The 56,391-nt window shown below is 71.4% G+C and carries 51 protein-coding genes and 5 tRNA genes (2 of these 56 running past the window's edge); 39 read left to right on the forward strand and 17 right to left on the reverse strand.

Annotated elements, in window-relative coordinates; all coding sequences use genetic code 11:
* Positions 1 to 2,767, reverse strand: partial view of a nitrate- and nitrite sensing domain-containing protein gene (locus tag AB0D93_RS15980; protein WP_362119439.1) — the 5' portion only. Its footprint begins 1,058 nt before the window's first position; 2,767 of the gene's 3,825 nt are visible here — the first part of the coding sequence; its start codon is at positions 2,765 to 2,767; its stop codon lies off the left edge, out of view.
* A 572-nt stretch (positions 2,768 to 3,339) separates the two neighbouring features.
* Between AB0D93_RS15980 and AB0D93_RS15985 the strand changes: the two genes are divergently transcribed.
* From AB0D93_RS15985 to gltX, 3 genes are all read left to right on the forward strand, one after another.
* Positions 3,340 to 3,528, forward strand: coding sequence for a hypothetical protein (locus AB0D93_RS15985; RefSeq protein ID WP_362119442.1), 189 nt, complete (start codon positions 3,340 to 3,342; stop codon positions 3,526 to 3,528).
* Between the two features lie 349 nt (positions 3,529 to 3,877).
* Positions 3,878 to 4,663, forward strand: a complete 786-nt coding sequence (locus tag AB0D93_RS15990) for a fumarylacetoacetate hydrolase family protein (RefSeq protein ID WP_362119445.1) — start codon at positions 3,878 to 3,880, stop codon at positions 4,661 to 4,663.
* Complete coding sequence (gene gltX / locus AB0D93_RS15995) at positions 4,656 to 6,140, forward strand: glutamate--tRNA ligase (RefSeq protein WP_362119448.1); 1,485 nt, start codon at positions 4,656 to 4,658, stop codon at positions 6,138 to 6,140. Before AB0D93_RS15990 ends, gltX begins: the two co-directional genes overlap by 8 nt.
* Positions 6,141 to 6,200: 60 nt before the next feature.
* On the opposite strand, the gene AB0D93_RS16000 is transcribed toward gltX, so the two are convergent.
* Positions 6,201 to 6,485 carry a hypothetical protein gene (locus AB0D93_RS16000; protein WP_362119451.1) on the reverse strand — a complete coding sequence of 95 codons (285 nt, stop codon included), beginning with the start codon at positions 6,483 to 6,485 and terminating at the stop codon, positions 6,201 to 6,203.
* Positions 6,486 to 6,526: 41 nt separating this feature from the next.
* Here AB0D93_RS16000 and AB0D93_RS16005 point away from each other — a divergent pair, with 41 nt between their 5' ends.
* The 6 genes from AB0D93_RS16005 (at position 6,527) to AB0D93_RS16030 (ending at position 7,812) form a co-directional block, all read left to right on the forward strand.
* The gene (locus AB0D93_RS16005) at positions 6,527 to 7,261 is read left to right on the forward strand and encodes an HAD family hydrolase (protein WP_362119454.1); all 735 of its coding nucleotides are present in this window, start codon (positions 6,527 to 6,529) and stop codon (positions 7,259 to 7,261) included.
* Between the two features lie 89 nt (positions 7,262 to 7,350).
* Positions 7,351 to 7,422, forward strand: a tRNA-Gln gene (locus tag AB0D93_RS16010).
* A 21-nt stretch (positions 7,423 to 7,443) separates the two neighbouring features.
* Positions 7,444 to 7,516, forward strand: a tRNA-Glu gene (locus tag AB0D93_RS16015).
* A gap of 29 nt (positions 7,517 to 7,545) precedes the next feature.
* Positions 7,546 to 7,618: transfer RNA gene (locus AB0D93_RS16020), tRNA-Glu, on the forward strand.
* Between the two features lie 21 nt (positions 7,619 to 7,639).
* Positions 7,640 to 7,711 (forward strand) — tRNA-Gln (locus tag AB0D93_RS16025).
* 28 nt (positions 7,712 to 7,739) lie between these two features.
* Positions 7,740 to 7,812: transfer RNA gene (locus AB0D93_RS16030), tRNA-Glu, on the forward strand.
* 53 nt (positions 7,813 to 7,865) lie between these two features.
* Here AB0D93_RS16030 and AB0D93_RS16035 read toward each other — a convergent pair.
* Positions 7,866 to 8,510 carry a MerR family transcriptional regulator gene (locus AB0D93_RS16035; protein WP_362119457.1) on the reverse strand — a complete coding sequence of 215 codons (645 nt, stop codon included), beginning with the start codon at positions 8,508 to 8,510 and terminating at the stop codon, positions 7,866 to 7,868.
* 83 nt (positions 8,511 to 8,593) lie between these two features.
* Between AB0D93_RS16035 and AB0D93_RS16040 the strand changes: the two genes are divergently transcribed.
* A complete protein-coding gene (locus AB0D93_RS16040) occupies positions 8,594 to 9,103 on the forward strand; it encodes a DUF4188 domain-containing protein (protein ID WP_362119460.1) in 510 nt (169 codons plus the stop codon).
* Between the two features lie 220 nt (positions 9,104 to 9,323).
* Here AB0D93_RS16040 and ndgR read toward each other — a convergent pair whose 3' ends face one another.
* A complete protein-coding gene (gene ndgR, locus AB0D93_RS16045) occupies positions 9,324 to 10,040 on the reverse strand; it encodes an IclR family transcriptional regulator NdgR (protein WP_009320373.1) in 717 nt (238 codons plus the stop codon).
* A gap of 197 nt (positions 10,041 to 10,237) precedes the next feature.
* Between ndgR and leuC the strand changes: the two genes are divergently transcribed.
* The 3 genes from leuC (at position 10,238) to AB0D93_RS16060 (ending at position 12,757) form a co-directional block, all read left to right on the forward strand.
* Complete coding sequence (leuC, locus tag AB0D93_RS16050; protein ID WP_362119464.1) at positions 10,238 to 11,662, forward strand: 3-isopropylmalate dehydratase large subunit; 1,425 nt, start codon at positions 10,238 to 10,240, stop codon at positions 11,660 to 11,662.
* Positions 11,663 to 11,667: 5 nt separating this feature from the next.
* Positions 11,668 to 12,261, forward strand: coding sequence for a 3-isopropylmalate dehydratase small subunit (leuD, locus tag AB0D93_RS16055; RefSeq protein ID WP_362119467.1), 594 nt, complete (start codon positions 11,668 to 11,670; stop codon positions 12,259 to 12,261).
* Positions 12,262 to 12,526: 265 nt separating this feature from the next.
* Positions 12,527 to 12,757, forward strand: a complete 231-nt coding sequence (locus AB0D93_RS16060; RefSeq protein ID WP_067130673.1) for a hypothetical protein — start codon at positions 12,527 to 12,529, stop codon at positions 12,755 to 12,757.
* A gap of 40 nt (positions 12,758 to 12,797) precedes the next feature.
* On the opposite strand, the gene AB0D93_RS16065 is transcribed toward AB0D93_RS16060, so the two are convergent.
* Complete coding sequence (locus tag AB0D93_RS16065; RefSeq protein WP_362119892.1) at positions 12,798 to 12,971, reverse strand: hypothetical protein; 174 nt, start codon at positions 12,969 to 12,971, stop codon at positions 12,798 to 12,800.
* On the opposite strand from AB0D93_RS16065, the gene AB0D93_RS16070 reads away from it, so the two are divergent.
* Positions 12,894 to 13,541 (forward strand): HU family DNA-binding protein, encoded by a 648-nt coding sequence (locus tag AB0D93_RS16070; RefSeq protein ID WP_362119471.1) that lies wholly within the window; start codon positions 12,894 to 12,896, stop codon positions 13,539 to 13,541. The genes AB0D93_RS16065 and AB0D93_RS16070 overlap by 78 nt on opposite strands.
* A 72-nt stretch (positions 13,542 to 13,613) precedes the next feature.
* Here AB0D93_RS16070 and AB0D93_RS16075 read toward each other — a convergent pair whose 3' ends face one another.
* Both AB0D93_RS16075 and cofC read right to left on the reverse strand, forming a co-directional pair.
* Positions 13,614 to 13,817, reverse strand: a complete 204-nt coding sequence (locus AB0D93_RS16075) for a hypothetical protein (protein WP_362119474.1) — start codon at positions 13,815 to 13,817, stop codon at positions 13,614 to 13,616.
* 31 nt (positions 13,818 to 13,848) lie between these two features.
* Entirely contained in the window at positions 13,849 to 14,487 is a 639-nt protein-coding gene (cofC, locus tag AB0D93_RS16080) for a 2-phospho-L-lactate guanylyltransferase (protein WP_362119477.1), read from the reverse strand.
* A 152-nt stretch (positions 14,488 to 14,639) separates the two neighbouring features.
* Between cofC and AB0D93_RS16085 the strand changes: the two genes are divergently transcribed.
* From AB0D93_RS16085 to AB0D93_RS16095, 3 genes are all read left to right on the forward strand, one after another.
* Complete coding sequence (locus AB0D93_RS16085; RefSeq protein ID WP_362119480.1) at positions 14,640 to 15,410, forward strand: 1-acyl-sn-glycerol-3-phosphate acyltransferase; 771 nt, start codon at positions 14,640 to 14,642, stop codon at positions 15,408 to 15,410.
* On the forward strand, positions 15,407 to 16,417 hold the full coding sequence (locus AB0D93_RS16090; RefSeq protein ID WP_362119483.1) for an NAD(P)H-dependent glycerol-3-phosphate dehydrogenase: 1,011 nt from the start codon (positions 15,407 to 15,409) through the stop codon (positions 16,415 to 16,417). Before AB0D93_RS16085 ends, AB0D93_RS16090 begins: the two co-directional genes overlap by 4 nt.
* Before the next feature lie 104 nt (positions 16,418 to 16,521).
* Entirely contained in the window at positions 16,522 to 17,679 is a 1,158-nt protein-coding gene (locus tag AB0D93_RS16095) for a D-alanine--D-alanine ligase family protein (RefSeq protein WP_362119486.1), read from the forward strand.
* Positions 17,680 to 17,700: 21 nt separating this feature from the next.
* Here the strand turns inward: AB0D93_RS16095 and AB0D93_RS16100 are convergent, their stop codons facing one another.
* The gene (locus AB0D93_RS16100) at positions 17,701 to 18,219 is read right to left on the reverse strand and encodes a DUF3515 domain-containing protein (RefSeq protein ID WP_362119489.1); all 519 of its coding nucleotides are present in this window, start codon (positions 18,217 to 18,219) and stop codon (positions 17,701 to 17,703) included.
* A gap of 20 nt (positions 18,220 to 18,239) precedes the next feature.
* A complete protein-coding gene (locus AB0D93_RS16105) occupies positions 18,240 to 18,473 on the reverse strand; it encodes an Lrp/AsnC ligand binding domain-containing protein (RefSeq protein WP_069778518.1) in 234 nt (77 codons plus the stop codon).
* A 246-nt stretch (positions 18,474 to 18,719) separates the two neighbouring features.
* On the opposite strand from AB0D93_RS16105, the gene AB0D93_RS16110 reads away from it, so the two are divergent.
* Together AB0D93_RS16110 and thiD are read left to right on the forward strand one after the other, a co-directional pair.
* Positions 18,720 to 19,685 (forward strand): thiamine-phosphate kinase, encoded by a 966-nt coding sequence (locus AB0D93_RS16110; RefSeq protein WP_362119492.1) that lies wholly within the window; start codon positions 18,720 to 18,722, stop codon positions 19,683 to 19,685.
* On the forward strand, positions 19,682 to 20,482 hold the full coding sequence (gene thiD, locus AB0D93_RS16115) for a bifunctional hydroxymethylpyrimidine kinase/phosphomethylpyrimidine kinase (RefSeq protein WP_362119495.1): 801 nt from the start codon (positions 19,682 to 19,684) through the stop codon (positions 20,480 to 20,482). The genes AB0D93_RS16110 and thiD overlap by 4 nt, the downstream gene beginning before the upstream one ends.
* A gap of 93 nt (positions 20,483 to 20,575) precedes the next feature.
* Here thiD and rpmB read toward each other — a convergent pair whose 3' ends face one another.
* Complete coding sequence (rpmB, locus tag AB0D93_RS16120) at positions 20,576 to 20,761, reverse strand: 50S ribosomal protein L28 (protein WP_003993230.1); 186 nt, start codon at positions 20,759 to 20,761, stop codon at positions 20,576 to 20,578.
* 258 nt (positions 20,762 to 21,019) lie between these two features.
* Here rpmB and AB0D93_RS16125 point away from each other — a divergent pair, with 258 nt between their 5' ends.
* Complete coding sequence (locus AB0D93_RS16125; RefSeq protein WP_362119498.1) at positions 21,020 to 22,777, forward strand: DAK2 domain-containing protein; 1,758 nt, start codon at positions 21,020 to 21,022, stop codon at positions 22,775 to 22,777.
* 28 nt (positions 22,778 to 22,805) lie between these two features.
* Here the strand turns inward: AB0D93_RS16125 and AB0D93_RS16130 are convergent, their stop codons facing one another.
* Positions 22,806 to 25,841, reverse strand: a complete 3,036-nt coding sequence (locus tag AB0D93_RS16130; protein ID WP_362119501.1) for a tetratricopeptide repeat protein — start codon at positions 25,839 to 25,841, stop codon at positions 22,806 to 22,808.
* Complete coding sequence (locus AB0D93_RS16135) at positions 25,838 to 27,676, reverse strand: HSP90 family protein (protein ID WP_362119504.1); 1,839 nt, start codon at positions 27,674 to 27,676, stop codon at positions 25,838 to 25,840. The genes AB0D93_RS16130 and AB0D93_RS16135 overlap by 4 nt, the downstream gene beginning before the upstream one ends.
* 154 nt (positions 27,677 to 27,830) lie before the next feature.
* Between AB0D93_RS16135 and recG the strand changes: the two genes are divergently transcribed.
* The 8 genes from recG to mutM all read left to right on the forward strand — a co-directional run bounded on the left by recG (position 27,831) and on the right by mutM (position 35,109).
* Positions 27,831 to 30,050 carry an ATP-dependent DNA helicase RecG gene (gene recG, locus AB0D93_RS16140; RefSeq protein WP_362119507.1) on the forward strand — a complete coding sequence of 740 codons (2,220 nt, stop codon included), beginning with the start codon at positions 27,831 to 27,833 and terminating at the stop codon, positions 30,048 to 30,050.
* A gap of 38 nt (positions 30,051 to 30,088) precedes the next feature.
* Complete coding sequence (rsmD, locus tag AB0D93_RS16145) at positions 30,089 to 30,676, forward strand: 16S rRNA (guanine(966)-N(2))-methyltransferase RsmD (protein ID WP_362119510.1); 588 nt, start codon at positions 30,089 to 30,091, stop codon at positions 30,674 to 30,676.
* 26 nt (positions 30,677 to 30,702) lie between these two features.
* On the forward strand, positions 30,703 to 31,182 hold the full coding sequence (gene coaD, locus AB0D93_RS16150; protein ID WP_362119513.1) for a pantetheine-phosphate adenylyltransferase: 480 nt from the start codon (positions 30,703 to 30,705) through the stop codon (positions 31,180 to 31,182).
* 57 nt (positions 31,183 to 31,239) lie between these two features.
* Positions 31,240 to 32,313, forward strand: a complete 1,074-nt coding sequence (locus tag AB0D93_RS16155) for an ATP synthase F0 subunit B (RefSeq protein ID WP_362119516.1) — start codon at positions 31,240 to 31,242, stop codon at positions 32,311 to 32,313.
* 161 nt (positions 32,314 to 32,474) lie between these two features.
* Positions 32,475 to 33,119 carry a YceD family protein gene (locus tag AB0D93_RS16160; RefSeq protein ID WP_362119519.1) on the forward strand — a complete coding sequence of 215 codons (645 nt, stop codon included), beginning with the start codon at positions 32,475 to 32,477 and terminating at the stop codon, positions 33,117 to 33,119.
* A 2-nt stretch (positions 33,120 to 33,121) separates the two neighbouring features.
* Entirely contained in the window at positions 33,122 to 33,295 is a 174-nt protein-coding gene (gene rpmF, locus AB0D93_RS16165; protein WP_003951102.1) for a 50S ribosomal protein L32, read from the forward strand.
* An 8-nt stretch (positions 33,296 to 33,303) separates the two neighbouring features.
* Entirely contained in the window at positions 33,304 to 34,164 is an 861-nt protein-coding gene (gene rnc / locus AB0D93_RS16170) for a ribonuclease III (protein ID WP_362119523.1), read from the forward strand.
* Positions 34,165 to 34,248: 84 nt separating this feature from the next.
* A complete protein-coding gene (mutM, locus tag AB0D93_RS16175; protein WP_362119526.1) occupies positions 34,249 to 35,109 on the forward strand; it encodes a bifunctional DNA-formamidopyrimidine glycosylase/DNA-(apurinic or apyrimidinic site) lyase in 861 nt (286 codons plus the stop codon).
* Here mutM and AB0D93_RS16180 read toward each other — a convergent pair.
* Positions 35,082 to 35,489 (reverse strand): helix-turn-helix domain-containing protein, encoded by a 408-nt coding sequence (locus AB0D93_RS16180; protein ID WP_362119529.1) that lies wholly within the window; start codon positions 35,487 to 35,489, stop codon positions 35,082 to 35,084. The two genes, mutM and AB0D93_RS16180, sit on opposite strands and share 28 nt — an antisense overlap.
* A gap of 125 nt (positions 35,490 to 35,614) precedes the next feature.
* On the opposite strand from AB0D93_RS16180, the gene AB0D93_RS16185 reads away from it, so the two are divergent.
* On the forward strand, positions 35,615 to 36,199 hold the full coding sequence (locus AB0D93_RS16185; protein WP_362119532.1) for a flavodoxin family protein: 585 nt from the start codon (positions 35,615 to 35,617) through the stop codon (positions 36,197 to 36,199).
* Between the two features lie 149 nt (positions 36,200 to 36,348).
* On the opposite strand, the gene AB0D93_RS16190 is transcribed toward AB0D93_RS16185, so the two are convergent.
* Positions 36,349 to 37,692, reverse strand: coding sequence for a CAP domain-containing protein (locus AB0D93_RS16190; RefSeq protein ID WP_362119535.1), 1,344 nt, complete (start codon positions 37,690 to 37,692; stop codon positions 36,349 to 36,351).
* Positions 37,693 to 37,872: 180 nt separating this feature from the next.
* On the opposite strand from AB0D93_RS16190, the gene AB0D93_RS16195 reads away from it, so the two are divergent.
* From AB0D93_RS16195 to AB0D93_RS16210, 4 genes are all read left to right on the forward strand, one after another.
* Positions 37,873 to 38,154 (forward strand): acylphosphatase, encoded by a 282-nt coding sequence (locus tag AB0D93_RS16195; protein ID WP_362119538.1) that lies wholly within the window; start codon positions 37,873 to 37,875, stop codon positions 38,152 to 38,154.
* Between the two features lie 383 nt (positions 38,155 to 38,537).
* On the forward strand, positions 38,538 to 38,741 hold the full coding sequence (locus AB0D93_RS16200; protein WP_014675251.1) for a hypothetical protein: 204 nt from the start codon (positions 38,538 to 38,540) through the stop codon (positions 38,739 to 38,741).
* A 247-nt stretch (positions 38,742 to 38,988) separates the two neighbouring features.
* Complete coding sequence (locus AB0D93_RS16205) at positions 38,989 to 42,768, forward strand: AAA family ATPase (RefSeq protein WP_362119543.1); 3,780 nt, start codon at positions 38,989 to 38,991, stop codon at positions 42,766 to 42,768.
* A 209-nt stretch (positions 42,769 to 42,977) separates the two neighbouring features.
* A complete protein-coding gene (locus tag AB0D93_RS16210) occupies positions 42,978 to 44,396 on the forward strand; it encodes a sugar porter family MFS transporter (protein ID WP_362119546.1) in 1,419 nt (472 codons plus the stop codon).
* 180 nt (positions 44,397 to 44,576) lie between these two features.
* On the opposite strand, the gene AB0D93_RS16215 is transcribed toward AB0D93_RS16210, so the two are convergent.
* Both AB0D93_RS16215 and AB0D93_RS16220 read right to left on the reverse strand, forming a co-directional pair.
* Positions 44,577 to 45,548, reverse strand: coding sequence for an LLM class flavin-dependent oxidoreductase (locus tag AB0D93_RS16215; protein WP_362119549.1), 972 nt, complete (start codon positions 45,546 to 45,548; stop codon positions 44,577 to 44,579).
* Positions 45,549 to 45,732: 184 nt separating this feature from the next.
* Entirely contained in the window at positions 45,733 to 47,178 is a 1,446-nt protein-coding gene (locus AB0D93_RS16220; protein WP_362119552.1) for a cytosine permease, read from the reverse strand.
* 169 nt (positions 47,179 to 47,347) lie between these two features.
* Here AB0D93_RS16220 and ftsY point away from each other — a divergent pair, with 169 nt between their 5' ends.
* Positions 47,348 to 48,547 carry a signal recognition particle-docking protein FtsY gene (gene ftsY / locus AB0D93_RS16225; protein WP_362119555.1) on the forward strand — a complete coding sequence of 400 codons (1,200 nt, stop codon included), beginning with the start codon at positions 47,348 to 47,350 and terminating at the stop codon, positions 48,545 to 48,547.
* 74 nt (positions 48,548 to 48,621) lie between these two features.
* Here ftsY and AB0D93_RS16230 read toward each other — a convergent pair whose 3' ends face one another.
* Complete coding sequence (locus tag AB0D93_RS16230) at positions 48,622 to 49,284, reverse strand: bifunctional DNA primase/polymerase (RefSeq protein ID WP_362119558.1); 663 nt, start codon at positions 49,282 to 49,284, stop codon at positions 48,622 to 48,624.
* A 456-nt stretch (positions 49,285 to 49,740) separates the two neighbouring features.
* Between AB0D93_RS16230 and AB0D93_RS16235 the strand changes: the two genes are divergently transcribed.
* The 5 genes from AB0D93_RS16235 to ffh all read left to right on the forward strand — a co-directional run.
* Positions 49,741 to 51,219 (forward strand): hypothetical protein, encoded by a 1,479-nt coding sequence (locus AB0D93_RS16235; protein WP_362119561.1) that lies wholly within the window; start codon positions 49,741 to 49,743, stop codon positions 51,217 to 51,219.
* Positions 51,220 to 51,571: 352 nt separating this feature from the next.
* Positions 51,572 to 52,915, forward strand: a complete 1,344-nt coding sequence (locus AB0D93_RS16240; protein ID WP_362119564.1) for an ammonium transporter — start codon at positions 51,572 to 51,574, stop codon at positions 52,913 to 52,915.
* Positions 52,912 to 53,250, forward strand: a complete 339-nt coding sequence (locus AB0D93_RS16245) for a P-II family nitrogen regulator (RefSeq protein ID WP_039656487.1) — start codon at positions 52,912 to 52,914, stop codon at positions 53,248 to 53,250. Before AB0D93_RS16240 ends, AB0D93_RS16245 begins: the two co-directional genes overlap by 4 nt.
* Positions 53,251 to 53,278: 28 nt before the next feature.
* Positions 53,279 to 55,723, forward strand: coding sequence for a [protein-PII] uridylyltransferase (locus AB0D93_RS16250; RefSeq protein ID WP_362119569.1), 2,445 nt, complete (start codon positions 53,279 to 53,281; stop codon positions 55,721 to 55,723).
* 117 nt (positions 55,724 to 55,840) lie between these two features.
* Positions 55,841 to 56,391, forward strand: partial view of a signal recognition particle protein gene (gene ffh / locus AB0D93_RS16255; RefSeq protein ID WP_362119572.1) — the beginning only. It continues 1,000 nt past the right edge of the window; only the first 551 of its 1,551 coding nucleotides appear in the window; it begins with the start codon at positions 55,841 to 55,843; its stop codon lies beyond the right edge, outside the window.

The following is a 56,391-nucleotide window of genomic DNA, read 5'->3' on the forward strand; positions in this document are numbered from 1 at the left end:
GGGCGTCCAGCGGGGTACGCGACAGCGGGGACTGGGTGTCGCCCCACTCCGGGGTGCGCGGCTGCCGGCCGTCGCCGCCGGGCAGCTCGGCCCGCGGGCCGCCGCGCGGCGGCAGCTGGGGCTGGCGGCCCTGGTCGGAGGCGGCACCGGGCCGCTGCGGGCCGCGGCCGCCGAAGGCGTCCTGGGGACCGCCCGGGTTCGCGGTCTGCAGGCCCTGCGGGGCGCCGGGCGCCTGACCGCCGAAGCCGCCCGCACCGGAACCCGCGGGCACCGGCCGGCCCTGCTGCGGACCACCGGCGCCACCGGGACCGCCCTGGGGACCACGCGCACCGCCCGGCGCACCGGGACGGCCGCCCTGGCCGGTGCCGGGCAGCGCGGCCCGGGGACCCTGGCCGGCGCCGACCTGGCCGCGCGGCGCGGGACCCGCACCGAGCAGACCGCCACCGGCGGGGGCGCCGCCGAGGGCACCGCCGCCCGCGTTGCCCGCCTGACGGCGGGCCGCGGCCGCACCGGCGGCTGCCTGCGCGGCGGCGGGACCACCGCTCGCGCCGGGTGCGCCCGGCTTGCCCGGAGCGGGCTTCTTGCCGCCCTGGGCGACGTCCACGGGCAGCATGACCAGCGCGGTCGTACCACCGGAGTCGGAGGGGCGCAGCTGTATGCGGATGCCGTGCCGCTGGGACAGCCGACCGACCACGAAGAGGCCCATGCGGCGGGAGACCGACACGTCCACGGTGGGCGGCGAGGCGAGCCGCTCGTTGATCGCCGCGAGGTCCTCGGGGGAGAGACCGATACCGGTGTCGTGGATCTCGATCAGCACCCGGCCGTCGGGCAGGGCGTGACCGGTGACCTTGACCTTGGTCTGCGGCGAGGAGAACGAGGTCGCGTTCTCCAGCAGCTCGGCGAGCAGGTGCACGAGGTCGTTGACCACGCGGCCGGCGACCTCGGTGGTCGGCACGGAGGCCAGCTCGATGCGCTCGTACTGCTCCACCTCGGACGCGGCGGCACGGAGCACGTCGACCAGCGGGACCGGGCGGGTCCAGCGGCGCCCGGGCTCCTCACCGGCGAGGACGAGGAGGTTCTCACCGTTACGGCGCATACGCGTCGCGAGGTGGTCGAGCTTGAACAGCGAGGACAGCTGGTCCGGGTCGGCCTCGCGGGACTCCAGTTCGGAGATGAGCGAGAGCTGACGCTGGATGAGGCCCTGGGAGCGGCGCGAGAGGTTGGTGAACATCGCGTTGACGTTGCCCCGCAGCAGGGCCTGCTCGGCGGCGAGGCGGACCGCCTCGCGGTGCACGTCGTCGAAGGCCGCGGCCACCTGGCCGATCTCGTCCCGGGAGTGCACACCGACCGACTCCACGGAGGTGTCGACGTCCTGCGGGTCGGACTCCGACAGCTGCTTGACCAGGTCGGGCAGGCGGTCCTGGGCGACCTTGGTGGCCGTCTCCTGGAGCCGGCGCAGCGAGCGGATCATGGAGCGGGCCACGACGAAGGCGCCGACCAGCGACACGCCGAGGACCAGCAGGATCAGCGCACCGGAGATGATGGCGTCGCGCTGGGTGGCGCTCTTCAGCTCGCGCGCCTTCTGTTCCATCTCCTCGAGCAGCGTGTGCTCGATCTTCTTCATCTGCTCGATCTTGGTCGAGCTGTCGTCCACCCAGTCCTTGTACGAGCGGGCGTTCAGGCTCTGCAGGCCGTCGGGGGAGTCGAAGACGCGCTTGGCGTAGGTGTCCGCGGACTCGATCGTCGGGTTGCCCTCGTCGATCGGCTTGAGGAGTTCCTCGGCGTTGTTGTTCGCGTAGATCTTCCGGAAGATCGCGATCTCGGAGTTCTCGCTCTCGTACGCCGACTGGCCGTAGAGGCGGTCGTTCGTCGAGAGGTCGCCCTTCGTGGTCGTGGTCGCGGGCAGTGCGGCGGCGATCGTGGCGCGCTGCACGGACGCGTACTCCTTGGCGGTGGAGAAGGCCGCCAGGGCGCGGGTGCGCGAGATCATCTCCGGGTTGCTGGACGCCTGGGCCATGTCCTGAGACAGGTCGATCAGCTGGGTGATGAGCCGGTGGTAGGCCTCGACCGTCTGCGTCGAGTTGCCCTTCGAGCCGTAGGCGCTCTTGCGGATCTTGGCCAGCTGGTCCAGCTGGTTGAAGATGCCGACGAGGTTGTCGCGGACGCCCTGGAGGTTGCCCTCCTTGCTGGCGGCGTCGATCTCCTCGGTGGAGTTCTGGAAGTTCAGCAGGGCGCGGTCGGTCTTGTCCCGGTAGCCCTTGATCGAGTAGTCGCCCGCCGTCAGACCGTGCGACATCGGACCCGCGGACTGGTCGCGCTCCTCCTGGAGCGCGGCGGCCAGCTCGGTGGCCTGCTTGGTCATGTCCGTCAGCAGCTTCATGTTGTCGAGCTGCTGGATGTCGGTGATGTTCTGGTCGATGCGCAGCGCGCCCAGCGAGGTCGCCGCGACCACGGGCAGCGCGAGCAGCGAGACCAGACGCGTGGAGATGCGCCAGTTGCGCAGCGCCATGCGCGAGCCGGGGCCGCTGGGGCCCTTGGCGGGCTTGACGGGCGGCGGCGCGGGGGTGGCGCCGGAGTTGCCGGTCCCGATGGAAGCCGACGAGTCCGACACGCCGGGGCGTCCGCTGCGCTCACCGCCGTCCCCGGACGGGGCCGGGCCCGGGTTCTGGGCGTGCTGGGGCGAGGAGCTGCCCTTCATGGGGCCAGTCCCGTCGTGCGACTCCGGCTCCGCCGAAGCGCTGCCATCCCTCTTGAAACGTCCCTGCACTAGCGTCGCAACCTCTGGACCAGGCGCCCCTCCGCGCGAACGGAGGGACACGGTGTCGGCGTTGTGGAGAGCGTCCTGAACACGCCCCCCGATGGTCTTGAGTGACCGGCGCTGGTTCCCCCCTGTCTCGCCGCCGCTCGGCGCTGGTTCGCGCCCCTTGTGCGCCGGCTCGATTCCCGCGGCGGTCCGTGGAATTCCAGCACAGTGCCGGATCTCCAACAAGGGCCGTGCCCCGAGCTGTGACCTCCGTGACACGCTGTGAGTGGGACGTCACCAGCAGTGGAAGAGAATCCGGAACATAACGGGCGTATCCCACCGAGTGGTCGCTCGGCGTCAGGTGTCTGAGTCGCCATGATCAGGAGCGGAATGATGGGTTCAGGGGGTCAATGTCCGTTTCACCGGGGCGGGTTGGGGCTGAGGTTTGACCGAATTGTCCTTGAGGTCGTGAGCAAACTCACATGAGTCAGGTCGGCAGTTGGCGCGTTCGGCGGGGAATTGGATGTTTAGCCTGACGCTTTACAAGAGGGACGACTCTGCAAACCACTCGATCCAGAGGGCACAGGACCACAACGGTGAAGACGACGATGATGTTCCACAAGATCGCCAACCCGCGACGCACCACCCTGGCGCATCTGACGGACGCCGGCGAACTGGAGACGCCCGAGCTGCCGGAGCACTCCGTCGATCTCCCCCTCCAGACGGCCAACCCCCGGCGCACGGTCCTGGTGGACGTCCCGGCCGGCGCGGCGGCCGCAGAGTAGCCGACCGGCACTCACCTATTCCGCTGAATTTCCGGGACCCCGTTTTCCCGTGAGTCCCGGTCGGCGGCGATGTGCACGCCGGAATTCTCGCGGACCGCTATTCCGGGCGCCCCGGCGATCATCACGCACACACCGGCGGCCGTACACCGCCCCGCCGCCGGGGCGGCGTACGGCCCTGGGGTACGGCCCAGGTCAGGGCCCCCTGGGCGCAGGCCGAACACCGTGAACCCGCAATTCCGGCACCCCTCATTCCTGTGCCGGAAAAGCGCTGTCGCCGAACGCGTCCCGGTCCGACCGGTTAACCTGGGGCGTCAGTACGCCGGTTCTCAGTAAGGGGCGCAAGGATCCCGTGCGCATCGCCAGGTTCTCCATCGACGGGAACGTAGCCTTCGGCGCGGTCGAGGGCGACAAGCAGGACGAACTCGTCCTCGACATCATCAAGGGCATCCCGTTCGCGGACTACGAGCTGTCCGGTACGAAGGTGCCGCTGAGCAAGGTCAGGCTGCTCCCGCCGGTTCTCCCCAACAAGGTCGTGGCGTTCGGCCGCAACTACGCCGACCACGCGCGCGAGCTGGGCAACGAGGTGCCCGAGGCGCCGTTCGCCTTCTTCAAGCCGTCCACCTCGGTGATCGGCCCCGGTGACGACATCCAGTACCCCTCCTTCTCCGAGGAGCTGCACCACGAGGCCGAGCTGGCCGTCGTCATCGGGCGCATGTGCCGCGAGGTCCCGCGTGAGCGCGTCAAGGACGTGATCCTCGGTTACACCTGCGCGAACGACGTCACCGCCCGTGACGTGCAGAGGCGCGAGAAGCAGTGGGCCCGGGCCAAGGGCTTCGACACCTCCTGCCCGCTCGGCCCCTGGGTGGAGACGGACCTGGACCTGGAGCGCGCGAACGACCTCACGATCCAGCTCACGGTCGACGGTCAGCAGCGCCAGCTCGGCCGCACCAGCGAGATGATCCATCCCATCGAGGACCTGGTCGTCAACATCTCCGAGGCCATGACCCTGCTCCCCGGCGACGTCATCCTCACCGGCACTCCCGCGGGGGTCGGCCCCCTGAACGTCGGCGACGAGGTCGCCGTCACCATCGAAGGCATCGGCACTCTCACCAACAAGGTTGTCAAGCGTGGCTAGCGCACCCGGCTCACCCGTACGCGTCCGTTTCTGCCCCTCGCCCACCGGTAACCCGCACGTGGGCCTGGTCCGCACCGCCCTGTTCAACTGGGCGTTCGCCCGGCACCACCAGGGCACCCTGGTCTTCCGCATCGAGGACACCGACGCGGCCCGCGACTCCGAGGAGTCGTACAACCAGCTGCTCGACGCGATGCGCTGGCTCGGTTTCGACTGGGACGAGGGCCCCGAGGTCGGCGGCCCGCACGCGCCGTACCGGCAGTCGCAGCGCATGGACATCTACGCCGACGTCGCGCGGAAGCTCCTCGACGGCGGCCACGCCTACCACTGTTACTGCTCCCAGGAGGAGCTGGACACCCGCCGCGAGGCCGCCCGCGCCGCCGGCAAGCCCTCCGGCTACGACGGTCACTGCCGTGACCTGAGCGCCGAGCAGGTCGAGGAGTACGAGGCGCAGGGCCGCACCCCGATCGTCCGCTTCCGGATGCCCGACGAGGCGATCACCTTCACCGACCTGGTCCGCGGCGAGCTGACCTTCACGCCGGAGAACGTGCCGGACTACGGCATCGTCCGCGCCAACGGCGCCCCGCTGTACACGCTGGTCAACCCGGTCGACGACGCCCTGATGGAGATCACCCACGTCCTGCGCGGCGAGGACCTGCTCTCCTCCACCCCGCGCCAGATCGCGCTCTACAAGGCGCTGACCGAGCTGGGCATCGCCAAGCAGACCCCGGCCTTCGGCCACCTGCCGTACGTGATGGGCGAGGGCAACAAGAAGCTCTCCAAGCGCGACCCGCAGTCCTCGCTGAACCTCTACCGCGAGCGGGGCTTCCTGCCCGAGGGCCTGCTCAACTACCTGTCCCTGCTGGGCTGGTCGCTCTCCGCCGACCAGGACATCTTCACGATCGACGAGATGGTCGCCGCGTTCGACATCTCCGACGTGAACCCCAACCCGGCGCGCTTCGACCTGAAGAAGTGCGAGGCGATCAACGGCGACCACATCCGCATGCTGGATGTGAAGGAGTTCACCGAGCGCTGCCGCCCCTGGCTGAAGGCCCCGTTCGCCCCCTGGGCGCCCGAGGACTTCGACGAGGCCAAGTGGCAGGCCATCGCGCCGCAGGCCCAGACCCGCCTCAAGGTCCTGTCGGAGATCACCGACAACGTCGACTTCCTGTTCCTCGCCGAGCCGGTCTTCGACGAGGCCTCGTGGGCCAAGGCGATGAAGGAGGGCAGCGACGCCCTGCTGCGCACGGCCCGCGAAAAGCTGGAGTCGGCCGACTGGACGTCCCCCGAGTCCCTGAAGGAGGCCGTCCTGGCCGCCGGTGAGGCCCACGGCCTCAAGCTCGGCAAGGCCCAGGCCCCGGTCCGCGTCGCCGTCACCGGCCGCACCGTCGGCCTGCCCCTCTTCGAGTCCCTGGAGGTCCTGGGCAAGGAGAAGGCACTGGCCAGGATCGACGCGGCGCTGGCGAAGCTTCGCGCCTAGCCGACCCATGCGTGAGGGGCGGCATCCGGTGGGTTCCGGGTGCCGCCCCTGTTGCGTTCGTCACTGAGCGTCGGCCTCGTCGATCAGGTAGGCGCTCTCGTCGAAGATCTCCAGCACGACGACGACCATGATCGCGCCGGCCACCATGTACTCCAGCATGACGCCCGGGGCCACATACGCCCTGCGCAGGTGCTCGTCAGGGCCCAGCTGCGCGGTCGATGTCTTCCGGAACGGGTCACGGGCCAGTACCCGTACGGCCCTGTCCAACTGCGCTCGGCGCTCCGCCGGCAGCGCGTCGAACGTCGCACGGGCCTCGACGGTGAACTGCACGCGGTACTCGCTCACGCGGAGCAGTGTGCCAGCCGTTCGGCGGTACCGTCGGTGGCATGACGATCAGAGCCGTGGTCTGGGACGTCGACGACACCCTCTTCGACTACACGTCCGCCGACCGTGAGGGCATGCGGGCGCATCTGGCGGTGGAGGGGCTGCTCGCGGGGTACGGCAGTGCCGAGGAGGCCCTCGTGCGGTGGCGGGAGATCACCGACGCGCAGTGGGCTCGGTTCTCGGCAGGGGAGATCGGCTTCGAGGGGCAGCGGCGGGAGCGCGTGCGGGTCTTCCTCGGCGAGGCCGCGCTGACCGACGCCGAGGCCGACGACTGGTTCCGGCGGTACATGGGGCACTACGAGGCAGCCTGGAGCCTCTTCCCGGATGTCCTGCCCGCCCTGGAGACCCTCTCCGCCAGTCACCGGCACGCGGTGCTGTCCAACTCCAGCCTCACGGTCCAGGAGCGCAAACTGCGCACCCTCGGTCTCCTGGACCGCTTCGAGACCGTGCTGTGCGCCGCCGAGCTGGGCGTCTCCAAGCCCGAGGCCGGCGCCTTCCTGGCGGCCTGCGAGGCGCTGGGCCTGCCTCCGCACGAGGTGGCGTACGTCGGCGACCACCCGGAGATCGACGGCCGGGGCGCCGCCGAGGCCGGGCTGCTGTCCGTGTGGATCGACCGCGGAACGGCCTCCGCGCGCGCCGTCGGGGAGGCCGTCGCGCACCGGATCTCGACCCTCGCCGAACTCCCCGCGCTCGTCCGCGCGGATACCCGTTTTGGAGCCCCGTCCACCTTCGGGTAATGTTCTTCCTGCGCCGAGGGGCGGGCCGGAAGGCCGGAGCCCCGAGGAGCACGCTAGAACGAGAACCCCCGCAGGGGCTTGAGTTCCAGTGGCCTATGGTGTAATTGGCAGCACGACTGATTCTGGTTCAGTTAGTCTTGGTTCGAGTCCAGGTAGGCCAGCTCGCAGAGCTCATCTGCAAAGCCCCCGTTGTGTAGCGGCCTAGCACGCTGCCCTCTCAAGGCAGTAGCGCCGGTTCGAATCCGGTCGGGGGTACTGATCCTGATCCTGTCGGGATCGCTAGGGCCCCCGTTGTGTAGCGGCCTAGCACGCCGCCCTCTCAAGGCGGTAGCGCCGGTTCGAATCCGGTCGGGGGTACTGACTGGTCTAAACCATCATTGGTCTATGGTGTAATTGGCAGCACGACTGATTCTGGTTCAGTTAGTCTTGGTTCGAGTCCAGGTAGACCAGCTCGGGCCTGCGGAAACGCAGCGTCCACGCCCCCGTTGTGTAGCGGCCTAGCACGCCGCCCTCTCAAGGCGGTAGCGCCGGTTCGAATCCGGTCGGGGGTACGCACAGGGAAGGCCCTCCACTTCGGTGGGGGGCCTTCGCCGTTCCCCGCCGCCTACTCGAAACCGAAGCGGCGCGCCGACTCCTCCTCCTGGGCCAGCTGGCGCAGGGCGTGCAGCATCGGTCCGGTCAGCACCGTGCCGAGCACCGCCGTCTCCACCTTCTCCGCCTCCGAGGGCTGCGTCTCCACGAAGTCCAGGTCGAGTTTGGCCACCTCGTGCATCAACTCGGCGTACGACAAGAGCAGTTCGAACCCCCAGTCGTAACCGAGCCGGCGGAACGCGGCCACCGCCACCACCAGGGAGCGGTACGCGGGGGAGATCGTCGTCAGCAGCTTCGCGTTCGACCAGCCCAACCGGTCCAGCAGGTCGTCCGCCTCGCGGTGCGCCGCCCGCACGAACGCGTCGTCCTCGTCCGGCTCCGGCACCTGCGGCAGCGCCCACAGGGCCGCGCCCAGCCGGATCGTGCGGCCCAGTGCGTAGTCGTCGACGTTGCGCAGCACCTCCCGGACCGTGGCCACCGGGATCCCGCCGACCTGGATCATCGCGCGCACCAGTCGCAGCCGGCGCAGGTGCCCGTCGTCGTAGTCCGCCGTCGTGGGGTTGAGCTGGCGGCCCGGCGGCAGCAGGCCTTCGCGCAGGTAGTACTTGATCGTCGCGGTGGAGACACCGCTGCGTCTGCTCAGTTCGGCGAGCCGCATGTCTTGTGCTCCTTCTCGGATAACGGCACTATCCAAGCACTGGGTCTTGGATAGCGTCGCTCACCAATGAGGGGGAAGTCGTCATGGTGTCCCGCACGACCGCCGACGCGAAGGGTGAGGTCGTCGTCCTGCTGATCGGCATGCGCATCAACCGCTTCTGGGCGGTGCACCTGTGGCTGCCGATCATGCTGGGCATGTTCCGCATGCTCCGGGAGCTGGAGAAGGACCCCGCGCGGGGCCTGCGAAGCCGGGTCATGCTGACGGCTTCGCCGCGGACGTACTACGTCGTCCAGTACTGGGAGTCCAAGAAGAAGCTGTACGACTACGCGACGGCGCCCGACGCCTTCCACCACACCGCCTGGGCGCGGCTCAACCGCAAGGAGCGGACCGGGAAGCTGCGCGGGCAGGTCGGCATCTGGCACGAGACGTACGTGGTGCCGGAGGGGTCGTACGAGGCGATCTACGGTGACATGCCGGCGTTCGGGCTGGCCGCCGCGCACGGGCAGATCCCGCTGGAGAAGCGGGGGCGGTACGCGAAGGACCGATTCGCCCACCGCTCCAGCCAGGCACGGGCAGCGGAACGGGCCGACTGACACGGGGGAGCGGGGGAGCGGGGAGGGTCTGCCGCGGCGTTGGGGCGGGCCCTCCCCGGGGTTCCCCGGGGTACGGAGGGTCGGGCGGCGTCGATGACCGTCTGGGTGTGAACACGGCCGGACCGAGGCGGACGTCGCCGAGGAGGCCGACCGGCGCGGGGGATCGGGGGAGCGGGGAGGGTCTGCCGCGGCGTTGGGGCGGGCCCTCCCCGGACGGGGGTCAGCCCGAGCGGCGCAGGGCCTCGGAGAGGCGGGCGGCGGCGTCGATGACGGCCTGGGCGTGCATGCGGCCGGGGTGGCGCGTCAGGCGCTCGATCGGGCCGGAGACGGACACGGCGGCCACCACGCGGTTGGAGGGGCCGCGCACCGGCGCGGAGACGGACGCGACGCCCGGCTCGCGCTCGCCGATGGACTGGGCCCAGCCGCGCCGCCGTACGCCCGACAGGGCCGTCGCCGTGAAGCGGGCGCCCTGCAGGCCCCGGTGCAGGCGCTCTGGCTCCTCCCAGGCCATGAGGATCTGCGCCGAGGAGCCGGCCTTCATCGTGAGCGTGGAACCGACCGGGACGGTGTCCCGAAGGCCGGACAGGCGTTCCGCCGCGGCCACGCAGATACGCATGTCGCCCTGGCGCCGGTAGAGCTGTGCGCTCTCGCCCGTGACGTCGCGGAGGTGGGTGAGCACGGGGCCCGCCGTGGCCAGCAGGCGGTCCTCACCGGCCGCCGCCGCCAGCTCCGCGAGGCGCGGGCCGAGAATGAAACGGCCCTGCATGTCGCGTGCCACCATGCGGTGGTGTTCCAAAGCCACGGCCAGGCGGTGAGCCGTGGGTCGTGCCAGTCCGGTCGCGCCGACCAGACCCGCGAGGGTGGCCGGACCGGACTCCAGAGCGCTCAGGACGAGGGCCGCCTTGTCCAGAACGCCGACGCCGCTACTGTTGTCCATGCAACGATACTCGCGTCTCACTCTGTGAAACGCAAGTTCAATTTTCCGTGGAACGCGCCACCCTGGAATCACACAGCGGCCCGCGGACCAACGGGCCCGGCGGTGGACGCCCGGAAGCACGACACCCGGGGCGCGGGCGTCTCCTCCTCAAGATCTCTAGTTGGGCCGGTGCACGCTTGCCGGCCGGAGGGAAAGCGATGGGTAGGACACTCGCGGAGAAGGTCTGGGACGACCACGTCGTCCGGCGCGCCGAGGGCGAGCCCGACCTCCTCTTCATCGATCTGCACCTGCTGCACGAGGTGACCAGCCCGCAGGCCTTCGACGGGCTGCGCAAGAACGGCCGCCAGGTGCGCAGGCTCGACCTCACCATCGCGACCGAGGACCACAACACCCCGACCCTCGACATCGACAAGCCCATCGCCGACCCGGTCTCGCGCGCCCAGCTGGAGACGCTGCGCAAGAACTGCGCCGAGTTCGGGGTGCGCCTGCACCCGCTCGGCGACGTCGAGCAGGGCGTCGTCCACGTCGTCGGTCCTCAGCTGGGCCTGACCCAGCCGGGCACCACCGTGGTCTGCGGTGACTCGCACACCTCCACGCACGGCGCCTTCGGCGCGCTGGCGTTCGGCATCGGCACCTCCCAGGTCGAGCACGTGCTGGCCACCCAGACGCTGCCGCTGGCCCGCCCCAAGACCATGGCCATCACGGTCGAGGGCGAGCTGCCCGAGGGCGTCACCGCCAAGGACCTGATCCTGGCGATCATCGCGAAGATCGGCACCGGCGGCGGCCAGGGCTACGTCCTGGAGTACCGCGGCTCGGCCATCGAGAAGCTCTCGATGGAGGCCCGGATGACCATCTGCAACATGTCGATCGAGGCCGGCGCCCGCGCGGGCATGATCGCCCCCGACGAGACCACCTTCGCGTACCTCGAGGGCCGCCCGCACGCCCCCGAGGGCGCCGACTGGGACGCCGCGGTCGAGTACTGGAAGACGCTGCGCACCGACGACGACGCCGAGTTCGACGCCGAGGTCGTGATCAACGCCGACGAACTGTCGCCGTTCGTCACCTGGGGTACCAACCCCGGCCAGGGTGCCCCGCTTTCGGCGTCCGTCCCCGACCCGGCTTCGTACGAAGACGCTTCGGAGCGCCTCGCCGCCGAAAAGGCCCTGGAGTACATGGGGTTGGAGGCCGGCCAGCCGCTGCGGTCCATCAACGTGGACACCGTCTTCGTAGGCTCCTGCACCAACGGCCGCATCGAGGACCTGCGCGCCGCCGCCGAGCTCCTCAAGGGCCGCAAAGTCGCCGACGGCGTACGGATGCTGGTCGTCCCGGGTTCCGCGCGGGTGGGTCTGCAGGCCGTCTCCGAGGGCCTGGACGTGGTCTTCAAGGAGGCCGGCGCCGAATGGCGGCACGCCGGCTGCTCGATGTGCCTCGGCATGAACCCCGACCAGCTGGCCCCGGGTGAGCGCTCCGCGTCCACCTCCAACCGCAACTTCGAGGGCCGGCAGGGCAAGGGCGGTCGTACGCACCTGGTGTCGCCGCAGGTCGCGGCGGCGACCGCCGTCCTCGGCCACCTGGCCTCGCCCGCCGACCTGTCCGACGCCCCCGTGCCCGCTGGAGTCTGAGAACCATGGAAGCCTTCACCACCCACACCGGCCGGGCCGTCCCGCTGCGCCGCAGCAACGTCGACACCGACCAGATCATCCCTGCTCACTGGCTCAAGAAGGTCACGCGCGACGGCTTCGAGGACGGGCTGTTCGAGGCCTGGCGCAAGGACCCGGAGTTCGTCCTCAACCGCCCCGAGCGCCAGGGCGGCACGGTCCTGATCGCCGGCCCCGACTTCGGCACCGGCTCCTCCCGTGAGCACGCCGTCTGGGCGCTGCAGAACTACGGCTTCAAGGCCGTGATCTCCTCCCGCTTCGCGGACATCTTCCGGGGCAACTCGCTGAAGAACGGCCTGCTCACGGTGGTCCTGGACCAGAAGATCGTGGACGCGCTGTGGGAGCTCACGGAAGCGGACCCCACCGCTGAGGTCACTGTGGACCTTGAGGCGCGTGAGGTTCGCGCCGAGGGCATCACCGCCTCCTTCGAGCTGGACGAGAACTCCCGCTGGCGGCTGCTGAACGGCCTGGACGACATCTCCATCACGCTCCGGAACGAGGCCGACATCGCCGCGTACGAGGCCAAGCGGCCCGCCTACAAGCCGCGCACCCTGCAGGGCTGATCCCGACCCCCTGAGCGGGGCGGGTTTCGGCCACGCCAACACTCCGTCTGTACCCCCGATCGCCACGATTGGGGGTACAGCCGTGTCTGGGCCCGAACGGGCCCGCACGCTCGGCACACGCCACTCAACTTCCCACGTTACGACGGGCGTTGCCTGGGTACGTGAGTGCTGGGATCGCGCCTTCCGCAAGTGCCTGGAAGGCCATTTGAGGCGGCAGTTGCCCCCTGGGCAGGCGACAACTCGCCCCAGATGGCACAATCTGTGCATGGAACACGACGGCCAACTCCAGCTCTATACGGCGGTCGCGAACCAGCTCAAGGAAGCGCACGCAAGAGTGCGCGCACTGCAAGTCCCGGAGGGCGTACGGATGGCGCTGACCCGGAAGCTGCTGGTCATTACGGCCGCGGCCAAGCACGATCTCGCCGCTGCGGCAAGGCGGCTCGAGCGGTTCAACGCGGACCTCGACGAGGGTCGGATCCCCGACGAGGACCACTGAACAGCCCGAGATCACCGAGTCCGTTGCGGCACAAGGGTGATTAGCCCGTTTCGTGTTTGATTTGCGGTATATATCTGCCTAACGTGCGAAAAAGCTTGAACACTTTCGTTCTGGCGATGTCTCCGAAGGGGAAGACGTGAACAAGGCGCAGCTCGTAGAAGCGATTGCCGACAAGGTGGGTGGCCGCCAGCAGGCCGCCGAGGCTGTCGATCATGTTTTGGACGCCATCGTCCGCGCGGTCGTCGCGGGCGAGCGGGTCTCGGTCACCGGATTCGGGTCCTTCGAGAAGGTGGACCGCCCCGCCCGTTACGCCCGCAACCCGCAGACGGGTGAGCGGGTTCGGGTCAAGAAGACCTCCGTGCCGCGCTTCCGTGCCGGCCAGGGCTTCAAGGACCTGGTGAGCGGCTCGAAGAAGCTCCCCCGCGGCGGCGAGGTCTCGGTCAAGAAGGCGCCGAAGGGCAGCCTGACCGGCGGCGCCGCGGCGACGGTCAAGAAGGCCGCGGCCAAGAAGACCACCAAGGCGGCCGCGAAGAAGACCACGGCCAAGAAGACGACGGCGAAGAAGACGACGGCCGCCGCGAAGAAGACCACGGCGAAGAAGGCGCCCGCCAAGAAGACCACGGCGACCGCCAAGACCACCGCGGCGAAGAAGACCACCGCCAAGAAGGCGACGGCCAAGAAGGCTCCGGCGAAGAAGGTGACCGCGAAGAAGGCCCCGGCCAAGAAGTCGACGGCTCGCAAGACCACCGCCAAGAAGGCCAGTGCCCGCAAGGCGACCTCGTAAGGACGCCACGGCACACACGCGCCGGGCCGGACTCCCCCAGGGAGCCCGGCCCGCGGCGTGTCGTAAGGGCGGTTACAGGGTTTGAAGGGTTACGAGGGTGATGCGCAGCGCCTCGCCCTGGCCCTCGGTCTCGATCCGCACGCGCTGGCCGGGGCGCAACAGCAACAGCCCTCCGGCGGTGAAGGCGTCGGCGTCGAACGGGACGGGGGTGCCGTCGTCGAGCAGCACCTGCCCGCTTCGGGTTTCGGGGTCGTACGTGTATGCGGTGGCCTGCATGACGGCCAGCCTAATGTTCGCGGGGGCCACTTCACGACCCCGGGATCAGCAACCCCGCCGACACCGCGGCCGTATAGGGCCCGACCCCCAATGCCAACGCCGCCCGCAGATCGTTCCCGGTGTCCACGTCCTGCCGTACCGAATCCACGCCCGTCAGCCGGAGTTCCTGCGCACCGGACGCGCGATGCCGGGAACGGGAATCCACGCCGAACTCCGGCCGGAATTCCCCGCCCGGCCCCGCGGTCAGCAACGTGGTGCCGAGTTCGGCGGCGTCCGGGAGAAACGCCCGCGGAAACTCCGCCGCCGCCCCGAGGGCAACGGCCAGTTCCGCCGGGCGCAACGCCGGCAGATCGGCGTTCAGGGCCGCGACCGGTGTGCGCGGGCGCATGTCGCGTACGACGGCCGCACCGTGCGCCAGGGCGGCGTTCAGCCCGCTTGCCGGCGTGTCCGGGACGATCCGCGCCCCCAGGGCCGCCAGCTCGCGCGCGGCCAGCTCGTCGTCCGTGACGACCGCCACGTCAGCCACCGCGGGACAAGCCAGCGCCGCGGTCACCGTGTCCTGCGCGAACGCCAGGGCCAGCCCCGGCCGCACGCCGTCCGCTGCGGTGTCCGAGAGCCTGCTCTTGGCCCGGGACAGAGGCTTCAGCGGGATGACCAAGGTCCATTGCACCGGCGTACCGTCCCTCTCTCGTCGCGATCATTGTCCCCGTGCCATCTGGCGCCACGGGTGGCGGGGCGTACGGTGTTCTCGACAGACCGGCGGCTCGGAGCGACACTTGTGCGGCCCCCGCCGGGGTGACAGCCCTAGAGGAAGGTGTCCTTGTGCCCCGCCGCAGAATCGGCTTCTGGTACCGCTTCGCCGCGGTGATCTGCAAACCGCCGCTGGTGGTTCTGATCAAGCGGGACTGGCGTGGAATGGAGCACATTCCGGCCGAGGGCGGATTTATCACCGTGGTGAACCACAATTCCCACGTGGACCCCTTCGCGTACGCGCACTATCAGTACAACACCGGACGGGTTCCGCGATTCCTGGCGAAGAGCGGACTTTTCAAGAAGGGATTCGTCGGCGCCGCCATGCGCGGTACCGGACAGATCCCCGTCTACCGCGAGTCCACGGACGCGCTCAGCGCCTTCCGCGCCGCGATCGACGCCGTGGAGCGCGGCGAGTGCGTCGCCTTCTACCCCGAGGGCACCCTGACCCGCGACCCGAACGGCTGGCCCATGACCGGCAAGACCGGTGCCGCCCGCGTCGCCCTGCAGACCAAGTGCCCGGTCGTCCCCGTCGCCCAGTGGGGCGCCAACGAACTCCTGCCGCCGTACGCCAAGAAGCCGGACCTCTTCCCGCGCAAGACCCATCACGTGCTCGCGGGCCCGCCCGTGGACCTGTCCCGCTTCTACGACAGGGAGATGACCCCGGACCTGCTGAAGGAGGCCACCGAGGTCATCATGGCGGCCATCACCCGCCTGCTCGAGGAGATCCGCGGCGAGAAGGCGCCCGAGACGCCCTACGACCCGCGCCGTGAGCGGATCGAGCAGCGGCGCCGCACTCACGCGCAGACCAGGGGCAAGGAACCGGAGGGGCAGGGCAAGTGAGCAAGGCGGTTAAGGCGGCGGTCTTCAGCGCCGGTTCGTGGGGCACGGCCTTCTCCATGGTGCTCGCGGACGCCGGCTGCGAGGTCACCCTGTGGGCCCGTCGTGCCGAGGTCGCGGAGGCGATCAACGCGACCCGCACCAACCCCGACTATCTGCCGGGCGTCGAACTCCCCGAGAACATGCGGGCGACCACCGACCCCGCCGAGGCCCTGGCCGGCGCCGACTTCACGGTGCTGTCCGTCCCCTCCCAGACACTGCGCGCCAACCTCGCCGAGTGGGCACCGCTGCTCGCCCCGGACACCGTGCTCGTCTCCCTGATGAAGGGCGTCGAACTCGGCTCCACCATGCGGATGAGCGAGGTCATCGACGACGTCACCAAGGTCGGCCCGGACCGCATCGCCGTCGTCACCGGACCCAACCTGGCCCGGGAGATCGCCGCGCGCATGCCCGCCGCCGCCGTCGTCGCCTGCACCGACGAGGCCGTCGCGCAGCGCCTCCAGGCCGCCTGCCACACGCCGTACTTCCGGCCGTACACGGAGACCGACGTCGTCGGCTGCGAACTGGGCGGTGCCGTGAAGAACGTCATCGGGCTCGCCGTCGGCATCGCGGACGGCATGGGGCTCGGCGACAACGCCAAGGGCTCGCTCATCACCCGGGGCCTCGCCGAGACCGCGCGGCTCGGAGTCGCGCTCGGCGCCGACCCGCTGACCTTCTCCGGACTCGCGGGCCTCGGCGACCTGGTGGCCACCTGCTCCTCGCCGCTGTCCCGCAACCACACCTTCGGCACCAACCTCGGCAAGGGCATGACGCTCGAGGAGACCATCGCCGTGACCAGGCAGACCGCCGAGGGTGTCAAGTCCTGCGAGTCGGTGGCCGATCTGGCCCGCCGGCACGGTGTGGAGATGCCCATCACCGAGACGGTCGTGGACATCGTGCACGAGGGCAAGCCGCCGGTGGTCGCCCTCAAGGAGCTGATGTCGCGCAGCGCCAAGCCCGAGAGGCGCTGAATCTCCCGCTCGCGCGACGCTGAGCGACCGTTGGAGGGACGCTGAGTCACGGCGTCCGAGCGGGCGCTGACTCGGGGGATACCAGCGGGTACTCTCAACGCGATATGAGCACCGAGAACCTTCCCCAGAACCCCGGGCAGCCGTCGCGCAAGCCGCGCGTGGCCGTCGTGTTCGGCGGGCGCAGCTCCGAACACGGGATCTCCATGGTCACCGCCGGCGCCGTCCTCAAGGCCATCGACCGGTCGAAGTACGACGTGCTGCCGATCGGCATCACGCGGGAGGGCCGTTGGGTGCTCACCGCCGACGAGCCGGAGCGGATGGCCATCACCGACCGCCGGCTGCCCGCCGTGGAGGAGCTGGCGGAGTCGCACGAGGGCGGCGTGGTGCTCCCCGTCGACCCCGCCAACCGCGAGGTCGTCTACAGCGAGCCCGGCTCGGTGCCCAAGGCGCTCGGCGAGGTCGACGTGGTCTTCCCGGTGCTCCACGGCCCGTACGGCGAGGACGGCACCCTGCAGGGCCTCCTGGAGCTGTCCGGGGTGCCCTACGTGGGCGCCGGTGTGCTCGCCTCGGCCGTCGGCCAGGACAAGGAGTACATGAAGCGGATCTTCACGTCCTTCGGGCTCGGCGTCGGCCCCTACGTGGTGATCCGGCCCCGCGAGTGGGAGCAGGACGAGTCCGCCGCCCGCAAGAAGATCATCGACTTCGCCGGCGACCACGGCTGGCCGCTGTTCGTGAAGCCCGCGCGCGCGGGGTCGTCGATCGGCATCACCAAGGTCGACGACCTGTCCGGCCTGGACGAGGCGATCGCCACCGCGCAGGCGCACGACCCGAAGATCCTCGTCGAGGCCGCCGTACGGGGCCGCGAGATCGAGTGCGGGGTGCTGGAGTTCGAGGACGGGCCGCGCGCCTCCGTGCCGGCCGAGATCCCGCCGCCGGACACCCACGCGTACTACGACTTCGACGCCAAGTACATCGACTCCACGCCCGGTGTCGTCCCGGCGCCGCTCACCGAGGAGCAGACGGCCGAGGTGCGGCGGCTCGCGGTGGAGGCGTTCGAGGCGGTCTCCTGCGAGGGCCTGGTCCGCGCGGACTTCTTCCTCACCGAGGACGGCGAGTTCGTGATCAACGAGGTCAACACCCTGCCCGGCTTCACGCCCATCTCGATGTACCCGCAGATGTGGCAGGCCAGCGGCGTCAGCTACCCCGAGCTGATCGACCGCCTGGTGCAGGCGGCGCTGCGCCGCTCGACGGGACTGCGTTAGCGGTCCGCCGCTCCCGCACGCTCACCGCATGGAGGCGATCCCCTCGGGGATCGCCTTCTTCACGGCCGTCGCGAGATCCGTGAGCACCGCGGTGCCCTCCTCCTGCGCGGACATCCCCTCGGGCAGGCGGACCTGCACGTAGGCCCGGCGGCCGGCGGTGGTGAACCGCCAGGTGCCGTCGCCCTGCTTCTCCATCAGCCAGTCGACGCCGTCGACCCCGCCGGCGATGGCGTCCGGGTCGTCCCCCTTGGCCACCTTGGGATCGATCATCTTCGGCGGCCGTACGACACCGCAGCGCAGTATGATCGCCGGGTTTCCCCAGCCCGCCGTGTAGGCGGACCGGGGTTCGGGGTCGTTGCGGCTTCGTCCGTCGAGCTTTTGCGGAAGCACCCGGTGCAGCTCCCGGCAGACCGGCGCCGTCTTCGCGTCGGGACTGGGAACCGCCACGGTGGCGCTGTCGTCTGCCGAGGAGCAGCCCGCGACCGCTATCAGCAACGCGGGCGCGAGCAGGACGAGAGGCCGGTCACGGAAGATGGTCACCGGCCAAGGGTAGACGGGGGCTACAGATGCACGACCGGACAGGTCAGGGTGCGGGTGATCCCGTCCACTTGCTGGACCTTGGCGACCACCATGCGGCCGAGGTCGTCGACCGTCTCGGACTGGGCGCGCACGATGACGTCGTACGGTCCCGTCACGTCCTCTGCCTGGATCACTCCAGGGATCTTGCTGATCGTCTCGGCGACGGTCGACGCCTTGCCGACCTCCGTCTGGATCAGGATGTACGCCTGTACCACGGAACCTCCAGGGCGGCCACGAGGATCATGTGGGGAAAAGGAACGCCACGGTATCGCGTCGCCGCTCCCCGCGGGGAGACCTGCGGGAACCGGGCTTGCGCGCCAGGGTGCAGGCACGACGGAAGTTGACGGTCGCAAGGCCGTTCCTACGGTCATCCGGACCGTATCGACGGTCACCTAGACCGTATCGGGGACACTGATGACGCGCGAGTGGGCACGGCAAGGCAGAGAAGGGGAGCAAGGTCGATGAAGGGCACTGTTGGTGAGCTCGGGGAGTTCGGGCTCATCAGGGAGCTCACCTCCCGTCTCACCACCACACCGGCGGTCCGGATCGGCCCCGGCGACGACGCCGCGGTGGTCGCCGCGCCCGACCGGCGGGTGGTGGCGAGCACCGACATCCTGCTGGAGGGGCGGCACTTCCGCCGTGACTGGTCCACGGCGTACGACGTCGGGCGCAAGGCGGCGGCACAGAACCTCGCCGACATCGCCGCGATGGGCGCCGTACCGACCGCCCTGCTGCTCGGCCTGGTCGTCCCGGCCGAACTCCCGGTGACCTGGCCGAGCGAGCTGATGGACGGCCTGCGCGACGAGTGCCAGGTCGCGGGCGCCTCCGTGGTCGGCGGGGACGTCGTACGCGGCGACACGATCATGGTGTCGATCACCGCGCTCGGCGACATGCGCAACCAGGAGCCCGTCACGCGGGCCGGCGCGCAGCCCGGCGACCTGGTGGCCGTCACGGGCTGGCTGGGCTGGTCCGCGGCCGGTTACGCGGTCCTCTCCCGCGGTTTCCGCTCACCACGCGCCTTCGTCGAGGCCCACCGGCGGCCCGAGCCGCCGTACCACGCGGGCCCTGCCGCTGCCGGGCTCGGCGCGACCGCGATGTGCGACGTGAGCGACGGGCTGATCGCCGACCTCGGGCACATCGCCGAGGCCAGCAAGGTCCGCATCGACATCCGCTCCGGCGCGATCGACATCCCGACCCAGATGAACGACATCGGCCAGGCCGTCGGTGTGGACCCGCTGCAGTGGGTGCTGACCGGGGGAGAGGACCACGCGATCGTCGCGACCTTCCCACCGGACACCAAGCTGCCGGCCCGCTGGAAGGTCATCGGCGAGGTCCTCAACCCCTCCGCGCTGCCCCAGGTGACCGTCGACGGGGCGCCCTGGACCAGCAAGGGCGGCTGGGACCACTTCGGGGACATCGAGTCATGAGCACCTCGAAGACGCCGCCGAGGGTCCTCACCGTGGCCGGTTCCGACTCCGGGGGCGGGGCCGGCATCCAGGCCGACCTGAAGACCATGCTGGCGCTCGGCGTGCACGGGATGAGCGTGATCACGGCCGTGACCGCGCAGAACTCGCTGGGCGTGCAGGGTGCCTGGGAGCTGCCCGTGGAGGCGGTCCGGGCGCAGTACCGCAGCGTCGTGGACGACATCGGCGTCCAGGCCGTGAAGACCGGCATGCTGGCCTCGGCGGAACTGGCCGAGGCGGTCGCCGAGTTGATCTCCGGCACGGACGCGCCGGCCGTGGTGGACCCGGTGGGCGTCTCCAAGCACGGCGACCCGCTGCTCGCCGCCTCCGCACTGGACTCCGTACGGACGAAGCTGCTCCCGGCGGCCACCGTCGCCACCCCGAACCTCGACGAAGTGGCCCAACTCACAGGGGTCCGGGTGGAGTCCGAGGACGATCTACGACGGGCTGCCGACGCCGTGCTGGAGTACGGGCCGCGCTGGGTGCTGATCAAGGGCGGGCATCTGTCCGGAGCCGCCGTGGACCTGCTCACGGACGGCCACGACGAGTACCAGTACCGCGCGCCACGCCACGACAACCGGCACACCCACGGCACGGGCTGCACGCTGGCCTCCGCGATCGCGTCGGAGCTGGCCAAGGGGCTGGCCGTGCCCGTGGCGGTGGCCGCCGCGAAGGACTACGTCACCGGGGCGATCAAGGCCGGGTTCGCGCTGGGTGCGGGCATCGGCCCGGTCGACCACGGGTACGGGTTCCGGAGGTGACCCGGGCGCGGGCACGGCAAAAAGCCGGTCCACCCTCGGGTGGACCGGCTCAGTGCAGCGAACCAGCAGTGGCCGCGCGCTCAGCTGTTGGCGTCAGCGCGAGACCTTGCCGGCCTTGATGCACGAGGTGCAGGCGTTCACGCGCTTCGGCGTCCCGCCGACCACGGTACGCACACGCTGGATGTTCGGGTTCCAGCGGCGGGACGTACGGCGGTGCGAGTGCGAGATGTTGTTGCCGAAGCCCGGCCCCTTGCCGCAGACGTCGCAGTTGGCAGCCACGGGTCACTCCAAAGACTTCAGATGCACTTACGGTTAATCCCGGCATGCCGGGATCGAGATCCTAAGAACTGAGATCTTGAGTGGCGTTGCCAGGGGAACGGCCCGATCAGATCGGGCAACCGGAGCAGCATACAACGGCTGCGCCCGTGCAACGAAACTACCATGGCAGCTCAGGGCCCCGCTCCCGGCCCTCTTCCGGTGCACACGGGCACGGGGTCTACGCTGCGTCCCACGTCCAGCCAGCTCAGGGAGGCGCAGGTGGCGCAGGTGCCGCAGACATTCTTCGATGCTCTCGCGGTGCGCACCTGGTGCGGTCTGGCGCTCGGCGCGCTCGGACGGGCGCGTGAAGAGATCGACGCGATCAACGTCTATCCGGTGGCCGACGGCGACACCGGAACCAATCTCTACCTCACCCTGGAATCGGCGGCGACGGCCGTGGAGGCCGTGTTCGCCGGGTACGGGACGGGCACCGGGGAGCCGTCCCTGGCCGACGCCGTGCACGCGATGGCCCACGGGGCGCTCATCGGGGCGCGCGGGAACTCCGGGACGATCCTGGCGCAGCTGCTGCGGGGGATGTCGCAGGTGCTGGCGGAGGGCGGTGCGGCGGCCCACGCCGACGGCGCCGGCCTGCGGCTCGCGCTGCGGCGGGCCGCCGACTCCGCCCGGCAGGCCGTGGCCCACCCCGTCGAGGGCACGGTGCTGACCGTCGCCGCGGCCGCCGCCGAGGCCGCCGAGGGGGCGGAGGGCGACTGCGGGACGGTCGCGCGGGCGGCCTACGAGGGCGCGCGGACGGCCCTGGCGGCCACCCCGGGCCAGCTGGCGGTGCTCGGCCGGGCCGGCGTGGTCGACGCGGGCGGACGCGGCCTCGTGACGGTGCTGGGGGCGCTCGTGGAGGCGTTCACGGGGGAGGCGGTACGGGAGGCCCCGGCGGCCCGGGAGGGCCTGGCGGCGGTGGGGGAGGCCGCGCGGACCCGGGACGCGGTGGCCGGCCCGCACGCGCCCGGGGAAGCCGTCTCCGGGACCGCCGACGCCGGTGCGCACGCGCGCGTGGCCGACCCCGGCGCCGACCTGTGCGCCGACGCCACCGACGGCGGCGGGCCCGCCTACGAGGTGATCTATCTCCTGGAGGCCGGCGACACGGCCGTGGCCCGGCTCCGGGAACGACTCGACGCGCTCGGCGACTCCCTGGTCGTGGTCGGCGGCGACGGGCTGTGGAACGTCCATGTGCACGTCGACGACGCGGGCGCCGCCGTGGAGGCGGGGGTGGAGGCCGGGCGGCCGTACCGGATCCGGATCACCCACTTCGGGCTCGGGGACGTGCACACCGGCGGCGAACGGCCGCCGCGCGAGCGCGCCCAGCGCGCCGTCGTCGCCGTCGTACCGGGTGAGGGCCTCGCCGGTCTCTACACCGGGGCGGGCGCCACGACCGTCCTCGCGCGCCCCGGGGAGCCGCCCGCCAGCGGGGAGCTGGTGCAGGCGGTGCGGCGGGCCCACGCGCGTGAGGTCGTCCTGCTGCCCAACGACGCCGAGCTGCGGCACACGGCCGCCGCAGCCGCCGAGCAGGCCCGCACCGAGGGCATCCGGGTGGCCCTGATCCCGACCCGCTCCGCGGTCCAGGGCATCGCCGCGCTCGCCGTGCACGAGCCGGAGCGCCGGTTCGACGAGGACGTCGTCCAGATGACCGCGGCGGCGGGCGCCACCCGGTACGCCGAGGTCGTCGTCGCCGAACGCCAGTCCTGGACGACGGCCGGCATCTGCCAGGCCGGGGACGTGCTCGGCCTCATCGACGGCGACGTGGCGGTGATCGGCCCGGACGTCACCGCCACCGCCGCGACCGTCCTGGACCGCATGCTCCAGGCCGGCGGCGAGCTGGTCACCCTCGTCGTCGGCGACGAGGCCCCCGAGGCCGTCGCCGAGCACCTGGAGACCCGCGTACGGGAGTCCTACCTGGCCGTGGACACGGTGGTGTACCGGGGCGGCCGGCAGGGAGCGCTGCTGCTCATCGGGGTGGAGTGAGGACCGGGGAGCGACGGCCCCCGGTGCCTCACGTGCCCTCCTGTTCGAGCATCTGGGCGGCCTCCGCCCGCCGGGCCCGCACAGTCTCGTCCGCGCCGTCGGCACCCTCGTAGGCGGCCAGTACGCCACGCGCGCGTGACGCCGCCCCGGCGGTCCGGCCGAGGTCGGCCTCCAGCCAGCCCGCGGCGAGTTCGGCGCCGGTACGGTCGTGCAGCCCGTCCGCGCCCAGCGTGCCGAACAGCGCGGCCGCGCGGTCCATCTGGACCAGCGCCGCCTCGAACGCCCCCCGGATCGCCGCGTCTTCGGCCTCCTCGGCAGCCGAACGGGCCAGCAGGTCGCCGAACTGGCGGTGGGTGTGGGCCAGTTCGCCCGTGAGCTGTTCCCGTTCCACCGGGTCGGCCGCGCCGTGCAGCGCCCGCTCGCACTCCCGTACCGACTCGGCCATCAGCTCCCGCGCGCCCTCCGCCCCGCCTTCCCCGCGCAGCGCCAGCCAGCCGCGGGCGCGCAGCGAGCGGACGAGGAAGGCCGGGTTGCCCAGCGCCCGCCACAGCTCGCCCGCACGCGCGTAGGCCTGATCGGCCTCTTCCAGCAGACCGGCCCTGCTCAGGGACTCGGCGGCGAGGTGGGCGAGTGTGGCGTGGTCCTGCTGCTCGGGCCAGTGCCGGGCGATCTCCGCCGCCCGCAGCCGGTGTTCGGCCGCCGCGCGGTGGTCGCCCAGCTCGCCCAGGCAGTCGCCGAGCCACCACTGCGCCTGTACGACGGCGCCGTCGCCGTGCGTGTCGGCGGACAGGTCGGCCAGCGCCGACTCCAGCACCTCGGCGGCCTCGGCGTGCCGCCCCCGCAGCAGCAGGAACCCGCCCAGCTGCTGCCGGGCCCAGGCGCCCAGCGTGCCGCTCTCGCCCGCCTCGTCGGCCCAGTGTGCGGCCTGGAGCGCGTGCTCGGCGGCCTCTTCGGCATCACCGCGGCCGCCGGTCACCTCGGCGAGCTGCAGGTGCAGCTGGGCCCGCCCGACCGGCTCCACATACGGTCCGCCGTGCTCCAGCGCGGAGCGCAGCGCCCGCTCGGCCCCGGCCGGGTCACCGGCCTCATGGGCCAGTGCGGCGACCTGCACCTCGTACTCCACGGCGAACCACGGCACCCCGGCGCTCGCATACGCGTCGGCGGCCTGCCGGAACAGTTCCGCGGCCCGTCCGGCGTCCCCGCGCAGCCCGGCCAGCTCGGCGAGCATCCCCCGGGCCTCCGCGCCCCGCGCGGCCAGCCGCACGTCGTCACCGGCCCGCCCCTCGACCAGCGCGAGCACCTCACGAACGGCCCGCTCGGCCTCCACCACCGCCGGATCCGACGCGGACCCGCCGCGGGCGGCCGCTTCCGTGGCCGCGGTGTCCTGGCTGGACGGGTCGGGAGCGGCGTCGCCGGGGGCGGCCGTCCCTGGGCCGGAGCGGGTCCGCCGCGGTACCGGCGGGGGAGGGGGCGGGGCCTCGTGTGCGTGGCGCATCAGGATCCGGGCCCGGCTCATCACCACCGACGCCGTCTGCCGTACCCCGGTGGCCTCCCCGGCGTACAGGGCGAGCGCCTCGTCGTACAGAGCGGTGACCGTCTCCAGGGCCGTGGCCGTGTCGCCGGCCAGGGCACGGGCGTACGCTCCACGAGCGCGGGCCGCCAGGGCCTCCCCGGGGTCGCCCGCCTCCGCGTACAGCTCCGCCGCCCGTTCGAACAGCTCGATGCCCTCTTGGCCGAGGGCCATCGCCTCGTGGTCGGCGATCTCCGCGCGGTCACGCGGATCCAGCCCGGCGCCGCGCGCGGCCTGTGACACGGCCGCCCAGGCCTCCAGGGCGTGCGGCCGCAGGCTCTCCGACAGCCGCCGTGCCTCGGTGAGGAGGGCCGCCAGGTCCGGCTCGCCGTCGTGCGCCCGCGGGGCCGGGGGCGCGGCCACCGGCGCCGGTGCGGCGCGCACCGAGCGCACGCCCAGCGGCAGGCGGTCCACCAGCGGCCGCTGCGCCATGCGCGCGCGTGCCCGGTCACCGACGTACGACGTGCCGTTGCGCCGGTCGAACCGCTCGGCCAGCGCGAGGGTCTCCGCGCGCGCGTGGGCGGCGAGTTCCCCCGCGGTCCAGGTCCGCCCGGCCGGCCCCGGCACCCGCTGTCCGGCGAGCCCCAGCCCGGTCAGCGGGTCCATCAGCAGCGTCACCACGGCGAGGAAGTCCAGCCGGCTGCGCGGCTGCCCGGTGTCCGTGAAGTACGCCGGGCGTTCGGCGAGCAGCTCCAGCGCGCGTGCCTCGTTCCCGGTCAGCGCGCAGAACTCCACATGGTCGGCGTACGCGCCGCGCATCGACTCCATCGGCCGTACCAGACGGAAGCCCCGCAGGTGGTGCGCGCGTGCCTCGTCCACCCGGCCGAGGCGCAGCAGCGGGCCCAGCGAGGACGCCAGCACGGTGTGCGGCTCGTGTGCGCAGGTGAACTCGCCCTCCAGCACCGGCCGCCACAGCTCCAGCGCCTCCGCGTCCCGGCCGCACGTCACCTGCCAGGTGCCCTGCCCGTGCAGCTCGCAGGCGTGGCAGTCGGCCATCCTGTCCCGGTCCGCGGCGAGCCATGCCGCGTACGCCCGCTCCGCGCGCGGCAGGTCCCCGATGTGCTCGGCCACGCTGAACTCGGCGCTGCGCACGGCCCGTTCGGAGTGCCCGGCGAGCCGGTAGCGGTGCGCCATCTCGCCGAGCCACTTCTCGATCGAGGCGAGCGGGACGTGCGGCTGGTCCAGCATGCCCGCCGACATCCACTTGAAGACCCAGTGCAGGGAGTGCGCCTCGTACTCGTCGAAGTCCTCGGGCCGTTCGTCCCACATGCGCAGCAGCCGCGCGAACGGGACGAACATCTTGTCCTTCTCGGAGCTGTAGTTGTAGACCTTCAGCTGGTGCCCGAGCGCCTCGATGACGGCCAGCGCGATGCCGAGGCCCTCCGCCTCGGCCAGCAGTTGCTCCGCGCGCGCGTTGCGGGCCGGGCCCTCCGGCTGCTCGGAGTTCTCCGCCATCGCCCGGCGCAGCGCGTCGAAGTCCGTGATGTCACTCATCGCCCGTCGCCCTCCCCGTGGGTGGCCCACTCCAGCAGGCCGATGAACGCCCGGTTCAGCAGCGCCGAGTCCGCGGGCCGCAGCGGGCGCTGCGCCATCAGCAGCGCCTGCCCGTACAGCGACTCGGTGGCGGTGCCGATCAGTTCCGGGTCCTTCAGCGAACCGATGCGCCGGACCAGCGGATTGAGGTGGTTGAGCACCAGACGCGCGCGTGGCGCGCTCCCGCGCAGCGAGCCGAGGATGCCCGCCCACAGGTCGTCGGCCTGCTCCTCGGCCGCGGCGCGCGCCTGCTCGTGCCGGGCCGCCCGGTCGTCCAGGTGCAGCGCGGGCACGGAGAGGGGGTGGAAGGCGCGCAGGACGACGTCACAGCCCAGCGGGTCCAGCTTCGCCCGCGCGGCCGCCAGGAAGCCGGACAGGGCCAGCTCCTCTCCCGGGTCGACCCCGTCCAGGTGCGCGGTCACGGTGTCCGCGTCCAGCTCGGCGACCACCGTCCCCGGCCGCACCGACGGCAGCGCCTCGACCAGCTCGCTGTCGTACGTGTAGCCGCCGTTGACCACCCCGACGCCATGCGCGGACGCGATCGGCGCGACCTGCCGGTACTCCTCCACGGTCCGCGTGAAGTGCACCACCGGGTGGCGCCGCGCGAACTCCTCCAGGGACAGCTGCCCGTCGGTCGTCTCGAACGGCAGCCAGGGCAGCATCGTGCGCAGCATCTCGCGGTCGTGCCGGGCGAGCGACTTGACCCCCAGGTGGTGCACGGCGAGAAAGGCCGTCAGCCGCTCCGGATCACCGGCGGCGAGCCCCGTGAGCCAGGAGCGGATCCGTTCGCCGAGCGCCTCCCGCACGGCGGCCAGCGTCTCGTCCTCGTACAGCGACTCGCGCGAGGCCGTCGGCCGCAGGCTGTCGGTGTCCAGCACGCAGCGCACGAAGAACGCCCAGTCGGGAAGCAGCTGCTCGGCCCGCTCGGTCAGCAGCATGCCCTTGAGATGCACCCGGTGGGTGGCCCGCTGGGCGGGGCTCACGGCGGACGGCAGCACGTACGCCACCCCGCGGATCCCGGCCAGCGGCACGTCCAGGCCGATCGAGTCCAGCGGCGTGAAACCGAACAGCTCGTGACAGTGCCGGGCCAGCGCCACCCTTCTGCCCGAGGGGCTCGGGTACGGCCGGTCCCAGGGCGCGGGCAGATCGGTGACCGGCTCCTCACCCACCCGGACGTCGTACGGCAGCAGGGAACCGAAGTCCCGGGCCAGACGCAGGACGCGCTCCGGCGCCAGCCACTCGGCCGCCCCGGGCCGCGCCGTCAGGTACACCGTCGTACCCGGCTCGGGCCGGTCGGCGTCCGGCAGTGTGCGCACGGTGTACGAGCCGTCGTCGCGCGCCGTCCACTCCACCGGTGGTGCGCCGGGGGCACGCGCGCTGCGGCTGACCACCCGGATCCGCTCGGCGACCACGAAGCAGGCGAGCAGGCCGATGCCGAACTGGCCGAGGAAGTCCGAGCGGGCCTCCTGCAGGCCCTCGGCCCGCTTGGAGCTGCGCCCGATGGTGGCCAGCAGCTCGTGCACGTCCGCCTCGGTGAGCCCGATGCCGCTGTCCTCCACCCGCAGACCCCCGTCCACCGGACACAGCCGGACCAGCGCCGGCGCGTCCGGCTCCGCGGCCCGCCGGGCGGTGACGGCGTCCACCGCGTTCTGCAGCAGCTCGCGCAGATAGACCTTGGGACTGGAGTAGAGGTGATGGGAGAGCAGGTCCACCAGGCCGCGCAGGTCGACCTGGAACGTGTGAGGTGTGTGAGGTGACTGGGATGCCTGGGATGACTGTGAGGTCTGGGAGTCCATCGTCACTGCGCCGGAGGGGGGAGTGCGGGCGGCGCGGGGTCGGGCGGTCCCGGCGTGGCGGTGACCGCGAAGGATGGCCGGAGCGCGCCATCCTAGAGCCGGAACAGCCCGGCTGACCAGGGTTTTCCCGGCATCGTCAGTGTCGTGGTGTGCAATGGATCTCGTGCCCGCACTGGAAGAACCCCTGAAGCAGCCACTGAAGTCGGTGCTCGGCCCAGCAACCGCGAAGGTGATGGCCGAGCATCTCGGCCTGCACACCGTCGGCGACCTCCTCCACCACTACCCGCGCAGATACGAGGAGCGCGGCCAGCTCACCCACCTCGCCGACCTCCCCATGGACGAGCACGTCACCGTCGTCGCCCAGGTGGCCGACGCCCGCCTGCACAGCTTCGCCTCCGCGAAGGCCCCCCGCGGCAAGGGCCAGCGCCTGGAGGTCACGATCACCGACGGCAGCGGCCGGCTCCAGCTGGTCTTCTTCGGCAACGGCGTCCACAAGCCCCACAAGGAGCTGCTGCCGGGCACGCGCGCGATGTTCGCCGGCAAGGTCTCGGTCTTCAACCGCCGTCTCCAACTGGCCCATCCCGCCTATGAGTTGCTGCGGGGCGACAGTGAAGAGACGGTGGAGAGCTGGGCCGGCGCGCTGATCCCCCTCTATCCGGCCACCGCGAAACTGGAGTCCTGGAAGATCGGCAAGGCGGTCCAGACGGTGCTGCCCGCCGCCCAGGAAGCCCTCGACCCGCTGCCGCCCGCCCTGCGCGAGGGCCGCGGCCTGCTCCCGCTCCCCGAGGCCATCCTCAAGATCCACCGCCCGCACACCAAGGCCGACATCGCCGCCGCCCGCGACCGCCTGAAGTGGGACGAGGCGTTCGTCCTCCAGGTCGCTCTGGCCCGCCGCCGCCACGCGGACTCCCAGCTCCCCGCCGTCCCCCGCCGACCCGAGCCCGACGGTCTCCTCACGGCCTTCGACGACCGCCTGCCCTTCACCCTCACCGAGGGCCAGCAGAAGGTCTCCAAGGAGATCTTCGACGACCTCGCGACCGAACACCCGATGCACCGGCTCCTGCAGGGCGAGGTCGGGTCCGGAAAGACCATGGTGGCCCTGCGGGCCATGCTCGCCGTGGTCGACGCGGGCGGGCAGGCGGCCATGCTCGCGCCCACCGAGGTCCTGGCCCAGCAGCACCACCGCTCGATCACCGAGATGATGGGCGAGCTGGCCGAGGGAGGCATGCTGGGCGGCGCCGAGCACGCCACCAAGGTCGTGCTGCTCACCGGCTCCATGGGTGCGGCCGCCCGTCGCCAGGCCCTGCTCGACCTGGTCACCGGCGAGGCCGGCATCGTCATCGGCACCCACGCCCTGATCGAGGACAAGGTCCAGTTCCACGACCTCGGCCTGGTCGTGGTCGACGAGCAGCACCGCTTCGGTGTGGAGCAGCGCGACAGCCTGCGCGGCAAGGGCAAACAGCCCCCGCACCTGCTGGTCATGACGGCCACCCCGATCCCGCGCACGGTCGCCATGACGGTCTTCGGCGACCTGGAGACCTCCGTCCTCGACCAGCTCCCCGCCGGGCGCTCCCCGATCGCCAGCCACGTCGTCCCCGCCGCCGACAAGCCCCACTTCCTGGCCCGCGCCTGGGAGCGGGTCCGCGAGGAGGTGGCGGGCGGCCACCAGGCGTACGTCGTCTGCCCCCGGATCGGGGACGAGGAGGACGACCCGAAGCAGGCCGGCAGGAAGAAGTCCCCCGAGGACGAGGCGGAGAAGCGCCCCCCGCTGGCGGTCCTGGACGTGGCCGACCAGCTGGCCGGCGGCCCCCTCCAGGGCCTGAGGGTGGAGGTCCTCCACGGCCGTATGCACCCCGACGACAAGGACGCGGTGATGCGCCGCTTCGCGGCCGGCGAGACCGACGTCCTGGTCGCCACGACCGTGATCGAGGTGGGCGTCAACGTCCCCAACGCCACGGTCATGGTCATCATGGACGCCGACCGCTTCGGTGTCTCCCAGCTGCACCAGCTCCGCGGCCGCGTCGGCCGGGGCTCGGCGCCCGGCCTGTGTCTCCTGGTCACCGAGATGCCCGAGGCCGGTGCGGCCCGTCAGCGCCTGAACGCGGTCGCCGCCACCCTCGACGGCTTCGAACTCTCCCGTATCGACCTCGAACAGCGCCGTGAGGGCGACGTCCTCGGCCAGGCCCAGTCCGGTGCCCGCACCAGCCTGCGCGTCCTCGCGGTCATCGAGGACGAGGACGTCATCGCGGAGGCGAGGCAGGAGGCGACGGCGGTGGTGACGGCGGATCCGGAGCTGCAGCGGCTCCCGGGGCTGCGGACGGCCCTGGATGCCCTTTTGGACGAGGAGAGGGAGCAGTACCTGGAAAAGGGCTGAGAATGAACCGTAAAGCCGCCCACGAAGAAGGACCCCACATGACCCGCGTGATCGCCGGCCGGGCCGGCGGACGGCGCCTCGCAGTACCCCCTGGCACCGGGACCCGGCCGACATCCGACCGTGCCCGCGAAGGTCTCTTCTCCACCTGGCAGTCCCTCCTCGGCGGTCCCCTGGACGGCGAACGCGTCCTGGACCTCTACGCCGGCTCGGGCGCCGTGGGTCTCGAAGCCCTCTCCCGGGGCGCGGGCCACACGCTCCTCGTGGAAGCGGACGCCCGCGCGGCGAGGACCGTGCGCGACAACGTGCGGAACCTCGGCCTCCCCGGCGCCGAGGTCAGAGCAGGCAAAGCGGAACAAGTGATCAGAACGGCGCCCCCGGCCGAGCCGTACGACCTCGTCTTCCTCGACCCGCCGTACGTTGTCACAGATCACGATCTTCGCGAGATTCTGCTCACACTCCGCTCGGAAGGCTGGCTCGCCGCAGAAGCCCTCGTCACCGTGGAGCGCAGCACCAGAGGTGGCGAATTCCAGTGGCCGGACGGCTTCGAGGCGATCCGGTCCCGTCGCTACGGCGAGGGAACGTTTTGGTACGGTCGCGCCGCCTCTACGTGCGAAGACGCACGATGACCGGACCGGAGAGCGAGGGATCACAAGTGCGCCGCGCCGTCTGTCCCGGGTCGTTCGACCCGATCACCAACGGACACCTCGACATCATTGCCCGGGCCTCCCGTCTCTACGACGAGGTCTATGTCGCGGTGATGATCAACAAGTCCAAGAAGGGCCTGTTCGAGATCGAGGAGCGGATCGAGCTGATCCGCGAGGTCACCGCCGACTACGCCAACGTCCGGGTCGAGGCCTTCCACGGCCTCCTCGTCGACTTCTGCAAGCAGCGCGACATCCCCGCCATCGTCAAGGGCCTGCGCGCCGTCAGCGACTTCGACTACGAACTGCAGATGGCCCAGATGAACGTCGGGCTCACCGGCGTCGAAACGCTCTTCGTGCCCACCAACCCCACCTACAGCTTCCTCTCCTCCTCCCTGGTCAAGGAGGTCGCGGCCTGGGGCGGAGACGTCTCCCACCTGGTGCCGGAGCCGGTGCTGGAGGCCCTGAACAAGCGCCTGCGCAAGGACTGATGGGGCTACAGTCGTCCCGTCCGTCTCCAACCCGGCTGTAGAGAGTGGCGAGCACAGGTGGACGTGCAGAAGAAGCTCGACGAGATCGTCTCCGCGGTCGCCGGCGCCCGGGCCATGCCCATGTCGGCGTCCTGCGTGATCAACCGCGCCGAGCTGCTCGCGATGCTGGAAGAGGTGCGCCAGGCCCTGCCCGGCTCCCTCGCGCAGGCGCAGGAGCTGATCGGCGGCCGTGAGCAGATGGTCGAGCAGGCCCGCATCGAGGCCGAGCGGATCATCGAGAACGCGCACGCCGAGCGCGGCTCGCTGATCTCCGACACCGAGATCGCCCGCCGCTCCCAGAGCGAGGCCGACCGGATCCTCGCCGAGGCCCGCAAGGAGGCCGAGGAGATCCGCGCCGACGCCGACGACTACGTCGACTCCAAGCTCGCCAACTTCGAGGTGGTCCTCACCAAGACCCTCGGCTCGGTCGGCCGCGGCCGCGAGAAGCTCCTCGGTACCGGCCCCGGCCTGGACGAGAACGGCTACGAGGACGAGGACGCCCCCGAGCGCAGCCACGACCCCGAGACCCTGCGCCAGAACGCCGACCAATACGTCGACGTCAAGCTCGGCGCCTTCGAGGCGGTCCTCGCCAAGACCCTGGAGGCCGTGGGCCGCGGCCGGCAGAAGCTGCACGGCCGGATCGCCACCGACGACCTCGGCGCCCTCGCCGACGACACCACGACCTTCCAGCACTCCAGCGACGCCGACTACCTCGCCGACCTCGCGGCCCTCGCCGACCAGGACGCCTCGGCCGAGCGCCCGGCCCAGCCCGAACAGCAGCCGCAGCAGCAGCCGTCGTACGAGCCCCAGTCGGCGTACGCGTACGACCAGCAGCAGCCGGACCCCTACGGCGGCTTCCCGCAGCAGCCCGCCTACGGCCAGCAGGACCCGTACGGCTACCAGCAGGCCGACCCCTATGCCTACCAGGGCTACGACCAGCAGCAGGCCGCCTACGACCCCCAGCAGGCCCATCAGCAACAGCAGCCCCAGCACCAGCAGCAGGGCTACGCCCTGGACGAGACCAGCCTCTTCGACACCGGCATGATCAGCGCGGAGCAGCTGAGGGCCTACGAGCAGGGGCGGGGGCTGTAGGCCGCGCCTGACGCGCCGCGCGACCGCCCGCCGACCACCGGATTGGGCCGAGAGCGAAAGGTCCAGTATCCTGGCTCTTCGGTCGCGCGTACGTCCGCGATCTCCGCTGCCCGGAACACCGACGGGCGGCGGCCCTCCGAGTTCGAAGATCGAAAGCAGGAATGGCTTCCAACGCCCGCCTCGACCACCGCAACCCCCTCGTGTTCGACACGCACGAGCTGGGCCGGCGTCCTGGCGCGCTGCAGCGCCTGACCCGCACGATCGACGCTCCCGCCGATCTCGGCATCCAGGGGGTCATCGGAGTGCCGGAAGGCGCCCCGGTGGAGCTCGAACTCCGGCTCGAGTCGGTCATGGAAGGGGTGCTCGTCACAGGCACCGCCCGTGCACAGGCCGAGGGGGAGTGCGTAAGGTGTCTGGAGCCGGTCGGGCTGGAGCTCGAAGCGGACTTCCAGGAACTGTTCTCGTACCCTGACGCCGATGACCGGGGCCGCGTGATCGCGGAACCGGGCGACGACGCCGAGGACGACGAGGACAGGTTCTATCTCGAGGACGGACTTTTCGACCTCGAACCTCTGCTGCGCGATGCGGTGGTGCTCGCACTGCCGATGCAGCCGGTGTGCCAGGAAGACTGCCCGGGCCTGTGCTCCGAGTGCGGAGTGCGGCTCGCGGACGACCCGGACCACCACCACGACGCCGTCGACATCCGTTGGGCGGCTTTGCAGGGACTCGCCGGTTCACTCGAAGACGGCGAGAAGGACGAGATGAGCGGCGCCGAAGCGGGCGTCGACGAGAAGCAGGAGAAGTAGCCGTGGCTGTTCCGAAGCGGAAGATGTCGCGCAGCAACACGCGCCACCGCCGGTCGCAGTGGAAGGCTGCGGTCCCCACCCTGGTTGCGTGCGAGCGCTGCCACGAGCCCAAGCAGCAGCACATCGCGTGCCCGTCTTGCGGCACCTACAACAAGCGCCAGGTCCTCGAAGTCTGAGCGGGCTGGTGAGAGGCACTGTGTCCAGTCCCAAGAAGGCGGAAGACGCCAAGGCGGACGCACCCGCCAAGAAGAAGGCGGACAACCAGGCCTCGTCCCACACGCTTCTGGAAGGGCGGCTCGGCTACAAGCTCGAGTCCGCCCTTCTGGTGCGCGCGCTGACCCACCGTTCCTACGCGTACGAGAACGGCGGCCTGCCGACGAACGAGCGGCTGGAGTTCCTCGGTGACTCCGTCCTCGGTCTCGTCGTCACGGACACGCTGTACCGCACCCACCCCGACCTGCCCGAAGGCCAGCTGGCCAAGCTGCGGGCCGCGGTGGTCAACTCGCGTGCGCTGGCGGAGGTCGGCCGTGGCCTCGACCTGGGCTCCTTCATCCGGCTCGGCCGCGGTGAAGAGGGCACGGGCGGCCGGGACAAGGCATCCATCCTCGCCGACACCCTGGAAGCGGTGATCGGCGCGGTCTATCTCGACCAGGGCCTCGACTCGGCGTCCGAGCTGGTGCACCGGCTCTTCGACCCGCTGATCGAGAAGTCCTCGAACCTCGGTGCCGGCCTGGACTGGAAGACCAGTCTCCAGGAGCTGACCGCGACCGAAGGACTCGGCGTGCCCGAGTACCTGGTCACGGAGACCGGCCCCGACCACGAGAAGACCTTCACTGCTGCCGCCCGCGTCGGAGGCGTCTCGTACGGCACCGGCACCGGCCGCAGCAAGAAGGAGGCGGAGCAGCAGGCCGCCGAGTCCGCCTGGCGGGCCATCAAGGCCGCGGCGGACGAGCGCGTCAAGGCGGCCAAGGAGGCCAAGCAGGCCGCCGAGGACGCCAAGGCGGTCGCCGCCGGCGACGGCGACCCGTCATCCGCTTCCGCCTGATCCACGGCAGTACCGAGCGCCCGCCCCCGCCGCAGACGACGGGGCGGGCGCTCGATACGTCCACCGCTCCGTACGGGGGTCCCCATGCCCGAGTTGCCCGAGGTCGAGGTCGTCCGGCGCGGTCTGGAGCGCTGGGTCGCCCACCGCACCGTCGCCGAGGTCGAGGTGCTGCACCCGCGCGCCGTACGCCGGCACCTCGCGGGCGCCGACGACTTCGCGCACCGGCTCAAGGGCCACCACATCGGCACCCCGAGCCGCCGCGGCAAGTACCTGTGGCTGCCGCTGGAGGAGACCAACCAGTCCGTCCTCGCCCACCTGGGCATGAGCGGCCAGCTGCTGGTGCAGCCGCACGAGACGGCGGACGAGAGGCACCTGCGCGTCCGGGTCCGGTTCGCCGACTCCCTCGGCACCGAGCTCCGGTTCGTCGACCAACGCACCTTCGGCGGGCTGTCGTTGCACGACAACACCCTCGACGGGCTCCCGGACGTCATCGCGCACATTGCCCGCGACCCCCTCGACGAACTGTTCGACGACGAGGCGTTCCACCGGGCGCTGCGCCGCAAGCGGACCACCATCAAGCGGGCCCTGCTGGACCAGTCGCTGATCAGCGGCGTCGGCAACATCTACGCGGACGAGGCGCTGTGGCGCGCCCGCATCCACTACGAGCGCCCGACGGCGAACCTCACCCGCCCGGTCACGGCCGAACTCCTCGGTCACGTCCGGGACGTGATGAACGCGGCCCTCGCGGTCGGCGGCACCAGCTTCGACAGCCTGTACGTCAACGTCAACGGCGAGTCGGGCTACTTCGACCGGTCCCTGGACGCGTACGGGCGCGAGGGCCTGCCCTGCAGGCGGTGCGGCACCCCCATGCGCCGCCGCCCCTGGATGAACCGGTCCAGCTACTTCTGCCCGAAGTGTCAGAGGGCGCCGCGCGTCTCGTCGTAACGCGCGCGGGCCGCGAGGACGTCGTCCATGGCGCCCTCCACGCAGTGGATGAGCGCCAGCAGCCGCTCGGCGACCTGGCGGCCCAGGGGAGTCAGTTCGTAGTCCACGCGCGGCGGGTTGGTCGGCTGCGCCTCGCGGTGGACCAGGCCGTCGCGCTCCAGCGCGTGCAGGGTCTGGGACAGCATCTTCTCGCTCACCCCGTCGACGCGGCGGCGCAGTTCGTTGAAGCGCAGTGAGCCCTCGTACAGCGCGCCGAGTGTCAGTCCGCCCCAGCGGCCCGTGACGTGCTCCAGCGTGCCCCGGGACGGGCACGCCTTGGCGAAGACGTCATAGGCGAGGTCGTCGGGGTCCTGGGTGGTGACGCTCGTACCGGCACTCATGACCCCAGGATACGCGTGCGCAGCGCTAACCACCAGGTTGCACTAACTATAAGTTAGTGCTTTCCTGAAGTCACTGCTTCTGAGCTGCCCGCTTGCCTTGCGGGCTGTCCTACCGAGGAGTCTTTGTGACCACCCCTGTCGTTTCCATCGCCTACCACTCCGGCTACGGCCACACCACCGTCCTCGCCGAGGCCGTGCGCACGGGTGCCGCCGACGCGGGTGCCGAGGTGCACCTGATCAAGGTCGACGAGATCACCGACGAGCAGTGGGAGACGCTGGACCGCTCCGACGTGATCGTCTTCGGCTCGCCCACCTACATGGGCACCGCCTCCGGGGCCTTCCACGTCTTCGCCGAGGCGACCTCCAAGCGGTGGTTCGGCCAGGACTGGAAGGACAAGCTGGCCGCCGGCTTCACCAACTCGGCCTCCAAGAGCGGCGACAAGCTGCACACCCTGCAGTTCTTCCAGGCGCTCGCCGCCCAGCACGGCATGACCTGGGTCAACCTCGGCCTGCACCCGGGCTGGAACTCCAGCACCGCCTCCGAGAACGACCTCAACCGCCTCGGCTTCTTCTCCGGCGCCGCCGCCCAGACCAACCTCGACGAGGACGCCGACGGCGTCCACAAGGCCGACATCGCCACGGCCGAGCACCTGGGCCGCCGGGTGGCGGAGACGGCGCAGGTGTTCACGCGGGGTCGGGCCGCTGCCTGAGGCCCTTCAGGGGGCGGACTCGGTACCCGAAGAAGTGGCGGGCCGCGGCTCTGGCCTGCGGCCCTGCGATCCTCAACCGGATCTGCCTGGTGTGACCAGGCGGAAGTCACTTCTGATCACGCCGTGTAGGTCTCCGGCCTGCGGTTGTCTCAGTAGCCGAAGTCCTGCGTCCACCAGGGACCGCCCGGGCCGAAGTGGACGCCGACGCCGAGGGTCTTGAAATCGCAGTTCAGGATGTTGGCGCGGTGGCCGGGGCTGTTCATCCAGGCCTCCATCACGGCCGCCGCGTCCGCCTGGCCGCGGGCTATGTTCTCGCCGCCGAGGTCGGTGATCCCGGCCGCCGCCGCCCGGTCCCACGGCGTCCTGCCGTCCGGGTCGGTGTGGTCGAAGAAGTCCCGGGCCGCCATGTCGTCGCTGAACGACTCGGCCAGCTTGCTCAGCGAGGAGTTCGCCGCCAGCGGGGTGCACCCGACCTTGGCCCGCTCCTGGTTGACGAGCCCCAGCATCTGAGCCGCGGCGGCGCTCGCCGCCGGCACCGTGGTGGGCGCGGCCGTCGCCTTCGGCGCCTTGGACGCCGTACGCGACGCGGTGCTCTGGGGCTTGCCGGCCGGCGTCGCGGGCGGCGTCGGCTTCCCGGTCTCCGTCTGCGAGGGGGTCGGCGTGGGGGAGGCCGACGGCGGCGCCGACGCGGACTGCGACGTGGCGGCGGTGGGGCTCGGGGACTGCGGGCGCGTGGTGTCCCGGCTGGTGCCGGCGCCGCCCGTGTGGCTGCCGGCGCTGCCCGAGGTGCCGCCCTGCTCGGCGGCCGTGTTGCTCGGCGCGTCCACCGCCTGCACCCGCTCACCGCCGGTGGAGTGCGTATCACCGCCGAGCTTGTAGCTCTCCAGGCCGGGCACCACGCCCGAGGCCACCGCCGCCGTGCCGAGGGCGACGGCGGCGGACATCCCGATCAGGCTCGCGCGCACCGGTCGCGCGGCCTTCTTCCGGCGTCGGCGACCGGGGGAGGGGGCGCCGAGAGGGGTGAAACCACCGTCTCCGCCGCCGCCCGGGCCCCCGGCCCCGGCCGCGAACAGATAGGCGTGCGCCTTGTCGGTCGCCTCGGCATGGGCCAGCGGCCGCAGACCGGTCGCCGGGGTGTGGGCCTCCGGGTTCAGATAGGGCGCGATGCCCCGGGGCGTCCGCTCGCGGCGGACGAGCTCACCGGTGTACGCCCCCCGCCGGAACCCACCCGCGTACGAGCCCTCCCGGGCCCCACCCGCGTAGGGGTCCCCCCAGGACCCACCCGCGTAAGGGTCCCCCCAGGCCTCACCCGCGTACGAGTCTCCCCAGGCCTCACCCGCGAACGAGTCCTGCCAGGCCTCGCCCGTGTACGACTGCTGCGGGGCGTCGCTCACCGTGAAGGAGCGCTCGATGTGGGTGGCCCCCGTGGCACGGCCCTGGACGGCGTGACCCTCGGCGGCGCGGCCGGCGGCGGAGCGTCGGTGGCGTCCCATGTCCTTGCCCTCTTCCTCTGCCTCGCGGTCGACCGGCGCCTGCGCGGCGAATGACTCCCCCTGGCCGACCCAACTCACTCGAACGAGTGAGTTTCATATGAGATGCATCGGGCGGGACGGTACCGCATGCCGCTCACGGGCGATGTGTCCCGAGCGACATCGGCCGGTTAGGTTGCACCCATGAGCGAGGATGTACGACTGGTCGCCTGGGTGCGTGGACGCGTCCAAGGTGTGGGTTTTCGCTGGTTCACGCGCGCCAAGGCGCTGGAGATCGGCGGCCTGAGTGGTTTTGCTCTCAATTTGGCCGACGGTCGCGTCCAGGTGGTCGCGGAGGGCTCGCGCGAGGACTGCGAGGGGCTGCTCGGCTGGCTCGAGGGGGACGACACGCCCGGGCGCGTGGAGGGAGTCACAGAGATCTGGGACACACCCCGCGGCGGCTACGACGGCTTCGCCATCCGCTGAGGCCGTTCTGTAAAGGCGCGCAGGCCGGCGCACGGAGAGCTGCCGGGGGCACATGCGAAAAGCAGAAACGACCTGGTGGTTGCCAAGGACCCGCCGGCATGGCAGGCTCCGCTGGTACAGCTGATCGTCACGCCCTGAGGGCCCCGGATGAGTCGCCGCGCCGCCGCTTTCCCGGCCGCGCGCCCTGGGTTGCCCGCCAATACAGGGCGTGATCGTGTTGACCGTCAAACTTTTTGGTGAGACGCTGAAAGCCCCGCGCACCTTAGCTGTTTGGCATGGAGCAACAGCAGAGCAACACCCGGATGTGCCAAGCACCGCGGGTGCAAAATCCCTCACGACCCACACCGCATCGGTCGGTCACTCAGTGTGGAGGACCATCCATCATGGCAAAGGCGCTTCTCGGTTACGTCGGCGGCTCCGACCCTCGACTCCTCGCCGAGATGCGACGGCTGCAGCAGCGCGTCCAGGACCTGGAGTCCGAGCTCGTACGGATCCAGGCGGAGAACGAAGCGCTGACGGCTGCCGCCTCTCAGGACAGGATCATGGAGAGCATCGACGCACACCAGGCGGAGCCTGCGCTCACCTGATCACTGCATCGCTCCACAACAAGCAGTCGCAGCGATCGGGCTGCCCGTAATCAACCGCTCAGTTGATGGGACGGCTGCAATCCAGCCGTCAGAGTTGCAAGGGACGCTTCGGCGTCCCTTCGTTCTTTCCCCCGCGCATCCTTTCACCCTCTTTAACGTACGGTGTGCCCTGCATGTTCACTGGCGAAACCGCGCGGTTGCGAGGGTTCATGGAGTGAGATAGCGGCGCCGGGTAGAGTCCAGCGGCGTGCACCTCAAGGCCCTGACCCTCCGCGGGTTCAAGTCGTTCGCCTCGGCGACCACGCTCCGGTTCGAACCGGGTATCACGTGTGTCGTCGGACCGAACGGCTCGGGCAAGTCCAATGTCGTGGACGCGCTCAGCTGGGTCATGGGCGAACAGGGCGCCAAGTCGTTGCGCGGCGGCAAGATGGAGGACGTCATCTTCGCCGGCACCACGGGGCGTCCCCCGCTGGGCCGCGCCGAGGTGTCCCTGACCATCGACAACTCCGACGGCGCGCTGCCCATCGAGTACGCCGAGGTCACCATCACGCGGATCATGTTCCGCAACGGCGGCAGCGAGTACCAGATCAACGGGGACACCTGCCGCCTCCTCGACATCCAGGACCTCCTCTCCGACTCCGGCATCGGCCGCGAGATGCACGTCATCGTCGGCCAGGGCCAGCTCGACTCCGTCCTGCACGCCGACCCCATGGGCCGCCGGGCCTTCATCGAAGAGGCCGCGGGCGTCCTCAAGCACCGCAAGCGCAAGGAGAAGGCCCTGCGCAAGCTGGACGCGATGCAGGCCAATCTCGCGCGTGTGCAGGACCTGACCGACGAACTCCGCCGCCAGCTCAAGCCGCTCGGCCGCCAGGCGGCGGTGGCGAGAAGGGCCGCCGTCATCCAGGCGGACCTGCGGGACGCCCGCCTGCGGCTGCTCGCCGACGACCTCGTACGGCTGCGCGAGGCGCTGAAGACCGAGATCGCCGACGAGGCGGCCCTGAAGGAGCGCAAGGAAGCCGCCGAACAGGAGCTGAAGAAGGCGCTCCAGCGCGAGGCCCTGCTGGAGGACGAGGTGCGCCGCCTCACGCCCCGACTCCAGCGCGCCCAGCAGACCTGGTACGAGCTGTCCCAGCTGGCCGAACGCGTCCGGGGCACGATCTCGCTGGCCGACGCCCGGGTGAAGAGCGCCACCTCCGCGTCCCCGGAGGAGCGGCGCGGCCGTGACCCCGAGGACCTGGAGCGTGAGGCCGCCCGCATCCGCGAGCAGGAGGCCGAGCTGGAGGCGGCTCTGGAGGCGGCCCAGCACGCCCTGGACGACACCGTCGCCCACCGCGCCGAACTGGAGCGGGAGCTGGCCGTCGAGGAACGCCGGCTGAAGGACGTGGCCCGCGCCATCGCCGACCGCCGCGAGGGCCTGGCCCGGCTGAACGGGCAGGTCAACGCGGCCCGCTCGCGAGCCGCCTCCGCCCAGGCCGAGATCGACCGCCTGGCCACGGCCCGCGACGAGGCCCAGGAGCGCGCCGTACGGGCCCAGGAGGAGTACGAGACGCTCAAGGCCGAGGTCGACGGCCTGGACGCCGACGACGCGGACCTCGCCGAGCAGCACGAGGCCGCCAAGCGCCGGCTCGCCGGGAACGAAGCGGCCCTGAGCGCGGCCCGCGAGGCCCTCACCACGGCCGAGCGCACCCGCGCCGCGACCCAGGCCCGCCACGAGGCCCTGGCCCTGGGCCTGCGCCGCAAGGACGGCACCGGGATACTGCTCGGCGCCCGGGACCGGCTCACCGGGGTTCTCGGTCCGGCGGCGGAACTGCTGACGGTCACCCCCGGCTACGAGGTACCCCTCGCCGCGGCCTTCGGAGCGGCGGCGGACGCGATCGCCGTGGCGACCCCCGCATCGGCGGCGGAGGCGATCCGTCTCCTGCGCAAACAGGACGGAGGCCGAGCGGCCCTGATCCTGGCGACACCGGCTGAAGCACCCGGAGGCGGCGCGGGGAACGGCGCGCCAGGCCACGAGGATTCCGCAGCCGACGACGGCGCCCCGGCACCCGCAAGGAGCGCGGGGAACGGCGCGATCAGCCACGACGAACGCGCAGGTGCCGACGACGGCGGAGCACCGCCCCGAGGGGGCGCGGGTTACGGCGCGAACAGCCACGACCAGCCCGCATACGACGAACCCGCAGACGCCGAACCGTCCGCCGCCGCCCTCCCCGCGCCGCGCTCCGCGGCCCCCCTCCCCGCCGCCACCCTGGTCCGCGGCCCCCAAGACCTCATGCCCGCCGTCCACCGCCTCCTGCACGGAATCGTGGTCGTCGGCACCCTGGAGGACGCCGAGGACCTGATCTACACGCACCCGCACCTCACCGCCGTGACCGCCGAAGGCGACCTCCTGGGCGCCCACTTCGCGCACGGCGGCTCCGCCGGGGCGCCGAGCCTGCTGGAGGTGCAGGCCTCGGTGGACGAGGCCGCCGCCGAGCTGGCCGAGCTGGCGGTCCGCTGCGAGGAGCTGACCGAGGCGCAGCGCGCGGCGGCCGAGCGGCGCAAGGAGGCCGCCGCGCTCGTCGAGGAGCTCGCGGAGCGCCGCCGCGCCGCCGACCGGGAGAAGTCGTCCGTGGCGCAGCAGCTCGGCCGGCTGGCCGGACAGGCGCGGGGGGCCGCCGGAGAGGCGGAGCGCTCCGCGGCCGCCGCCGCACGCGCGCAGGAGGCGCTGGAGAAGGCCGTGCATGAGGCCGAGGAACTGGCCGAGCGGCTGGTGGTCGCCGAGGAGATGCCGGTGGAGGAGGAGCCGGACACCTCGGTCCGGGACCGGCTCGCCGCCGACGGGGCCAACGCCCGGCAGACCGAGATGGAGGCCCGGCTGCAGGTCCGTACCCACGAGGAGCGGGTCAAGGGGCTCGCCGGGCGGGCCGACTCCCTCGACCGGGCCGCCCGCGCCGAACGCGAGGCACGCGTGCGTGCCGAGCAGCACCGCGCCCGGCTGCGTCACGAGGCGGCCGTCGCCGAGGCGGTCGCCTCCGGCGCCCGGCAGCTGCTCGCGCACATCGAGGTCTCCCTCGCCCGCGCCGAGCAGGAACGGGCCGCCGCCGAGGCCGCCAAGGCGCAGCGCGAGCAGGAACTGACCGCCGCGCGCACCACCGGGCGCGAACTCAAGTCGGAACTCGACAAGTTGACGGATTCGGTGCACCGCGGCGAGGTACTCGGCGCCGAGAAACGGCTGCGGATCGAGCAGCTGGAGTCCAAGGCGCTGGAGGAGCTGGGTGTCGAACCGGCAGGGCTCGTGGCGGAGTACGGGCCGCACCAGCCCGTGCCGCCCTCGCCCCCCGCCGAGGGCGAGGTACTGCCCGAGGACCCCGAGCACCCGCGCAACCAGCCCAGGACCTTCCACCGGGCCGAGCAGGAGCGCCGGCTCAAGGCCGCGGAGCGGGCGTACCAGCAGCTGGGCAAGGTCAACCCGCTGGCGCTGGAGGAGTTCGCGGCGCTGGAGGAGCGGCACAAGTTCCTCAGCGAGCAGCTGGAGGACCTGAAGAAGACCCGCGCCGACCTGCTCCAGGTGGTGAAGGAGGTCGACGAGCGCGTCGAGCAGGTCTTCACCGAGGCCTACTGGGACACCGCCCGCGAGTTCGAGGGCGTCTTCAGCCGGCTCTTCCCCGGCGGTGAGGGGCGACTGGTGCTCACCGACCCCGACAACATGCTCACCACGGGCGTGGACGTCGAGGCGCGCCCGCCGGGCAAGAAGGTCAAGCGGCTGTCCCTGCTCTCCGGTGGCGAGCGCTCGCTGACGGCCGTCGCTCTGCTGGTGTCGATCTTCAAGGCCCGGCCGAGCCCCTTCTACGTCATGGACGAGGTGGAGGCGGCCCTGGACGACACCAACCTCCAGCGGCTGATCCGGATCATGCAGGAGCTGCAGGAGGCGTCCCAGCTGATCGTGATCACGCACCAGAAGCGCACGATGGAGGTCGCCGACGCGCTCTACGGCGTGTCCATGCAGGGTGACGGCGTGTCCAAGGTCATCTCTCAGCGGCTGCGCTAGCTCGCGAAGATCCACCACGAGATCAACTTCTTCGATGTTCACTTCTTGAACACAGTGAGCGTAGGCACATCTCAAAGCTCACAGCCCTCGACCTATTGACTTCGAAACTTGAAGGCATAGTCTCTGCAACGTTGCTTTTACCTTCAGGTCTCACCTGTAAGGGCTCGCCCCCCACCGCGGCAGCGTTGCCGTGGCCCGAGGAGATACACGTGACCAGCACAGCGCAGGCACCTCAGACAGGAGCCAGGACGGCTCATCCCGAGCATCTCGGGCACGTCATCTTCATCGCAGCGGCCGCCGCCATGGGCGGTTTTCTCTTCGGCTACGACAGCTCCGTGATCAACGGCGCCGTCGAGGCCATCCGCGGCAAGTACGACATCGGCTCCGCGGCCCTCGCCCAGGTCATCGCCGTCGCCCTGATCGGCTGTGCCGTCGGCGCCGCGACCGCCGGCCGGATAGCCGACCGCATCGGCCGCATCCGCTGCATGCAGATCGCCGCCGTCCTCTTCACCATCAGCGCCGTCGGCTCCGCGCTGCCCTTCGCCCTGTGGGACCTCGCCTTCTGGCGGATCGTCGGCGGCTTCGCCATCGGCATGGCCTCCGTCATCGGCCCGGCCTACATCGCCGAGGTCGCCCCGCCCGCCTACCGCGGCCGGCTCGGCTCCTTCCAGCAGGCCGCGATCGTCGTCGGCATCGCCGTCTCCCAGCTGGTCAACTGGGGCCTGCTGAACGCCGCCGGCGGCGACCAGCGCGGTCACCTGATGGGCCTGGAGGCCTGGCAGGTCATGCTCGGCGTGATGGTCGTGCCGGCCGTGCTGTACGGCATGCTCTCCTTCGCGATCCCCGAGTCCCCGCGCTTCCTGCTCTCCGTCGGCAAGCGTGAGCGGGCCAAGGAGATCCTCGCCGAGGTCGAGGGCAAGGACGTCGACATGGACGCCCGCGTCGCCGAGATCGAGCACGCGATGAAGAGCGAGCACAAGTCCACCTTCAAGGACCTGCTCGGTGGCGGCTTCTTCTTCAAGCCGATCGTCTGGATCGGTATCGGCCTGTCGGTCTTCCAGCAGTTCGTCGGCATCAACGTCGCGTTCTACTACTCCTCGACGCTGTGGCAGTCGGTCGGTGTCGACCCGTCGGACTCGTTCTTCTACTCCTTCACGACGTCGATCATCAACATCGTCGGCACCGTGATCGCGATGATCTTCGTGGACCGCGTCGGCCGCAAGCCGCTCGCCGTCATCGGCTCGGTCGGCATGGCCGTCGGTCTCGCGCTGGAGGCCTGGGCGTTCAGCTACCACCTGGTCGACGGCAAGCTCCCGAGCACCCAGGGCTGGGTCGCCCTGATCGCCGCCCACGTGTTCGTCCTCTTCTTCGCCCTGTCCTGGGGCGTGGTGGTCTGGGTCTTCCTCGGCGAGATGTTCCCGAACAAGATCCGCGCCGCCGCCCTGGGCGTGGCCGCCTCCGCGCAGTGGATCGCCAACTGGGCCATCACCGCGAGCTTCCCGTCGCTGGCCGACTGGAACCTCTCCGGCACGTACATCATCTACACCGTCTTCGCGGCGCTCTCCATCCCGTTCGTCCTGAAGTTCGTCAAGGAGACGAAGGGCAAGTCGCTGGAGGAGATGGGCTGACCCTGACGGAAGCCCCCGAGACCGAGGAGAAGGGGCCCAAGACCCCGCTGCCCCTCTCCTCGCACCACCCGCCGCCCCTGCACCGGCCACTGCCCGGTCCGGGGGCGGCGGCTTTTCCGGCGGGGGGCGAAGCGGGTCGCCGAGTGGAGCCTCGTGGCGTCGTCCTGGCCCCGAAGCGCGTCATCCGCCCAGCCCCGGCACCACCCTCTCCGCGAACAACCGCAGGCTCCGCCACGCCTCCTCCACCGGCATCCCGCCCGCCAGCGGATGCAGTACGAGACTGTCGGCGCCCAGCGCCACGCACTCCTCCGGCGTGAGGACGCGGTACACGCCCTCGGCACGCAGCTCCTCCACCGTCGTGGCCGCCGAGCGCACCGCCGAGCGGATCTGCCCCGACTGCCAGGAGGCGTACGTCCGGGCCTCGTGCAGGAAGTGCTCGCCGTACCGCGCCCACGCCCGGTCCGGGTCCTCGGCGATGTGCAGCAGGGGCGTCTCGGCCGCGGGCATCATGACCCAGCCCTCGGTGCCGTACTCGGCGAGCTTCTCCTTGTAGTGGGACTCCAGCTCCGGCAGGTGCGCGCTCGGGAAGAACGGCAGACCGAGCCGGGCGGCGCGGCGGGCGGCGGCCCTGGACGAGCCGCCGACCAGCAGGAGGGGGTGCGGATCGGTGAAGGGGCGCGGGGTGAGCCGTACCGTACGGCCCCGGTACGTGAACTCGTCGCCGGACCACGCCTTCAGCAGTGTCTCCAGCAGCTCGTCCTGGAGCCGGCCGCGGGCCTTCCAGTCGACGCCGAGCAGAGCGTACTCCTCGGGCCGGTAGCCGATCCCGGCCACCGTCACCAGCCGCCCGCCGCTGAGCAGGTCCAGTACGGCGATCTCCTCGGCCAGCCGCAGCGGGTCGTGCAGCGGACCGATCACCGCCGACACGGTCACCGCGATCCGCCGGGTCGCCCCGAACACCGCGCCCGCGAAGGCGAACGGCGAGGGCAGCCAGTTGTTCTCGGCGCCGTGGTGCTCCTCGGTCTGCACCGTGCTGATCCCGTGCTCGTCCGCGTACGCGGCCATCTCCAGGGCGGCCCGGTAGCGGGCGGAGAGGGCGGCGGGCGTGGCGCCGGGAGCGACGAGGTTGAAACGGACGACCGTGACGGGCATGGGAAGTCCCCCTCCGGTGCGATGCGGTGCGGCGCGGTGCGATGGAGGGGGACGGTAGCTGACATGGCGTCAGATTTCCATGGTGGAGGAGAGTGCCGACCGGGAGACGAAGGACCGCTGCTCCCGCCTCCGGTTCCGCGCGAGCGCCGCCCGGCACGGGAGCGGCCCGGCCGGCTGACGCGCGTCAGGCGCCGACGGTCACGCGCTCCTCGGCCGGCTCGGCCGCCGGCTTCGGCACCGCCGGCTTGGGCAGGGCCAGGTACAGCAGGCCCGAGATCACGATCGTGGCGACCCAGCCGAGGCCGTACTCGCCGATGACGTTGTTCTTCGCGAGCGGGCCGGTGAACCAGTCCGAGGTCGTGAACATCAGGCCCGAGACCAGACCGGTCGCCCAGGCGGCCACGGCCGCGGGGGAGAAGCCGCCCTTGTACCAGTAGGCGCTGGTGCGGGTCGTGTCCGTCATGGCCTCGCCGTCGTACTCGGTACGGCGCAGCATGTCCGCGCCGAAGACGCCGACCCACGCGGAGAAGGCGACCGCGAGCAGCGACAGGAAGGCGATGAACGAGCCCATGAAGCTCGTCGCCACCAGCATCAGCACCCCGCCGAAGACCAGCGAGATCACGGCGTTCACGGAGACCGCCCAGTGCCGCGGCACCTTGAAGCCGAGGGTCTGGGCGGTGAAGCCCGCCGAGTACATCGACATCGAGTTGATCAGCAGCATGCCGATCAGCGCGATGAACAGGTACGGCACCGCGATCCACGTCGGCAGGATCTCGCCGAGGAAGGACACCGGGTCGGTGGCCGAGGCCAGGTCCGGCGTGGACACCGCCATCACCGCGCCCATCAGGACCATGGGCAGGACGACGATGCCGGCGCCGCCGACCGCCGTGCCGACGATCGCCTTCGAGGACGCCGTGCGCGGCAGGTAGCGGGTGAAGTCCGGCGCCGTCGGGATCCAGCTGACACCGCCCGCCGCGATCATGCCGACGCCGGTGATCACCGCGGCCGTGGAGCCGCCGCCGTGGTGCAGCACCTTCGACCAGTTCGTGTTCGCCACCAGGTAGACCAGGACCAGCACCGAGAAGACGCCGAAGAAATAGGTGGCGTACTTGTTGCACTTCTGCACGGCGTTGATGCCGAGCCCGGAGATCGCGAAGGTCGCGACGACGAACACCAGCAGCGTCACCATGTCCAGCACGCTGTTGGCCTTGAGGCCGAACAGGATGTCCAGGATGGTGAGCATCGCGTACGCGCCGGTGACGGCGTTGATCGTCTCCCAGCCCCAGCGCGCGACCCAGATCAGCGAGCCGGGCAGCAGGTTGCCCCGCTGGCCGAAGACGGCCCGCGACAGCGCCATGCCGGGCGCGCCGCCCCGCTTGCCGGCGATACCGATCAGACCGACCAGGCCGTACGACACGACCGGCGCCGCCACCGCGACGACGAGCGCCTGCCAGATGTTCAGGTGGTACGCCACGACGAGGCTCGCGCCCATCGTCAGCAGCAGCACGCTGATGTTGGCGCCGACCCAGGTGGGGAACAGCTCACGGGTCTTCGCGGTGCGCTCGTGATCCGGGACCTGTTCGATGCCGCGGGTCTCGAGAGCGCCTTCGGTCTCGACGGTTTTGCTCATGAAAAAGGGGCCAGACGTGGGGGGACGGGGGACGATCGGACTCTACGCGCGTCAACGGAGCCGCCACCATCGTACTTTGCTCCGACTCCTTGCTTTAAGTGGCGTTTGTCTCTCGGAGGAAGCCACAAACGGGCTCCCGCCGTGACCCATGGCTGATACTGGACGCGTTATGGAAACCGTCATCCTTGCTGTAGTCATCGCCGTGGTCGTGCTCGGCGCGCTCGGCGGGCTGATCGTGGGCAGCCGGCGCCGGAAGTCGCTGCCCCCGCCGCCCCCGAAGACGCCCGACATCACCGCGCCCCCGGCCGAGCCGCACGTCGGCGACGAGGCCGAGACGCCGCGCGACGAACCGCGCCGGACGATCGAGGAGGTGGATCTTCCCGGCGGCCCAGCGGTCGTCGTCGAGGAACCCCCCGTTGTCGAGGCTCCCGAGATCGAGATCCCGGAGCCCACCGCCGGGCGGCTGGTCCGCCTGCGCACCCGCCTGTCCCGCTCCCAGAACGCCCTCGGCAAAGGCCTGCTCACGCTGCTCTCGCGCGAGCACCTCGACGACGAGACCTGGGAGGAGATCGAGGACACGCTGCTCACCGCCGACGTCGGCGTGCAGCCCACCCAGGAGCTGGTCGAGAGCCTGCGTGAGCGCGTCAAGGTCCTCGGCACCCGCACCCCCGAGGAGCTGCGTGGCCTGCTGCGCGAGGAGCTGCTCAAGGTCGTCGGCACGGACTTCGACCGCACGGTCAAGACCGAGCCCGCCGACCGCAAGCCCGGCATCGTGATGGTCGTCGGTGTCAACGGCACCGGCAAGACCACCACCACCGGCAAGCTCGCGCGCGTGCTCGTGGCCGACGGCCGCACCGTCGTCCTGGGCGCCGCCGACACCTTCCGCGCCGCCGCCGCCGACCAGCTGCAGACCTGGGGTGAGCGGGTCGGCGCCTACACCGTGCGCGGCCCCGAGGCCGGCGACCCCGCCTCCGTCGCCTTCGACGCGGTCAAGGAAGGCAAGGAGATGGGGGTCGACGTCGTCCTCATCGACACCGCCGGCCGCCTGCACACCAAGACCGGGCTGATGGACGAGCTGGGCAAGGTCAAGCGGGTCGTGGAGAAGCACGCGCCGCTCGACGAGGTGCTGCTCGTCCTGGACGCCACCACCGGCCAGAACGGCCTGGTGCAGGCCCGTGTGTTCGCGGAGGTCGTGGACATCACCGGCATCGTGCTGACCAAGCTGGACGGCACGGCCAAGGGCGGCATCGTCGTCGCGGTCCAGCGCGAGCTGGGCGTGCCGGTCAAGCTGGTCGGCCTCGGCGAGGGCGCGGACGATCTCGCGCCGTTCGAGCCGGAGGCGTTCGTGGACGCGCTCATCGGTGACTGAGCGGTTACCGGAATCAGCAGCTGGCAGAAAGCGCCCGCCCCGAGGGGGCGGGCGCTTCGCCCTGTCCGGCGCGGTTACGCCCGTGCCCGCGAGCGGTGCGCCACGTACGCCAGCGTCCCCAGCAGCAGCCGGGCCGCCGGAGGCCGCGTCGCCGAGTCCAGCGCGGGCGGCCGCAGCCAGCGCACCGGGCCCAGACCGCCCCGGTCGGAGGGCGGTGCGGTGATGTGCGTACCGGGGCCGAGGCCGCGCAGGTCGAGGGCGCAGGGGTCGTCCCAGCCCATGCGGTAGAGCAGGCCGGGGAGCTCGGCGGCGGCGCCGGGCGCGACGAAGAAGTGGGCGCGGCCGTCCGGGGTCGCGGTCACCGGACCGAGGGGGAGTCCCATCCGCTCCAGGCGGGCCAGGGCGCGGCGGCCGGCGGCCTCGGCGACCTCGACGACGTCGAACGCCCGGCCCACGGACAGCATCACCGCGGCGCCGGGGAACTCGGACCAGGCCTTGGTCACCTCGCCCAGCGTGGCCCCGGCCGGTACGCGGGGTGCGAAGTCCAGGGGGTGCGCGCCCGGTGCCGTACAGTCGGCGCGTCCGCAGGAGCAGGCGCCCGCCGCGGCCCGCGCCCCCGGCACCACGTCCCAGCCCCACAGCCCGGTGAACTCGGCGACGGCGGTGCAGTCCGACGAACGGCCGCGCCGGCGCGTGCCGGAGCGCATCTCGCGAATGCCGCCGATCGTGAAGCCCATGCCCCCTCCAACGGGTCCGGCGCGCCGGTGGTTACGACACGGAACGAGACGGAAGCGGAACGTAACGCTACGGCTCCGCCTTCCCGCGCCGGGGCGAGGCCAAGGCGGCGCCCTGAAGCGCACCGGGTGGCGCATCGGGGCATTCGCGCCCCCGAGTGCATCACTCCGCCCACTCCCGACCGTCCTATGTCAAGTGAATCGCGCGCAGGCGTCCGTGAGTTCATTCGAAGGGGTGGCGAATGGTGGCGTTTCAGGGATCCACGTGGCTGAGCGGGTGATCGTAGGATTACTGTGAGTGTGCGAGTCCGGGAGGCATATGCATCCATGGGTTGCCGGAGGCGAGTCGTCAACCCGTTCGAAGGGTGAGAACCGGCGGACGGGAAGCCGTATTTACCGGCATTCTGATAGGGCTTGGCGCACTCGACGACAAGTGGTCTCAGGGATGGGGGCGTTCCAGTGAGCGGCAACGGCAGTAGCGGGACGAACGCTGACAAGCGCCCCAACGAGCTGCTCGGCTCATGGTTCGTGCGCAGCGGCTGGTCCAAGGGCGAGCTCGCTCGCCAGGTGAACCGCCGGGCACGCCAGCTGGGGGCCAACCACATCTCCACCGACACCTCGCGCGTGCGCCGCTGGCTGGACGGGGAGAACCCGCGCGAGCCGATCCCGCGCATCCTCTCGGAGCTGTTCTCCGAGCGCTTCGGCTGTGTGGTCTCCATCGAGGACCTAGGTCTGCGCGCGGCCCGCCAGTCGCCCTCCGCCTCCGGTGTCGACCTGCCCTGGACGGCCCCGCAGACGGTCGCCCTGCTCAGCGAGTTCTCGCGCAGCGACCTGATGCTCGCCCGGCGCGGCTTCCTCGGCACCTCCCTGGCGTTGTCCGCCGGCCCCACCCTGATCGAGCCCATGCAGCGCTGGCTGGTCCCGAGCCCCACCGCCGCGGGCCCCGCCGGGCCCGAGCCCGTCCTCGACTCCCGCAGGCCCGGCCGGCTGTCCAAGCCCGAGCTGGACCTGCTGGAGTCCACCACGCGGATGTTCCGCCAGTGGGACGCCCAGTGCGGCGGCGGCCTGCGCCGCAAGGCGGTCGTCGGCCAGCTGCACGAGGTCACCGACCTGCTCCAGGAACCCCAGCCCGAGGCCACCGCCCGCAAGCTCTTCAAGGTCGCCGCGGAACTCGCCGAACTGGCCGGCTGGATGAGTTACGACGTCGGGCTCCAGCCCACCGCGCAGAAGTACTTCGTCCTCGCCCTGCACGCGGCCAAGGAGGCCGGCGACAAACCGCTGGGTTCGTACATCCTCTCCAGCATGAGCCGCCAGATGATCCACCTCGGCCGGCCCGACGACGCCCTGGAGCTCATCCACCTCGCGCAGTACGGCAGCCGGGACTGCGCGAGCCCGCGCACCCAGTCCATGCTGTATGCGATGGAGGCCCGCGCCTACGCCAACATGGGCCAGCCCGGCAAGACCAAGCGTGCGGTCCGCATGGCCGAGGACACCTTCGCCGAGGCCGACGAGTGGGACGAGCCGGACCCCGACTGGATTCGCTTCTTCTCCGAGGCCGAGCTGTACGGCGAGAACTCCCACTCTTTCCGCGACCTCGCCTATGTCGCCGGACGCAGCCCGGCCTACGCCTCCCTCGCCGATCCGCTCATGCAGCGGGCGGTGGAGCTGTTCGCCAAGGATTCCGAGCACCAGCGGTCGTACGCGCTCAACCTGATCGGCAAGGCCACCGTGCACCTGCTCCAGCGCGAGCCCGAACGGAGCGCGGAGTACGCCTCACAAGCCATGGACATCGCCAAGAAGGTCCGCTCCGAGCGTGTGAACACTCGTATCCGAAAGACGGTCGACTCGGCCGTACGGGACTACGGCGATCTCGCCGCCGTGGTCGACCTGACGGACCAGCTCGCCGTCGACCTGCCGGAGACCGCCGAAGCGGTCTGACCCACCCGGCTCCCACGCCCCGGCCGCGGCCGGTCCTCCCGAACTGCCCGACTCGGCTCCCCCACGCCAGGTCATCCGGAGAGGCCCGCCGCGGCCGGCCTGTGTCTCCGTACGTGTCTCGCGTGCCGCCCGGAGCAGGTTGCGCCACGATAACGATCGGCACGGCCGAGATCCGGCAGTTCATGGACGCGTAACACGCCAGGCGCCTTCGTCACCCCGGCGAAACAACGAGGGGCTTCCACCGAAACCGCGCTGCGCCAGTCTCATGGCGCATAACCGGCCCGCCCCACAACCCGCCGGACCGCTCAGGCACCGCCCGCACGGGGCCGCACCAACCGACGAGGAGACGCCGATGGCACCAGCCATCATGCTTGCGGCGGACGCACCCAAGCTGTCGTCCGCCAACACAGGCTTCATGCTCATTGCTTCCGCCCTGGTGCTGATCATGACGCCGGGCCTCGCCTTCTTCTACGGGGGCATGGTCCGCGTCAAGAGCACCCTGAACATGCTGATGATGAGCTTCATCAGCATGGGCATCGTCACCATTCTGTGGGTGCTCTACGGCTTCTCCCTCGCCTTCGGCACGAACAACAGCCTCATCGGCTGGGACTCGGACTGGTTCGGTCTGCGCAAGATCGGTCTGACCGAGCTCTGGCCCGGCTACACCATCCCGATCTTCGTGTTCATGGTCTTCCAGATGATGTTCGCGATCATCACGCCGGCCCTGATAAGCGGCGCCCTCGCAGACCGCGTCAAGTTCTCGGCCTGGTCGCTCTTCATCGCCCTGTGGCTCACGCTCGTCTACGTTCCCGTCGCCCACTGGGTCTGGGGCGCCGACGGCTGGGCCTACAAGCTCGGCGTGATCGACTTCGCGGGCGGTACGGCGGTCCACATCAACGCGGGTGCGGGGGCGCTCGGTGTCATCCTCGTCATCGGCAAGCGCGTCGGCTTCAAGAAGGACCCGATGCGCCCGCACAGCCTCCCGCTGGTCATGCTCGGCGCCGGTCTGCTGTGGTTCGGCTGGTTCGGCTTCAACGCGGGTTCCTGGCTCGGCAACGACGACGGCGTCGGCGCGCTGATGTTCGTCAACACGCAGGTCGCGACGGCCGCCGCCATGCTGGCCTGGCTCGCCTACGAGAAGATCCGCCACGGCGCGTTCACCACCCTGGGCGCCGCCTCCGGCGCGGTCGCCGGTCTGGTCGCGATCACGCCCTCCGGCGGCGCCGTCTCCCCGCTCGGTGCGATCGCCGTCGGTGCCATCGCCGGTGTCGCCTGCGCCGCGGCCGTGGGCCTGAAGTTCAGGTTCGGCTACGACGACTCGCTCGACGTCGTCGGTGTGCACATGGTCGGCGGCATCATCGGCTCCCTGCTGATCGGCTTCTTCGCCACCGGCAAGGGCCAGTCCGCCGCGACCGGCGTCTTCTACGGCGACCACTCCTTCACCCAGCTGTGGAAGCAGTGCGCCGGTGTCGGCGCGGTGCTCGCCTACTCCCTGGTCGTCTCCGCGGTCCTCGCCTTCCTGCTCGACAAGACGATCGGGATGCGGGTCACCGAGGACGAGGAGATCTCCGGCATCGACCAGGCCGAGCACGCCGAGACCGCATACGACTTCAGCGGCGCCGGCGGCGGCGTCATCGGCTCCGCCGCCCAGGCACCGGCCCTGGCCGCCACGCAGACCAAGAAGGTGGACGCATGAAGCTCATCACGGCCGTCGTCAAGCCGCACCGGCTCGACGAGATCAAGGAGGCCCTTCAGGCGTTCGGCGTCCACGGCCTGACGGTCACCGAGGCCAGCGGTTACGGTCGTCAGCGGGGCCACACCGAGGTCTACCGCGGTGCCGAGTACACCGTCGACCTGGTCCCCAAGATCCGCATCGAGGTCCTGGCCGAGGACGACGACGCCGAGCAGCTGATCGAGGTCGTCGTCAAGGCGGCCCGCACCGGCAAGATCGGTGACGGCAAGGTCTGGTCCCTGCCGGTGGAGACCGCCGTACGGGTCCGCACCGGCGAGCGCGGCCCGGACGCGCTCTGACACGACGGCAGAAGACGGGAGTCGCTGGGTGACGGGAACGGACATGCGTACGGAAGCAGAGGACTCGGGACCCAGCGGCTACGCGGCGGCCCGGCTGCGCCTCCTCACGGAGGGGGCGCGGTCCGGGCCGCCGCGCCGTGCCGCCCTCGCGGAACTGACCGACGACTGGCTCGGCTGGCTGTTCACCGCGGCGGCCGAGGGCGTCCAGGGCGTCTCCCTGGTGGCCGTCGGCGGCTACGGCCGCGGAGAACTGTCCCCGCGCAGCGACCTGGACCTGCTCCTGCTCCACGACGGCAGTGACACCAAGGCCGTCGCCGCCCTGGCCGACCGCCTCTGGTACCCCGTCTGGGACCTCGGCCTCGCCCTCGACCACTCCGTGCGCACCCCGGGAGAGGCCCGCAAGACCGCCGGGGAGGACCTGAAGGTCCAGCTCGGCCTGCTGGACGCCCGCCATCTCGCCGGCGACCTCGGCCTCACCGCCGGCCTGCGGACGGCCGTCCTCGCCGACTGGCGCAACCAGGCCCCCAGGCGCCTGCCCGAACTCCAGGAACTCTGCGCCGAGCGCGCCGAACGCCAGGGCGAGCTGCAGTACCTCCTGGAACCCGACCTCAAGGAGGCCCGCGGCGGCCTCAGGGACGCCACCGCCCTGCGCGCCGTCGCCGCCTCCTGGCTCGCCGACGCACCCCGCGAGGGCCTCGCGGACGCACGCCGGCGCCTGCTCGACGTGCGGGACGCGCTGCACCTGGCGACGGGCCGCGCCACCGACCGGCTCTCGCTGCAGGAGCAGGACCAGGTGGCCGCCGAGCTGGGGCTGCTGGACGCGGACACGCTGCTGCGGCAGGTGTACGAGGCGGCGCGGGTCATCTCGTACGCCAGTGACGTCACCTGGCGCGAGGTGGGGCGCGTGCTGCGCTCGCGCGCCGTCCGGCCTCGTCTGCGCGCCATGCTGGGCGGCGGGAAGCCGGTACCGGAGCGGTCGCCGCTGGCCGAGGGAGTGGTCGAGCAGGACGGCGAGGTGGTGCTGGCCCGCACCGCGCGCCCCGAGCGCGACCCCGTGCTCCCGCTGCGTGCCGCGGCCGCCGCCGCGCAGGCCGGCCTCCCGCTCTCCCTGCACGCGGTACGGCGCATGGCCGCCACCGCGCGCCCCCTGCCCACGCCCTGGCCCGCCGAGGCCCGTGAACAGCTCGTGACGCTGCTCGGCTCCGGCCGCCCGACCGTCGACGTCTGGGAGGCACTGGAGGCCGAGGGCCTGATCAGCCGTCTCCTGCCGGACTGGGAACGGGTCCGCTGCCGCCCCCAGCGCAATGCCGTGCACATCTGGACGGTCGACCGGCACCTGATCGAGACGGCGGTGCGCGCCTCCGAACTCACCCGCCGTGTCGGCCGCCCCGACCTGCTCCTCGTCGCCGCCCTGCTGCACGACATCGGCAAGGGCTGGCCCGGCGACCACTCGGTGGCCGGGGAGATCATCGCCAAGGACGTGGCCGGGCGGATCGGCTTCGACCGCGCCGACGTGGCCGTGCTGTCCCTGCTGGTCCGCCACCACCTGCTGCTCATCGAGACGGCCACCCGCCGCGACCTGGACGACCCGGCCACGGTCCGCTCGGTCGCCGAGGCGGTCGGCAGCCAGAGCACCCTGGAACTGCTGCACGCGCTGACCGAGGCCGACGCCCTCGCCACCGGCCCGGCGGCCTGGTCCTCCTGGCGCGGTTCCCTCGTCGCCGACCTGGTCCGGCGCGTCAGCGCCGTGCTCTCCGGGGACGCCCCCGACGAGCCGGAGCCCGCCGCGCCGACGGCCGAGCAGGAGCGGCTGGCGATCGAGGCGTACCGCACCGGGGCCCCGGTCCTCGCGCTGCGCGCCCAGCCGGAACCGGTCACCGAGGAGGAGCCGTCCCGCGAGCCCCTCGGCGTGGAACTGGTCATCGCCGTACCCGACCAGGCCGCCGTGCTCCCCGCGGTCGCCGGCGTCCTGGCCGTCCACCGCCTCACGGTCCGCACGGCGGAGCTCAGCTCCCTGCGCCTGCCGGACGACGTCGACGACGGCTCCGTCCTGCTGCTCAACTGGCGGGTGGCCGCCGAGTACGGCTCCCTGCCGCAGGCCACCCGGCTGCGTGCCGACCTGGTCCGCGCCCTGGACGGCTCCCTGGACATCGCCGGCCGCCTCGCCGAACGGGACGCGGCCTACCCCCGGCGGCGCGGCTGGGTCGCCCCGCCGCCCCGGGTGACGGTGGCCCCGGCCGCCTCCCGCCACGCCACGGTGATCGAGGTCCGGGCCCAGGACGCCCCGGGTCTGCTGCACCGGATCGGCATGGCCCTGGAGAAGGCGGGCGTACGGGTGCGCAGCATGCACGTGTCGACGCTGGGTTCCAACGCGGTGGACGCCTTCTACGTCACGACGGGCGCGGGGGAGCCGCTGCCCGGAGAGGACGCGGGCTCGCTGGCGCGGGTGCTGGAGGAGACACTGCGGTCGTGACCCGCGATTCCTCCTCGCCCGCTCACCCGAGCGAGTGCGGGAGGACGAAGAGCTTGCGGGGCCAGATACCCTGGAGGGCAGCCCGAACCGACTCCGACTCCGAGGACCGACGCCACCGTGTTCGATACCCTCTCCGACCGCCTCAGCGCGACTTTCAAAAATCTCCGCGGCAAGGGGCGCCTCAGCGAGGCGGACATCGACGCCACGGCGCGTGAGATCCGCATCGCGCTCCTCGAGGCGGACGTGGCCCTGCCGGTCGTCCGCACATTCATCAAGAATGTCAAGGAAAGGGCACTCGGCGCCGAGGTCTCCAAGGCGCTGAACCCGGCCCAGCAGGTCCTGAAGATCGTCAACGACGAGCTCGTGACCATCCTCGGCGGCGAGACCCGGCGCCTGCGCTTCGCCAAGCAGCCGCCCACCGTGATCATGCTGGCGGGTCTGCAGGGTGCCGGTAAGACCACCCTCGCGGGCAAGCTCGGCCGCTGGCTGAAGGAGCAGGGCCACTCGCCGCTGCTGGTCGCCGCCGACCTCCAGCGCCCGAACGCCGTGAACCAGCTGAGCGTCGTCGCCGAGCGCGCCGGCGTCGCGGTGTTCGCCCCCGAGCCGGGCAACGGCGTCGGCGACCCGGTGAAGGTCGCCAAGGACTCCATCGAGTTCGCGAAGGCCAA

The sequence above is a fragment of the Streptomyces sp. NPDC048191 genome (genome assembly GCF_040652655.1).
In the GTDB taxonomy this organism is placed as follows: domain Bacteria; phylum Actinomycetota; class Actinomycetes; order Streptomycetales; family Streptomycetaceae; genus Streptomyces.

Excerpts from the sequence above, each read along its gene's own strand:
- AB0D93_RS16005 (WP_362119454.1), top strand. The coding sequence starts at position 6,527 with ATGACGATCAGAGCCGTGGTCTGGGACGTCGACGACACCCTCTTCGAC.
- AB0D93_RS16035 (WP_362119457.1), bottom strand. The coding sequence starts at position 8,510 with ATGCGGCTCGCCGAACTGAGCAGACGCAGCGGTGTCTCCACCGCGACG.
- AB0D93_RS16040 (WP_362119460.1), top strand. The coding sequence starts at position 8,594 with ATGGTGTCCCGCACGACCGCCGACGCGAAGGGTGAGGTCGTCGTCCTG.
- ndgR (WP_009320373.1), bottom strand. The coding sequence starts at position 10,040 with ATGGACAACAGTAGCGGCGTCGGCGTTCTGGACAAGGCGGCCCTCGTC.
- leuC (WP_362119464.1), top strand. The coding sequence starts at position 10,238 with ATGGGTAGGACACTCGCGGAGAAGGTCTGGGACGACCACGTCGTCCGG.
- leuD (WP_362119467.1), top strand. The coding sequence starts at position 11,668 with ATGGAAGCCTTCACCACCCACACCGGCCGGGCCGTCCCGCTGCGCCGC.
- AB0D93_RS16060 (WP_067130673.1), top strand. The coding sequence starts at position 12,527 with ATGGAACACGACGGCCAACTCCAGCTCTATACGGCGGTCGCGAACCAG.
- AB0D93_RS16065 (WP_362119892.1), bottom strand. The coding sequence starts at position 12,971 with ATGATCGACAGCCTCGGCGGCCTGCTGGCGGCCACCCACCTTGTCGGC.
- AB0D93_RS16075 (WP_362119474.1), bottom strand. The coding sequence starts at position 13,817 with ATGCAGGCCACCGCATACACGTACGACCCCGAAACCCGAAGCGGGCAG.
- AB0D93_RS16095 (WP_362119486.1), top strand. The coding sequence starts at position 16,522 with ATGAGCACCGAGAACCTTCCCCAGAACCCCGGGCAGCCGTCGCGCAAG.
- AB0D93_RS16110 (WP_362119492.1), top strand. The coding sequence starts at position 18,720 with ATGAAGGGCACTGTTGGTGAGCTCGGGGAGTTCGGGCTCATCAGGGAG.
- thiD (WP_362119495.1), top strand. The coding sequence starts at position 19,682 with ATGAGCACCTCGAAGACGCCGCCGAGGGTCCTCACCGTGGCCGGTTCC.
- AB0D93_RS16130 (WP_362119501.1), bottom strand. The coding sequence starts at position 25,841 with ATGAGTGACATCACGGACTTCGACGCGCTGCGCCGGGCGATGGCGGAG.
- AB0D93_RS16135 (WP_362119504.1), bottom strand. The coding sequence starts at position 27,676 with ATGGACTCCCAGACCTCACAGTCATCCCAGGCATCCCAGTCACCTCAC.
- recG (WP_362119507.1), top strand. The coding sequence starts at position 27,831 with ATGGATCTCGTGCCCGCACTGGAAGAACCCCTGAAGCAGCCACTGAAG.
- rsmD (WP_362119510.1), top strand. The coding sequence starts at position 30,089 with ATGACCCGCGTGATCGCCGGCCGGGCCGGCGGACGGCGCCTCGCAGTA.
- AB0D93_RS16160 (WP_362119519.1), top strand. The coding sequence starts at position 32,475 with ATGGCTTCCAACGCCCGCCTCGACCACCGCAACCCCCTCGTGTTCGAC.
- mutM (WP_362119526.1), top strand. The coding sequence starts at position 34,249 with ATGCCCGAGTTGCCCGAGGTCGAGGTCGTCCGGCGCGGTCTGGAGCGC.
- AB0D93_RS16180 (WP_362119529.1), bottom strand. The coding sequence starts at position 35,489 with ATGAGTGCCGGTACGAGCGTCACCACCCAGGACCCCGACGACCTCGCC.
- AB0D93_RS16190 (WP_362119535.1), bottom strand. The coding sequence starts at position 37,692 with ATGGGACGCCACCGACGCTCCGCCGCCGGCCGCGCCGCCGAGGGTCAC.
- AB0D93_RS16195 (WP_362119538.1), top strand. The coding sequence starts at position 37,873 with ATGAGCGAGGATGTACGACTGGTCGCCTGGGTGCGTGGACGCGTCCAA.
- AB0D93_RS16200 (WP_014675251.1), top strand. The coding sequence starts at position 38,538 with ATGGCAAAGGCGCTTCTCGGTTACGTCGGCGGCTCCGACCCTCGACTC.
- AB0D93_RS16215 (WP_362119549.1), bottom strand. The coding sequence starts at position 45,548 with ATGCCCGTCACGGTCGTCCGTTTCAACCTCGTCGCTCCCGGCGCCACG.
- AB0D93_RS16220 (WP_362119552.1), bottom strand. The coding sequence starts at position 47,178 with ATGAGCAAAACCGTCGAGACCGAAGGCGCTCTCGAGACCCGCGGCATC.
- ftsY (WP_362119555.1), top strand. The coding sequence starts at position 47,348 with ATGGAAACCGTCATCCTTGCTGTAGTCATCGCCGTGGTCGTGCTCGGC.
- AB0D93_RS16230 (WP_362119558.1), bottom strand. The coding sequence starts at position 49,284 with ATGGGCTTCACGATCGGCGGCATTCGCGAGATGCGCTCCGGCACGCGC.
- AB0D93_RS16240 (WP_362119564.1), top strand. The coding sequence starts at position 51,572 with ATGGCACCAGCCATCATGCTTGCGGCGGACGCACCCAAGCTGTCGTCC.
- AB0D93_RS16245 (WP_039656487.1), top strand. The coding sequence starts at position 52,912 with ATGAAGCTCATCACGGCCGTCGTCAAGCCGCACCGGCTCGACGAGATC.